A 51,756-nucleotide genomic window follows, 5' to 3' on the forward strand; every position below is an offset into this window, starting at 1 on the left:
CATTGTACATTTAATTTTTATAGAGCTCTTCTCTTATTTCTACGAGAATACTTTCCAGTATTTGTTTACTTGGTTGTTCTTGAAGTTTGCTTTTTTCAAACTCTTGATCTATTTCCTTTTTCAACTTTTCTGCTAAGTTCAGAATTTCATCATATTCGAATTCTCCATTTTTTATAGCTAATAATTCTTTTCTATTCGGTCTTTTAATTTCAACTTTTCCCTCCTTAAAAATCTCTAAACAAATTTGCAAAAGCCGAATAGTATGCATCATATTTTTTGCATCATAATCCTTACCATGCCTTTTATTCAAGCTATACCGTTCATCATTTCTATTGTCAACCCATTCCCAATACTCTTGATATTTTTTGCAGTAGGTTGAATAACTTTCTTGATTGAAAAATAAATAAGCCACATAATTTTCTTCTGGAGGAATCGATGAAAGAGATACCTCATTTGCTGTATCCTTATTGGTAATCCCTTTGTATTTAAAACGATTATCAACATCATAAAATAAAGCATACAGATTTTTACTGTTTGGAATTTTAGACAAGCCACATTTTGCATTTGAATATCCCCTTTCTGAAAGCCATTTTTTGGCTTTAATGGAAGAATAATTTTCGGTAATAAAACAGAAATCTAAAACACTCTTTTTTGTTTTCGCAATTGGATTTACAATTTTCTTTTTTAATCCTTTAGCTTTTTTAATCTGTGTTAACGCATATCCAGAAAACGTATCCTTACATAATTTTGACAACACGATATTCATCTTCACTTTATCAATCAATGAATGTTTGTATAAAATACATTCCTCAGGACTCGCCAAAATTTCAAGAATAGTAGGATTATTTTTTATCAATAAATCTACAAATCGCCCGATTTCATAATATACCTCATCATTGCTTTCATTAGATATTTGTGGGATATAAGTCAAACCAAAAAATTTTTCTTTTGGCAGATAAAAAATCCCTTTGATATCCGTGTCAGATTTTTCCGTATCTAAACCGTATGCTTTGCTACCACTGACGCATTCAAAAAGCAAAAGGTTATTTTCTTTGATATCCTTAATTGTCATGTTTTCTTAATGTTTCTATGAAGAACCTGTCTAAATTTTCAATATCAAAATATTGTTTTTCCATTTTTTTTGATTCTTTGGTGCAATATTCAAATTCATTATTAATATACTCTTTCAAATCAGAATCAATCTCAATCAACTGCCCCTCAGCTGAATTTGCTTTTAACTCAATTAGCTCATTGATCATGATTTGAAAGTTATCAGGCACCAATGTTAACAGTGGACTTATGTTCATCGGAGCAATTGTTTTTCTCTCCAAACACCATTTTGCAGAAAGCATTGAACGAAGTACATAGAAAAGCTTCTTTATCTTGATCTCATTCTCATTTCCAATAGTTTCCAAAGCATTATTTGCTATTCCCAAATAATGGTGAATATTTGATTTTTGATTAAAATAAAATTGGCAAATATTCCACAATTCATCTTTAAAACTCTCTGATTCCTGATAAATTATTGGAGATTGCAACCATTCAAAGGCTGTTGTATTGGACTTGCTTATAAGTTTAAGCACTTTTCTTAGATCCCAACCATTAATATCTAATTCATCATTAATAGGAAAATCTATCTGATCGCTATAATCTGAAACAGACAAATAAAAATTTGTCGTTCTTACATACATGAAACGAACATCAAAATCACTATCTGGCGAAGGAAATCCCCATCCTCTGCTTCCTGATTCGCAAGCAAAAAGGATTTTTATTTTATTTTCGAATGCTATTTCAGATAATTTAATTTCAATTATTTCTTTCATAATTTCTAATCTAATCCTCGGCAGGCCACATTCACCTGACCGAGGGCATCTAAATTTACTTGTTATTTTACAAAAATTTGCTTCAATTGATCGACGATCTGTCCGCTACCTGATAAACTGATTGTATTGATTTTTTCAGCAATCTTCTCAACATATTCCATCTCTTTCAATTTATACAACATCGCGTTATCTTCCATCAATTTCGCCGTATTCAACAAACTTCTTGTCGAAGCCGTTTCCTCTCTACGTGTAATGATATTAGCTTGTGCTCTTTTTTCAGCGACCAAAACTTGATTCATAATCTCCTTGACATCACCTGGCAAAACAATGTCCTTGACACCGCAATTCACTAATTTTACACCTAAAGCGGAAGCATTTTCAATTGTAGTGCTCATGACCATCTCTGCAATCTTCTCTTTCCCTTCCATCAACTCATCGAAAGTCATCAAGCCAATGCATTCTCTCAAAGCCAACTGAATCGTAATGTATAACTGTTTTTCGAAATCTTTATTCTCCAACAAAGCTTTGATGATATCCTCCACTTTGTATTGAACACTGAAATTCAATCTCAATTGCGCTTTGTCTTTGGTCAAGATTTCTTGCCCGATGATTTCCATCGTCAATTGTCTTGTATCCGCTTTTAAGACTTGAATCATGGTGCTGTTTTTCCAATACACATAATTTCCTGCATCCAAAACTGAATCGAATTTCCCATCGATAAACAACAAACCTTTTTCAAAAGATTCGATTTTATAAGCTCTAATGAAATTCAATAAAGGAGCCTTGTCTAACAAATTTTTGTTAATCGCTTGATCGATTTCAATCGAATCGGTATTTACTTTTACAAATTCATTTATTGACAATGCTTTCCAGATGACATGCCTTCCGGCAGTCAAAACGGATTTGAAATTTCCATTTTGGTAAACCAAAACCAATTCATTATCGCCAACTAAAATCAAGTCAATCAAATTGGTAAACTCATTATGTTGTAATAAACCATCCAATTCGGAATTAGTGAAATAATAGTCTTTGCTTAAATCATACAAAATGACTTTTTCTCCAAACCATAACCAGTGGTTTCCAGTTTTTAATACGCGCTTAAATTCTCCGTTTTTAAACACCAATCCAACATAATTGGTGTTAATTGTTACTCTTTTCATGTTAATGATGTTTAAAATGTATAACTCTTGTTTATTTCTCTTCTTTTAAAAAGCGTTGCGAAACACATTTATTTATGTTTTGCGGAAGCAAAAGCTGACCAAGCTGTGTTTAAAAATTAAATCTATTCGTTCCATTAAGCATAAAACTTGTTCAAGTTTTTCAGCCTCTGGATTAAATGAGTTGATTTTTAAATCAATTCTCTTTTTGCAGATGCCTGCAGAGCAAAACGCAAATTTGCTTTTCGGAATTAGAAAATCCTGAAGCCAAATGCATTTTCACAACGCTCATTCGGTGAACATTTGAAAAGTTGTTCTTCTTTGTAAAATAGTGTTTAAGACTATTCTATTGCATTACCATTTTGCTATTCCAAGTGGATTGGAAGCAGGATTCGAACCTGCATAGTGGTGTTGTATTCTAACCGACTGAACTATTCCGGATAAATCCGAAAGTGGGATTCGAACCCACGACCGCAACATTATGGACAAAACCTATATAATCTCTATCAGCATTTTCTTCGCTATCGCTCGAAAACTTCGGGGCTATTCAGAAACCCGCGACTTGGGATAAAATCTTATTTAGTATTGCCATCCCTTTCGGGATATCTTATTTATTTATTTGTAAATATGTATCAAAGAACATCTATCGACTTGCGACATTACAAAGATGCAACCCTAGTAACGCGACCGAATTGCGCACTAAAAATTAATTTCAACATAAATCACAATTAGCTGAAAATCAAATTAATAAATTTGATTTTTTACAAAAAAAATAGTAAAATAGTCTATGCTACGCAATTACATTGCGCAGTTTAAAATATACTCGTTATATTTAGTTGTGTTTTTACCAATCAATTTTATAATTCATTTCAAAACTGATAACTCATGGCTGTTAATAAATTAGCGCTTATTCGGTACAAGACCATTGATGACTGTCTAAAAAACCGCTTCAGAAAATGGACTTTAGAAGATTTGATAGAAAAAGTTTCCGAAACACTCTATGAGCTAGAAGGAATCACAACAGGCGTAAGCAAACGGACTATTCAAGCGGACATTCAATTGATGCGCAGTGATAAATTGGGCTACAATGCGCCGATTGTTGTCAAAGACCGTCGTTTTTATTCTTACGAAGATTTAAGCTATAGCATTACCAAAGCTCCAATCAATCAGTCGGATGTGGATAAAATGAAAGAAATTGTAGGTGTTCTCAAGCAGTTTAATGCATTCAACTATTTCGATGAAATGAGCGATATGATTGCACGTTTGGAAAACAACCTGTATAAATCCACCAAACAAACCGGCAATAATATTCAATTGGAAAGCAATCGCTTGGTTAAAGGATTAGAATGCATTCCTCCATTGTATCAGGCTATTTTAAGTAAAAGCGCATTATTAATAGAATACAAATCGTTTAAAGCGCAAATCGCAAACCAAGGGATTTACTTTCCATACATGCTGAAAGAATATAGAAATCGATGGTTTTTGATTTGCAAAGCGAAAAAGCGACCTGGAATTTTGAATCTGGCATTGGATCGGATTGTGGAATTTCAGGAATTGCCAAATGAACCATTTTATGCCTATGAAGGCGTTGATTTTGACAGATACTACAATGATTTAATTGGTGTGTCCAAAAGCGAAAGAGACCGTCCGCATAAGATAATTTTAGAATTTGCAAATGACCATGCGCCTTATGTGATTACAAAGCCCTTGCATGAATCTCAAGTCGTTTTAGGCAAGAACGAAAAAACAACCATGATACGAATTGATGTTGTTTTAAATTACGAACTGGAACGTGAAATTTTAGGTTTTGGAGAATGCGTCAAAGTACTTCACCCTCGACTTTTGATTGGAAGGATTAAAAGGCGCTTGATGGAAACTTGTAAGCTTTATGAAGAGAAAGCAGTCAGTTCAACTCCATAAAAAAGCGAGTATTCGTTATCAAACAAATACTCGCTCCATATGTAGAAGTTAATAAAAGGGTGAAATTACGCGATTGTTTCCGCTGTAGCTTTCTCATAACTGTCGTTATGAACCGCAGCAACAGCTCTTCCCGAAGGATCGTTCAAATTTTGAAATGATGCATCCCAAAGCAAAGCTTCTGGTGTACTGCACGCAACAGATTTCACAGAAGGAACTGTTTTCGCCGCTGCATCCGATGGAAAATGCGATTCGAAAATTGTTCTGTACAAAAATTCCTCTTTGTTTTTTGGCGGATTGATGGGATAACGCTCAGCCGCCGCAGCAAATTCAGCATCCGAAACCTTTTGCTCTGCTTGCTCTTTCAATGTATCGATCCAGCTGTAACCTACACCGTCCGAGAATTGCTCTTTTTGTCTCCATGCAATACTTTCTGGCAAGTAATCTTCAAATGCTTTACGCACGACCCATTTTTCCATCCGACCATTGCGAATCATTTTATCTTCAGGATTAATGGTCATCGCCACATCCATAAACTCTTTATCCAAGAAAGGAACTCGACCTTCAACGCCCCAAGCCGCTAGTGATTTATTCGCACGCAAGCAATCGTATAGGTATAGTTTTTTCAGCTTACGGACTGTTTCTTCATGAAATTCTTGTGCATTAGGTGCTTTGTGGAAATACAAATAGCCTCCGAACAATTCATCAGAACCTTCTCCTGAAAGAACCATTTTAATTCCCATGGACTTAATCACCCTAGATAACAAATACATCGGCGTCGAAGCACGAATAGTCGTCACATCATAGGTTTCTAAATGCTGGATGACATCGCGGATGGCATCTAAACCTTCCTGAATCGTAAAGTTAATTTCGTGATGGATTGTTCCGATATGATCTGCAGCTTTTTTTGCCGCGATTAAATCCGGAGCGCCTTTCAAGCCTACGGCGAAAGAATGCAGCTGTGGATACCAAGCATCCTCTTCATCGCCGGATTCAATTCGCTTAGAAGCAAACTTTTTAGTAACCGCCGCAATGACTGATGAATCCAATCCGCCCGATAGCAGTACTCCGTAAGGAACATCGGACATTAGTTGGCGATGAACGGCATCCTCTAAAGCTTTGCGCAATTTGGCAATATCTGTCTCATTTTCTTTCACCGCATCAAATGATTCCCATTCTCTGCTATACCATTTTTGAGGCTCTGCACTCTCCGAACTATATAAATAATGTCCTGGAGGGAATTGCTCAATAGTTGTGCAAAATCCTTCTAATGATTTTAATTCTGACGCAACAAATAATTGTTGGTTCTCATCACGTCCATAATACAATGGAATAATTCCCATATGGTCACGAGCGATTAAATAAGAATCGTTGCGCGCGTCATACAATGCAAAACCAAATATACCGTTCAAATCTTCAACAAACTTTGCCCCTTTTTCAAGATACAAAGCCAAAACAACTTCTGAATCCGATTGGGTAGCAAATTGGTAATTTGGTAAAGTCTCTCTTAATTCTTTGTGATTATAAATTTCTCCATTAACCGCTAGCACAACTTGCCCATCAGGACTGAATAAAGGCTGGCTGCCTGATTTTGGATCTACGATTGCTAAACGTTCATGCGCTAATATGGCTTTTTCTGAGCTATATATCCCAGACCAATCTGGTCCACGATGGCGAATGCGTTTTGACATTTCTAACACCTGAGGTCTTAAAATTTCTTCTTTTTGCTTTAAGTCAAAAGCTCCAACAATTCCACACATATAGTATACTTTGTAAATGATTTTAATTTCAACACTACAAAGAAAAGAAATAAATAATTAAATTCATAACATAATTTAAATTTTATTGCATTTTTTTTAAAAAAAATGACATTATATTACGATTTAAATACAAATATTAAGTTATTGTTATTAATCTGAATAAAAAAAAGGAATGAAAACATTCATTCCTTGAAAATATCGCAAACGCAAGATTTAAATGATGCCGTGCAAGGATGCTCCTTTTGCGCCCAACTGTTCTACACGTTTCTCTACAGTTTCATCTTTGATTAATGCCGGGGCATGGTGAGGTTTCGTACGCGCATCGATAATAAGCGGACCCTTGCATCCCCAATGTTTAAACTCCGTAAAGCTATCCACACCATAAATATCATATGCCGGATTGCTTCGAGTGAAGGTCACCCAGACAAAGTTATCGCTATTTTTAGCTGTAAATTCTGCATCGTCAGCCAAAACAATCAATTTAATTCCGTTCCAATCGGTATCGCGACATGCTTTTTTCCATTCCTCGACCTTCAGTTGCTCGGCCTCATAGGATTCAAATGCAACACCATCCAAAACCAAAACGCCTGGCAAGGCCAGTTTTGCATGCTGAAAAGGTCTAGGCAAATCGAATTGAGCTGTTATTTCTTTGAGCAAATCAACTTTCTTGTCTCCTACTGCCGCGAAAACTACTTTGGAACCGGCATTCAATCCGTCTCCAGTATAATCTAGCGTATCGATTGTTGTTTTTGTCTGGAAATGAACATCTCTAGTCCAATCAATGCGCTCAAGCATATGTGAAAGAAAACTTTCAACATCATGGATATTTAAAGCAGGGTTATCTTGTTGCGAAGCAATAAAAAGATATTTTGCTAAGCTCAATTGATTTTTTCCTAAAATCTGATTTGCAATCGTCAATAATTCCTGAGGACGCTCAACTTTCTGATAAGGCGTATAGCGCTCGCTTCCGATTGCGAAGAGCAAAGGGTGAACACCCGCTGCATCAACAGCATGAACTGCATGCAAGCCATTGATTTCTTTCGGAATCGCACTTCCTGTAATTTCATGAATCAACGCGCCAAAGCTGGTATCTTCTTGTGGAGGACGGCCCACAACTGTAAAAGACCAAATCGGATTTTGACGGTGATAGACTTTATGCACCTTCATCAGCGGAAATGGATGAACCAAACTATAATAGCCAATATGATCGCCAAAAGGCCCTTCTGGTTTATTTTCATTTGGATAGACCGTTCCGGTAATGACAAAATCTGCATCGGATGAAATGCAAAATCCTTCATCATCATAAAAATAACGAAAGCGTCGATTTCCTAGGGTTCCTGCAAAGATCATTTCTGATAAACCTTCGGGCAACGGCATTACCGCCGACAATGGATGCGATGGCGGACCACCTACGAAAATACTTACTTTCAATGGACGGCCTAACTCATTGGCTTTGGTTTGATGCACCCCGATCCCTCGATGCAATTGATAATGCAATCCGATCTCTTCATTCGGAATGTATTCATTTCCCGAAAGCTGAATACGGTACATGCCCAAATTAGCACCCATGATTCCTGGCTTATCCACGTCTTCAGAATAGACTTGAGGCATGGTCACAAATGCGCCGCCATCCATAGGCCAGTTTACGATCTGAGGCAATTCGGTAATTTTAGTCTGTCCATACAGAATCGGTGAGCCTGCCCGCTTTTTCCAAGGCAAAGCACCAAGAGCGACTAAGGAAGAACCCACGTAATTAAATGGATTTTTCAAAACGGACATGGGATCCATTTTCACATCAACCAATTTTTTGACGTGATCTAAGGTATCGCGGAACATAAATTTAGAACGGTCAAGCGTTCCGAACAGATTAGATACAGCAGGAAATTTCGAACCTTTGATGTTTTCGAAATACAAAGCCGGCCCTTGCTGATCATAAACCCGCATGTGAATGGCCGCCATTTCCAGATAAGGGTCGACTTCTTCTTTAATCCGTACTAAATGTCCATGTTTTTCTAAATCAGCAACGCAAGCTGCCAAACTTTTATATCCCATTTTTTGTTAGCTAATGATTACAAAAATAGCATAATATTTAATTAGGACGGGATTTCGGATTGTATGGTTAACAATCTGTGCGTATCGTGTGAGAAATGGGCGTAAAATGAAATGGTATTTTTTTGACCCAAACTGTATTATCTATCGGGTATTCGAATTTCATTAAACGATTGAACTCCATATAGTCTTCACCATTGACCAGATGGTAACGTTTGTGGATCAAATCCAAAATAAATTTAGGTACATTAACTCCGTAGAATTTTGATTTTGGAGAGAAATACGTTGCGTAGATAGAAAAAAGCGATTGAAAAGTCATTTCTTTAGGACCGCCTAACTCTACCGTTTCGCGGGCAAAATAATCTTTCCAAGTAACCGTTTTAATAAATTTTAGGACATCTAAAACAGCGATTGGCCGGAAATTGATATTTGCCACTTTCTTAACATAGGGCACATAAGAAAATTTCAAAAGGTTTTTGATGTAGGCATCAACAACCGAACCTTTTCCGATTGCCACGTTCTTTAAAACTATCGTATAATCGATTTCGCTTTCTTTAAACAGCTGTTCAATTATCGAGACGTAATTTTTGTCCATCAGCCTTGCAACGTAAACTAGACGCTTGCACTGATTAATCTTGATTAATTGGATGTAATTCTTTAGTGAAATGATTTCTAGATTAAGCGTTAACTTGTCTGAGAAATCATGTACTTGAGTGAAATAAAAAGCAATGTCTAGATTTTTCAAATAAAAATCATCGTAAGACTTTCCCTTGCGGATCAAATCCACTTCATGCAATTCAGCCGTTGTTGACTCTTTGCTTCTAGAATTAAAGACGTTTAAATTGCGAACAATGCCGTTCACGGTAAATTCACTGTCTTGCAAATGGCTTGCCGCCCGACTCCCAAGATAAGTATTCAACCCGTTTATCAATACTTCCATTTTCTAACAATTAGACTCAAGTTGATATTATTAAGTATTAACATTTCCTTTACACGAAAGTTTAATAAAAAACAAAATGTTACAAAACAGCTCATTTGGATATTTAGGGGGCTTAAGTTTAGGAGAAAAAGTGTCTCTACTATGTAAAAAGTCAAAATTAAACATAAAATATCTAGATTGGCAAAAGTTTAACAAGTATATTTGTAGATATTCATTATTTCTTGATTGTTAAGATAGTTTTCGTCTATGGAAAAAAAAGTGATTCTTGTTTGGTTTCGGAATGATCTCAGGTTACATGATAACGAGATCCTGCAGGAAGCTATTGATAAAGGATCTTTTATAATTCCTGTATACTGTTTTGACCCTAGGTATTTCACCAAAAACAAATTCAACAACCAAAATACAGGGCAAAAGAGAGCTCAATTTATTTTAGACAGTGTCCAAAACTTAAAAGACAACCTTCAAAAAATCGGAGGTGATTTATTACTGTGCACTGGTTTACCTGAAGAAATACTCCCTACAATCGCTGCCAAATACGATGTAGATGAGGTATATCATCATCGTGAAGTAGCATCAAGAGAAACCCAAATTTCTGAACAAGTTGAAGCAGCGCTTTGGGAAAGAAAGATCAATCTAAAGCATTTTATCGGTCATACTTTATACCATAAAGAAGATTTACCGTTCCCAATACGGGATATCCCAACATCTTTTAATGCTTTTAAGAAAAAGATTGAACGAGAAAGTGCGGTTAGAAAACCATTAACTGCTCCCGAACAGATTACCGTCCCTCCTCATTTGGAAAAAAGCTCAGTTCCAACATTAGTGGAGCTAGGATTTATTGACAACGAACAGTCTGCAAATCGACTACATGGCGGAGAAGACGAAGGAATACGGCAATTAAGGATTATTGTCGACCCGAAATACAGCGGATTATACGACTACACCTTGTTGTCACCATACATCGCGAACGGCTGTCTTTCGCCAATTTTGGTATACCATACCATTCATACATCGGCATTAAGTCAAAATAAAATGCGTTTCACCAAAATAAGCAACCGTTTATTATGGCGAGATTATTTTCGCTTTATGTTAAAGAAATACCCAAATGTTTTCTTTAAAATTAACGCTGCTTCTAAAACGGCGAAGTACACAGATGCTGAATTAAACGATTCGATCAGCTGGACAGAAGCAACTACAGGAATAGAAATAATTGACCAATCGATATTAAAATTGAAAAGGACGGGCAACCTACCTTATCATTTAAGAGAAATATTGGCCACATATTTATTAAAAGAGCTTCGGATAAATTGGCTTGTCGGTGCTTCGTTTTTCGAAGAGCATTTGATTGATTTCAATCCATCTACTGAGTACGGCTATTGGGCGCATGTTGCAGGAGTCGGAACGAGTGAGAAAGACAACACGACTTTAGGCTGGCAGGATTTAATTTCAAAGTATTATCCCAAAGGAATCGCTTTAGATATTTCTGAAGCCGAGCCCACAAATTAACATCTCTTAACACTTTCGGGAATTCATTCCATCGGGTAGGCTTTAATTTCAAAAAATTAAAACCTAAATCGCATAAATTCGTTGTAATAAATGGGAATTCGTGCTTTCAAACTCTATTATTATTCCTAACTTTGGCAAAAAAAATACTACACACTTCCAAATGGATAAATTGACATATTTGAGTAACGCTGATTCGAGCTACATCGATGGGTTATATCAAGCTTACAAACAAGATCCAAATTCCGTAGATTTCGGATGGCAAAAATTTTTCGAAGGATTCGATTTTGGTCAAACCAATTCAGACAATCCTAATTTTGCAGACGCTCAGACCTCTGAGCACGCGATTAAAGAAATAAATGTATTAAACATGATTCACGGCTACCGTGATCGTGGTCATTTATTTACACACACAAATCCAGTTCGCGAACGCAGAAAATATTACCCGGGAAAAGAACTTGAAACATTTGGCCTTTCAGAGGCAGATATGGATACAGTTTTTAATGCTGGTGTTGAAGTTGGCTTAGGCCCTGCAACCCTGCGAGACATCCGTCAGCTAATCGAAGACACGTATTGCACATCCATTGGAGCTGAGTTCAAATACATCCGTAATCCAGAAAAAATTAAGTGGCTTCAGGATAAAATGGAAAAAGAGCGCAACAAGCCTCATTATTCCAAAGACCTTAAGAAAAGAATTTTAAATAAATTAAATAAAGCTGTTGTTTTCGAAAGCTTTCTTGGAACTAAATTTTTGGGCCAAAAACGCTTTTCATTAGAAGGAGCAGAAAGCTTAATTCCTGCTTTGGATTCGGTAATCCAAATCGGAGCAGATTTAGGCATTGAAGAGTTTGTGATTGGAATGGCTCATCGTGGCCGTTTGAATGTACTGACAAACATCATGGGTAAATCTTACCAAACTATTTTTTCAGAATTTGAAGGAAAAATGTTTGAGGAAGATCCAGAAATTCAATTTGGCGGTGACGTAAAATACCATTTAGGTTTTTCTACAGATATCAAAACGGACAAAGGTCAAGATATTCATTTGAGCCTTGCTCCTAACCCTTCGCATTTGGAAACAGTGGATCCAATTGTTGAAGGAATGGTTCGTTCTAAAATTGACATGAAATATGAAGGAGACGAAGATAAAATCGCTCCGATCTTGATTCATGGTGATGCGGCAATTGCTGGTCAAGGTGTTGTTTATGAAGTAAGCCAGATGTCTAAGCTGGAAGGCTATAGAACTGGTGGAACAATCCACATCGTCATCAACAACCAAGTTGGTTTCACAACTAATTATAAAGATGCTCGTTCAAGCACATATTGTACGGATGTTGCTAAAATAACTTCTTCACCAGTATTCCACGTAAATGGAGACGATGCGGAAGCTGTTGTTTATGCAATTAACTTAGCAGTAGAATACCGTCAGAAATACAACACAGACGTATACATCGATTTATTATGTTACCGTCGTTTCGGTCATAATGAGGCAGACGAACCTAAATTCACGCAACCTTTGTTGTATAAAGCAATTGAGAAGCATCCAAATCCAAAAGAAGTGTATGCTAAAAAACTGATTGATGAAGGTTCTATCGATAAAGAATATTCTAAAGAAATAGAAAAAGAATTTAAAGATGCGCTTCAGAAGGATTTAGATAAAGCTAAGCAAGCGGTATCCCTGACAGATGACATTCCTATGTTTGCTGGTGGATGGAAAGGTTTGCGCCCTTCTAAAAAAGGCGATGCATTTGCTCCAGTAGATACGAAAGTTTCGAAAAAAACTTTCTTAGAATTGGCGAAAGAAATTACGACGCTTCCTAAAGAAAAGAAATTCTTCAGAAAAATCTCCAAATTATTCGAAGACCGCGCTGCAATGATCGGAAAAGATTCTTACGATTGGGCGATGGGCGAATTAATGGCTTATGCAACGTTGTTGGATGAAGGAAAACGCGTACGTATCTCAGGTCAGGATGTACAACGTGGAACATTTTCCCACAGACATGCTGTACTTACATTAGAAGATTCAGAAGAAAAATACATTCCTTTAGCGCAAGTGAATGGTGGAGATAAGTTTAATATTTACAACTCTCTATTATCAGAATATGCGGTTTTAGGTTTCGAATATGGTTATTCATCTGTCAACCCACAATCATTGACGATTTGGGAAGCACAATTCGGAGATTTCTATAATGGTGCTCAAATCATTGTGGACCAATATTTATCAAGTGCAGAAACGAAATGGCGCCGTTCAAACGGATTGGTCATGATGCTGCCTCACGGAATGGAAGGTCAAGGTCCAGAGCACTCTTCGGCACGCATCGAGCGTTTCTTAGAATTGTGTGCTAATGACAATTTGATTTTAGCAAACTGTACAACACCTGCAAATTATTTCCACTTATTACGCCGTCAGCTTGTTCGTGATTTCCGCAAACCGTTGGTTGTTTTCACACCAAAAAGTTTGTTGCGCCATCCGAAAGTAGTTTCGCCAATCAAAGATTTCACAGGGGCAGAATTCCAAGAAGTTATCGATGACGCATCTGTAAAAGCTGCTTCAGTAAAACGTGTATTGTTCTGTTCTGGTAAAATATATTATGATTTATTAGAAAAACAACAAGCGGATAAACGTACGGATGTTGCTATTGTTCGTTTAGAGCAGTTGTTCCCAATTCCTACGCAACAGTTAGAAGCTATCCATAAAAAATACAGCAAAGCGACTGAATTTATCTGGGTTCAGGAAGAGAATGAAAACATGGGACCTTGGCCGTTTTACTGCCGTAAACTTAGAAAAACAAATCTTGAGTTTACCGACTTTATTGCTCGCCAAGAAAGCGGAAGTACGGCAACAGGATATAGCAAAAAACATGCTGTACAACAGGAAACTATTATCAATAAATCATTTGAATAACTAAAAAACATTATTATCTTCAAAAAGATATCACTGTTTGTAAAAAATAAATATAGCTATGAGCTTAGAAATTAAAGTACCTACCGTAGGAGAATCAATTACAGAAGTTACCCTTGCACAATGGTTGAAGCAAGATGGTGATTATGTGGAAATGGATGAAAACATTGCTGAATTAGAATCCGATAAAGCAACATTTGAATTGCCAGCTGAAAAAGCCGGAATTTTAAAAATCATTGCTCAGGAAGGTGATACATTGGAAATTGGCGCTGTTGTTTGTACAATCGAAGATGGTGAAGCGCCTTCAGGCGATAAAGCTGAATCAAAAGAAGCTCCGAAAGAAGATACAGCGAAAGCTGAAACAAGCGCTCCAGCGAAACAAGAAGCTAGTGAAGACGAAAGCTCATACGCTGCCGGAACTGCTTCTCCTGCTGCCGCGAAAATATTGAGAGAAAAAGGAATCGATGCTTCTTCGATCAAAGGAACAGGCAAAGACGGACGCATCACAAAAGAAGATGCGGAGAAAGCGCAAGTTCAAGCTGCTGCAAAACCTCAAGCAAAAGCGGAAGCTCCTAAAGCTGCTGCTGCAGTTTCTAATCCAGGTGAGCGCAACGAACGCCGTGAGAAAATGACTTCTTTGCGCAAAACAATTGCTAAACGATTAGTGGCAGTAAAAAATGAAACAGCGATGTTGACTACATTTAATGAAGTGAACATGCAGCCGATCATGGACTTACGCGCTAAATACAAAGATACTTTTAAAGAAAAACACGGAATCGGCCTTGGATTTATGTCCTTCTTCACAAAAGCTGTAACTACAGCTTTGAAAGAATGGCCTGCTGTCAATGCGCGCATAGAAGAAAATGAAATTGTTTATTCTGATTTCGTCGATATTTCCATCGCAGTTTCTGCGCCTAAAGGATTGGTTGTTCCAATTATTCGCAATGCTGAATCATTGCCTTTGTATGGCATTGAAAAAGCAATCGCTGAATTAGCTGGAAAAGCGAAAGACAATAAATTGACAATCGACGAAATGACTGGCGGAACGTTCACGATTACCAATGGTGGAGTTTTCGGTTCGATGATGTCTACTCCGATTATCAATGCTCCTCAATCAGCTATTTTAGGAATGCACAACATTATTCAGCGTCCAATTGCTGAAAATGGCCAGGTAGTTATTCGCCCAATGATGTATGTTGCGTTATCGTATGATCACCGCATTATCGACGGACGTGAATCGGTAAGTTTCTTGGTTCGTGTAAAACAATTACTAGAAGACCCTGCTAGATTATTATTGGAGGTCTAATTTAATCTTAAGTTAAAAATAGAGAAACGCTGCATAATTTATTTAATTTTGCAGCGTTCTTTTTTTGGAGTAAAACTTAATATCACTTTTTTAAATGAAATTTAAATTTCCCTGACGAATTAGTTACATTTGAAATCTCTTAAACCCTTTGAAAAAAATGACAAAAACGTTTACATGTTGTTAAAGATTAAAAAACTTTGCCTTTTCTTTTTTTTAATAACAAGTGCTTCAACATACGCACAACAAGTGGACTGGAAAGTTGGCTTTCATGGTTTTGCGGATAACCGCGAATACTCCAAATCCAACCGATATCCGCAAACGATTTTCGGAGCGCGCATTTCTCCAGAAGTCGGCGTCGTCATCGATAGCATACACCGCATCGTAGGTGGCGCAAGCTACCTTCAAGAATTTGGTTCCCGAAATTTTGAAAACTCACTCCGAGCGACACTATACTATCAATACAAAAATAAAGGTCTAGAATTTAATATTGGTGCATTCCCTCGACATACCTACGTTGAAGATTTTCCATTAGCTATATTATCCGACACCATCAATTATTACCAGCCCAACGTGGAAGGTATGTTGTTTAGGTATCAGAATAAGCGATTTTTCCAACAATTGTGGATTGATTGGAATAGCCGTCAAACAGTGACTGAGCGTGAACAATTTAAAGTCGGTTTATCTGGAAATTTCAACATTACGCCGATACTTTATTTCAAACACTACGCGATTCTTTGGCATAATGCCAAGGCAATGGAAGAGTTTGAGGGAGATAATATCCGCGACAATGGAGCGGTTTCCGCACATCTCGGACTAAATCTATCGAAGCGTGTTTGGCTAGATTCGCTGACCGTTCAGGCAGGAGGCATACTCAACTTTGATCGCCTTCGGTATGTGTATGACTGGCGATTTCCCAGGGGCGTGCTCGCGGAAGTTTATGCTGAAAAGTTTAAAGTTTTTGTCCGCAACACATTTTATAAAGGACAATCATTAGCTATTCCTTATGGTGATGTGTTTTATACTTCGAAACAATACAACCGATTGGATTTAGGATGGATTCCATTTCGCTACAAAAACCTAGAAGGTCGATTCACGGTCGCATTCCATTTCTCCGAAGGAGTAGTCGACAATCAGCAACAATTTATTCTTCGCTACACAATCGGCAATAAGTTATCTAAAAAAACAAAAACTTAAGGGATTGCCAATTTATTGTTAATCATTCGGTTGTTGTATTGCTGAACAAATGCTTTCATATTCGTCGTCATCGTATCCAAAACCAGAGGACTTGCATTTAGCAGGTTAGCTTTCATCAAAGGATCTTTCTTCAGGTCATAAAAAGAATTCGGAACAGCACCGTCATAGGTCATGTAATATTCTTTATAATGCATGTTGTACACATCCCCTGTACTATTGATTACAAAATTATTCTTTTGATTAGAAAATGCATCAAAACCAAACGCGACATATGGCTTATCATAATTCATATAATTCAATACCGTAGGCAAAATATCAATCTGCTGAACCAGCCTATCGGATTTGCCTTTTAATTCACCTCCGGGGTAATAAAAAACAATAGGGATAGCAAAAGCATTCGGCGCAGTTTTATATTCTGGCAAATAACTTACCGTCGCATGGTCAGCACAGATAACAAACAACGTATTTTCGTACCAAGGCATTGATTTGGCAGTTTCAAAAAATTCTTTAAGCGCCAAATCGGTATAACCAACCGGCTCTTGAACTTCCAAAGGCCCTTTCGGGAATTTTCCGGCATATTTTTCCGGAACTTTAAAGGGGTGATGTGAAGAAAGTGAAAAGAATCCAGCGAAAAATGGTTGCTTGAATGTATTTATTTTTTTTGCAGTGAATTGCAAAAAGGGTTCATCCCAAATCCCCCAAATCCCATCAAAATCTTTATCGTTGTTGTATTCATTCTTACCAAAATACTGCTGTACACCGGCCAGCTTTGTATACGCGGAGAAGCCCATACTGCCGTTTGGCGCACCATGAAAAAATGCAGTCTGATAACCTTTATCCGCCAGAATGCTTGGAAGCGAAGTCATCGTATTCCCTGAATAAACAGAAAGAACAAAAGGCTCGCCCATCGAAGGGATTCCAGAAATAATCGAAGGCAAGGCATCAATTGACTTGCGCCCGTTCGCATAAGTATGCGAGAATGTATAAGCCTGATCAATTAAAGAATCCAAGAATGGCGTGTATCCTTTATATTGTCCATTCTGTATATCCGTGTTTAATGCACCTACATGCTCTTTTCCAAAACTTTCCAAAATAAGCACCACCACATTTAAATCTTTAAATGGTTCTCTTGAAGCAGGCTGATGAACCACAGGATAGATTTTTTCTAATTCTGGTTCACTGAAATAATGAATAGGTTGCAGGTTAACAGCACCCAAAGTCTTCAGCATACTAAAAGGTGTGTTCAAGACGATCGGAATTTCTTCTGGACTCTTGACATAATCGCCGGCATTACTAAGCGTAATCGGACGCGTACTATGCGCCCATCCTCCGCGGACACCACCGACGAACATAAATGCAACAAAAAGCATAATTCCAAAATGGATGGCAACGATTTTAGCATTGAAGCGAATGGACTTAACCTGAATCGTATCATAAACCTTAATGAAAGCATACATCAGCAGAATAAAAACAGCTAGCAAATACCAATAATCAATCAAAAAATCCTTCACCAAAACAAGCAAGTTTGTTTCGTTAGAGAACTGCTGAAAAACTGTGCCGGTGGTTCGCTTTAACGTAAAAGGAAAATAAGCGTAATCAATTAAGTTTAATGCAAAGCCAAAGCTATTGGTGATGATAAATATCCATTTGGCAATCTGCTGATAAGTCACCGTGTATTTCCAAGGAATAGGCAAAATCATCAACAAGATATAAGGCGCATTGATGTACAATAGCGCTACAAGATCAAACTTAATCCCACCCAACATCATCAGCCACAGTTCAGTCGCAGATACATGAGGGAATAAGGATCGGTTAAATAAAAAGAATCCCACTCGCATCGCTGAATAAATCAGTAACAAAAGCGCAAACCTGATCATCAAGGCGTAGAAAATCCCAAGCGTGCCTCGAAATTTATTTTTAAACATTAACGATTTGTTGTTTTAAAATTAAATTATTGTAATATAAACAACAAATATACAGTGTTTTTGCATTTTAAATTACAACACATGTATCGAAAGTTAACAATTTATTAATGTGGTTAATTTATTTATAGCATATTCTACATTGAGCTGACTTTTCCCGATTCTTTATCAAATCAGTTCTCTCTCTTTCAGAAGACAGGTTTATGCGAATAAATTGATCGTTGTCGGGTATAGTAACACAGGAGCTTAGATCCAGCGGAAATACAATTGCTTCCTCTCAAAAAATAGCGCATATTTTCTCTGCTACTTCTTGGCTTTAAAATTCTTAGCATACCTTTCCAAAAGCTGAGAAAACGCCTTCAAATATTATTTTGTTACCCTATAAATAAGGCAAAATCAATAGAATTGCGTATTTTTGACCTTCGATTTTTTCTAAGTAATAAATATGAGTATAGCGAAGACATACAGTCCTAAAGAAGCAGAAAACAAATGGTATTCCTATTGGAAAGATAACGGATTCTTCCGTTCTACTCCCGATGATAGAGAGCCCTACACAATTGTTATGCCTCCGCCAAACGTCACAGGCGTGCTTCACATGGGCCATATGCTGAACAATACCATCCAAGATGTATTGATTCGTCGCGCACGTATGCAAGGAAAAAATGCATGTTGGGTACCAGGAACCGACCACGCTTCGATTGCAACCGAAGCAAAAGTTGTTGCGCTATTAAAAGAAAAAGGAATTGACAAAAAATCCTTGACCCGTGATGAGTTTTTGGGCTATGCCTGGGAATGGAAAGAAAAATATGGCGGTATTATCCTTTCGCAACTGGAAAAACTTGGCGCTTCATGCGATTGGGAACGTACTAAATTCACAATGGATCCGGATTTATCCGAAGCTGTGATTGACACCTTTATTAAATTTTATAAAGAGGGCTATATCTACCGCGGTATCCGAATGGTGAATTGGGATCCTCAAGGTAAAACGGCCGTTTCTGACGAAGAAGTAATCCGTAAAGAGGTTAATCAGAAACTATATTACATCAAGTACCAGATTAAAGGCAGCTCGGAGTTTTTGACCATCGCCACCACGCGTCCTGAAACCATCATGGCAGATGCAGCTATATGTATCAATCCGAATGATGAACGCTACAGCCATTTGAAGGGAAAAACGGTTTTAGTTCCATTGATCAACCGCGAAATTCCGATTATTGAAGACACCTATGTCGAAATGGAATTCGGAACTGGCTGTTTGAAAGTTACTCCTGCACATGACTTAAATGATTATGAGCTTGGCGTAAAACATAATCTACAAGTAATTGATATTTTAAATGATGACGGGTCTTTAAACGAAAAAGCTGAAATTTTGATTGGCGAAGACCGTTTTATCGCCCGCAAAAAAATCGCTAAACTTTTAGAAGAAGTTGAGCAATTAGATAAAGTTGAAGATTACAAATCTCAAGTTGGTTTTTCTGAACGCACTGACGCTGCCATCGAACCGAAATTATCGATGCAATGGTTTTGCAAAATGGAAAATCTGTCAAAACCCGCACTGGATTATGTCCAAAGCGGTGAAATAAAATTGATTCCCGAAAAATTCACATCTTCTTACAAACATTGGATGGAGAATGTGAAGGATTGGTGTATCTCTCGTCAGTTATGGTGGGGGCACCGCATTCCAGCTTGGTATAACGAGCACAGGGAATGGGTCGTTGCCAAAACGGAAGCAGAAGCAATCGCTCAGTTCAAGCAAGAAGGCAAATCTTTTGAAGGCATCAAACAGGAAGAAGATGTTCTAGATACTTGGTTTTCGTCTGGCCTTTGGCCAATGTCGGTATTCGACGGCGTACGTAATCCAGAAAACAAAGATTTCCAATACTATTATCCAACGAATGATCTGGTTACGGCCCCTGAAATTTTATTTTTCTGGGTTGCCCGGATGATTATCATGGGACATGATTATACAGGCAAAGCACCTTTCCAAAATGTATACTTAACAGGGATTGTTCGGGATAAGTTAGGTCGCAAGATGTCTAAATCCTTAGGAAATTCTCCTGATCCAATTGAGTTGATGGGCAAGTACGGCACAGATGGCGTACGTGTGGGAATGTTATTGTCCTCCCCTGCCGGAAATGACTTGATGTTTGACGAATCCTATTGCGAACAGGGACGTAATTTTGCGAACAAGATATGGAATGCATTCCGACTGGTAAATGGTTGGGAAGTTGTTGATGCGCCTTCGACGGATGCACAGCAAACAGCAGCTAAATGGTTCGAAAATCGCTTCAATCAGGCTGTTGCTGAAATTGACGAGCATTTCAAAAATTACCGTTTGTCCGATGCGTTGATGAGCACCTATAAATTAATCTGGGATGACTACTGTGCTTGGTACTTAGAGCTGATCAAACCGGCTTACCAAAGCCCAATCGAGTCAGAAACATTAGAAACGGCCAAAAAATTCTTTCAACAAATTTTGGCATTGGCTCATCCTTTTATGCCATTCCTGACGGAAGAATTATGGCATGAAGATTTATTTGGTTCGCGCGACGAGAAAGACTGTGTGATCGTTGCTCAATTTCCAGAAGTAAAGCCGTTTGATGAAACGATTATTAAAGAATTCGAAATCGTTCAGCAGATTATTTCAGAAGTTCGGAACATTCGGAACACGAAACAGATTTCGCCTAAAGTGGCATTGCCTTTGGCGATTAATGCGACCTTTATTGATTTTACGAAATACCAAGACAGTTTAATAAAACTGGCAAATATCTCTACCTTAACCTTTGTTCGGGAAAAAATCACTGGAGCAGTTAGTTTCCTTGCTGGCAAAGAAGAATGTTATGTCGCGTTGGAAGATAACATTGATGTTGACGCAGAGCGCGAACGGATTTCAAAAGAAATTGAATACCTCAATGGATTTTTAGTGTCGGTAGACAAAAAATTATCCAACGAACGTTTTGTTCAGAATGCAAAACCTGAAGTTGTTCAGAACGAACAAAACAAGAAGGCGGATGCAGAAACTAAGATTAAAATTTTAGAAGAAAGCTTAGCTAGCTTATAAAAGCACGATACTATTCGGCATGTAAAGACAAACATGCCGAATATTTTTTTTACCTAAACCCATAAATCTAATGAACATTGATTTACTGAAACAGAAATTGTCAAACGAGACAATAAAGTACCTATTCTTCGGTTCACTGAATATTTTTATTGGCTGGGTGATCTACTTCGTGAATTACAACTATATCATTGAGAAAGAGAATGTTGAAATATTTGATTTTCTAACAATCAGCCCGCATATCTTTTCCCTCCTGAGCACATTCCCATTCACGTTTTTTATGGGCTATTTCTTCAATTACTATTTTGTCTTTAAATACAAAACCGACAACATGGGCAAAAGCATGTACCGCTATTTCATTGCCTGCATGGGATCAATCGTGATTAATTATATACTCCTAAAATTATTTGTTGATTTATTTGGCTGGTATCCAACACCATCACAGATTTTAACGACTTGCCTGGTCACCCTTTATAGTTTTTCGATGCAGAAGCGCTTCACCTTTAAAACCGTACCGATAAAGTAGGTTTAGAGTTCACGTTTCATATATTCGGTACGTCCCGTCATCCTGAACTTGGTTCAGGATCTTTATATTTAAGCATAAAATTTGGTTGGATGAGATGAGATGCCGAAATAAATTTGCTTCGCAGCTACTTCGTGGTCGGCATGACGTGGAAAGACTTCGCGGTTGGAAAATTATTCCCCTCCCGTCATCCTGAACTTATTTCAGGATCTTTATAATTATTTATAAACTTTGCTCGGGTGAGATGAGATGCCGAAATAAATTTGCTTCGCAGCTACTGCGTGGTCGGCATGACGCGGAAAGACTTCATGGTCAGCATGAAGGAGGAAGCCCTGTGGTTGGAATGACGCGGAAAGACTTCGCGGTCGGGATGACGCAGAATAAAATTGTATTCCCTATTTTAAATATCTCATTTGATGATTAAATTTATATATGGTTTACGGAGGATATGTATACATCATGACGAATAAGAATAATACGACATTCTATATAGGCGTTACTTCTGATTTATATTCCCGAGTTTATGAACATAAGCATTCAAAATATCCAAAAAGCTTTACCAGCAAATACAAATGCTTTAAATTAGTGTGGTATTCCTCTTTTACCAGAATAGAAGAAGCTATTGAAAAAGAAAAACAACTAAAAAATTGGCATAGAGACTGGAAGATTAATTTAATTAAAGAAAGCAATCCGAGATTTTTAGATTTATGGGAAGAAACTAAAAACTTTTGACCCTATAGATTTTCTCAATATAGTAAATTGTGTGTTTTCAACTTTTACTTCCCCCCCGTCATCCTGAACTTGGTTCAGGATCTTTATACTTGAACATAAACTTCGGTTGGATAAGATGAGATGCCGAAATAAATTTGCTTCGCAGCTACTTCGTGGTCGGGATGACATGGAAAGTCAGCAGCAAATCATTTCCCTCACGTCATCCTGAACTTGTTTCAGGACCTTTATATTTAAATATGAACTTTGGTCATTGGACGAGATGCCGAAATAAATTCGGCATGACGCGGAAAGACTTCGTGGTCGGGATGACATGGAAAGTCAGCAGCAAATCATTTCCCTCACGTCATCCTGAACTTGTTTCAGGACCTTTATATTTAAATATGAACTTTGTTGGGTGAGATGAGATGCCGAAATAAATCCGGCATGACGCGGAAAGCATCGTGGTCGGTACAACGAAGAAGACAAGCGAATTCTATTCCGATTTTAAATAATTTATCAACACATTTTGCATTGAATATTGATCTGTATATTTATTGTTGTAAAGTACATTATCCAGCTTCCAGCCATGCTCATTTTTGAAGATTAAGGTATCTTGCCATTTTTCATTATAGCCAGTCTGTTCAAAATTAACTAGCAACACAGCAGAATCGGCATCGTTAGAAAGCTCTGCAATGTGATAACGGTTCTGGCCTTCATACAGGCTGGTCAGCAAATCACCTTCAATAATAGACGGCTTATCTGTTGGATGCTCACTTAACAGCATCTCCTCTGTTTCTTGCTCCTCCTTGGTCTTCACAGAATCAATCAGTTCAGCAAGTTCTTTTGTTATCAATTTTTTATCAACTGTTCTAAAATCAGCTTGAAATAAATAAATGCTATCCAGCGTAGCTGAAATTTCTTTTGTAGGAACAGAATTGCAACTGACAAATGTGGCACCTAAAAGCACGAATGAAAATAATTTTATGAGAAAAATTTTGTCCATGTTTTTCAACTTAAGTTTAAAGGTAACCATTCAAATTTACAGTAGACCAAACAAAAATAAGGAACATAGAAAATATTGACTAAAAAAAATAGATGCCCGAAGGCATCTATTTCCAAAAAATCACCCAAAATTTACCGATCGAAATCAGCAATTTCTTTATTAGGAGCAAGAGCTTCAAAAGCGTAGGTATTTCCACTTGCTAATCTTGGCCCTTTAAATAAAATAACCGCGCCTCTTGAAATCATAGCATCTCCTTTTTGAAAAAATTCCTTACATATTTTTCCTTTGTTATGCTTCGCAAAATCATCCTTTGAAGCATAAATTGACAAACCGATTCGGATCCCCGCCATCGAGCATGGTCGTCACATGTAAGGTGCCCTTTTCTTTCTCAGTCATAGCTTTAGCTTCCCATACCAGCAAATCATAAAATTCTTTTCGATAAGCAGGGAAAACCAAAAATTCGACGATTACAACATATTCCATATTAATAACCTTTAACTTTTGTTCCAGGTTTCATCTTATAGGCCATCTGCACTGCTTTATGCCGTTTGCCCAAATCTTTTGTATAATCCCTTGTCCATGACTCGCTTTCTTCGTCTTTTACTGCTGTAACTTTTGGATCAGGCAATACATTCCGATAGGTTGTTATTTTATCTGTAGCTACTGCAATGATTTTTTCCACAACTTCGTCTGGATTGAATTGGTAATCGGGGAAATTAATTTTATCATAATCAAAAACATTCTCCTTCTTATCTTTTTTCCAATACGATGGAGCTTCGAACATGCGGTCGTTAAAACCAGTTAGGTATGGCCCCGGATTGATCGTACACACTTCCACTCCAAACTCTCTTAACTCTTTATACATAGCTTCCGAGAACGCTTCCAAAGCATGTTTAGATGCCGAATAGGCCCCTGTAAACGGAGCAACAGACAATCCTGCAATAGATGATATGCTAATGATGCGCCCTTTTTTCTTTTTCACAAAATGCTTCGCAAAGCCTTGAATCAAGAAGATCGTTCCAAAAACATTGACCTCAAACTGCCTACGGATATTTTCTTCCGGCAGGTCGACAACTGCTCCGCCCTCACTAATCCCCGCATTGCTGATCAATATATCGATATCGTGTTCAAAAGCTTTTTTACGATCGATTTCCGAAGTAACATCAAGCTTTTCTACCGTTATCTTTAATTTTTTATCTCGTAACTCTTGTTCTAAAACACTGACCTGAGACATTATTTCAACAGTGGCTATCACGGTATGGCCTAATTCCGCAAGCCGAATCGCCGCATCTTTTGCAAATCCAGAACCCGTACCCGTAATCAAAATCTTTTTCTTTTTCATCATCTTGTTTAATTGGTGTTTAATGAATTAAAATTTACTAAAACTTAATTTATTAACAGATAGAACACATGATTGTTCGAAATAAAACGAGTTAACAGAAAATTTATTTCGCTTAACCTGAGAAAATAGCTCTCCTTTTGCTACTGATTCCGAATTTCATCCTGCTTTTCCGCTTGCGAATGAATAGCATTCATTACACACGAGAAAACTTTTACTCAAAAAACCTGTTATCCTATTTAAAAAATCAGTAGTTTTAATTTCAACATAAAACCACAGCGTATGATAGCTATCCTACTAATCAGTGCCCTAATCGTAATCTTTTTCTTTTATGGGGTTTCGATTTACAACCGATTAATTAAGTTGAGAAACTTAGTACAAGAAGCTTGGAGCAGCATTGACGTGATGCTTAAAAAACGTCATGACCTTATTCCTAATTTGGTCGAAACCGTCAAAGGATATGCTACGCATGAGCGCGAAACCTTGGATAGCGTGACGCAGGCAAGGACGCAAGCCGTTGGCGCAAAGTCTTTGGAAGCAAAAGAAGCAGCAGAAAAAAACCTGAACCAGGCGATGATGAATTTATTTGCTGTTGCGGAGCAATATCCAGACTTAAAAGCAAATACAAACTTTCAGCAGTTACAAAATGAGCTTACTGCTGTGGAAAACGACATTGAAAAATCAAGAAGATATTATAACGGAACCGTACGTGAGAATAACACGTTGGTGGAATCCTTTCCTAGCAACATCATCGCGAGCATGTTCAAATTTGAAAATGCAGCTTTCTTTGAACTCGACAATCCAGCTGAACGCGAAGTACCCAACGTTAAATTTTAATCGATGAACTATTTTTTAAGGATCAATAGCTTATTGATCATCGCCATGCTTGTGTTTCAGCAACATGTGTTCCCAGCTTCAACGCAACCCAATCAAGCCGCTAAGGCTACCCCTGCTTCAGACAGCGCTGATGACTACGATTATGAGACAGAAAGAATAAAATCATTCAATAGCAACATTCTCGTAGACAAAGAAGGAATATTAACTGTTGAAGAGCACATCACTGTTTACGGCGAAGGCAACCAAATACAGCGTGGGATTTTTCGTTCATTGCCGTTGTACAGAAACTTGAACGGAAAAGAACAGAAAATAAGCTATAAAATTCTATCTGTGACACGTGATGGTAAAACGGAAGATTATCACAAGGAAGACGATGGAAATTGGCTTAAAATCTACATCGGGAATAAGGATGTTACGCTTGCTCCGGGGAACTATAGCTATGTAATCCGTTATTCTACCAAAAATCAGGTCGGATTTTTTGGAGATTATGATGAGTTATATTGGAACGTGAATGGAACCGAATGGGATTTCGCCGTTGATTCCATTTCGGCCACTATCCAATTTCCTGCAGGAACTGTTCTTAAGCAAAACAGCTGCTATACTGGCGCGCAGGGAAGCACGAACGGCGACTGCTCGTCTATTCAACTATCAGACAGCAGCATGCGCTGGGTTGCCAAAGATCTTTCGGCAAGAGAAAACTTAACGGTTGCTCTTGCTTTCCAAAAAGGAATTTTTCTGCCTCCCCCTCCACCCAGTTTCCTTGAACAATACGGCTTGCTTATTTTTTTCCTCGCGGGAATGGCTGGTTTAATCCGCTATGCCTATACTTTATGGAGAACTTATGGTGTAGACCCAGAAAAACCCACCGTTTACCCTCAGTTTAATGTGCCAGAAAATCTTTCGCCCGCAGCTCTGGGCTATATTCATGAAGGGATTTATGAAAATAAATTCTTGACTGCCGCGATCGTTAATCTCGCAATCAAAGGATACCTCGAGATCGGCGAAGTTGAGACCTCCTCATTTTTTGGGCTATCCAAAAGCAAGGATTTCAAAGTCACAAAATTGAAAAACGAAGATTCATCGTTGCCAAAAGAAGAATACGTGGTCATGCACCAATTATTTTCGAAGAAAAAATCGGTCCTTTTCGATGGAACTTACGATAAAAGCATAGAGGCTACTGTGGATGGTTTTAGAGCCAACATTAAAACTCAATATGATCCTCTGCTAAAGGAAGGAAAAAACACTAAAAAATTATGGAAGCCTGCTTGGATTGTTAGTTTGATCTACGCTATCGGATTAATCATCAGCACGATCATTTATCCTAGCCCTGGAAATGCAATCGGCGGCGTATTTTTATATTTTACGCTAGTCGTAATTTTCTTTATTTTTAATGCTTTTATCGGAAATGTAAAGGGCCAAGGATGCATTACAGCAGTCGTCGTGTTTTTTGCAATGCTGTTTATCGTCCCGTTTGTCATGATGGGATTTTCATCCAATATCGACCTTAATTTTAGGTATTGCTACCTATTTATAATTGCATCCTTTTTTCTGTTGCTTTATTTTTCATATTTGATCCGTAGGCCATCGGAAGATAAGCTTCATATAAAATCATTGATCGAAGGTTTTAAAATGTATATGGGCGCTGCAGAAAACGAACAGCTTAAATTTCATAACCCGCCCGAAATGACACCTGAACAGTTTGAGAAAATGTTGCCTTATGCTATGGTTTTGGGTGTGGATGATATTTGGGGCAAAAAATTCGAAGCTGCATTATTGGCAATGGCAACTACCTATGTATCGACATGGTATATCGGCAGTGCAATGAATTTGCACGGATTGAACAGCTCATTAAATTCAGGATTGACCAAGTCAATTAGCTCCGGTTCATCCAAACCTTCGAGTTCCAGCGGAAGCTCAAGCAGCAGCGGCTCTTCTGGCGGCGGTTCATCCGGCGGTGGTGGCGGTGGTGGCGGAGGCGGTGGCTGGTAGGCGACTTTTTAAATTCAAAAGTAAAAATTCAAAAGTAAAAAACCTTTCCACGGGTTACAAAATGGCTAGTATGCGTAATTGCAGACTAGCCATTTTATTTATTTTAACCACTTAGGGATAAAAGCGGATTTGCAATCCGCTCTAATGATGGAAGCCACCTTAAAAGGTTCGGGATTATAAATCCCGTTTTATTTAAAAGTTCGACATCTCCCTTTGGAAGATATCGAACAGCGGGTTTCAAAGTAAAAATTAAAAATTCAAAAGTAAAAAACCCTTCTGGGTTTTATAAAGTGGCTAGTATGCGTAAATGCAGACTGGCAATTTTTATTTATTTTTTTAAATCTATGGAGCTATTGTTCCCCCTTTGGGGGTTAGGGGGAATTCGATTCAAATCCGTTATAAAAAGTAAAATTTCGTTCTGCTAATTTCACCAACGAATCAGGGACATTCCATTGTTCTCCAAACTTTTCAAAACGTTTGCAATCATCAACGAAATTCTGAATGCCAACTAAATCAATGTGCCCAAATACGCCACCGGTTTGCGAAGCATATCCCACACCTAATACCGAACCGATATCGCCATCGATGGGTTTTGTGAGAATTCCTTCATCCAAACAGCGAAAGCTATCCAATGCCATCACATGCAATAAGCGTTTGCTAATTTCCTGATCGGGAAGTTCCGAAACAGTCGAAATAGTTTCATCGTTCCAAATCTCCTTTTTGCCATCAGGCAAATAATCATAAAAACCCTTACCTGCCTTTCGTCCATTTCGTTCCTGCGAAAGCATGGCTTTCAGGTAAGCATAGGCTCTCTGTTGGCTATTATGCAAATCTGGCAATTGATCGTACACATGCAGCATCAATGCCAATGAAATTTCATCCAAAACTGCCAATGGTCCAACAGCGAATCCCGATTTTTTGGCAACTTCTTCTATTTTTCCTGCCGGAATGCCTTCCAAAACCATGGTAATGGCTTCCAGTAAATAGTTAAAAAATATTCTGGAGGTGAAAAATGCGGGTCCATCATGCACTACAATCGGCACTTTACCCAACTGCCTTACAACTTTCAACGCTTTGTTTAAGGTTTCATCGCTTGTTTGCTTTCCGACAATCACTTCGACCAAAGCCATGCGGTCTACCGGCGAAAAGAAATGCAAACCAATAAAGTTTTCTGGATGCTCAGTCGAAACAGCCAAGTCGGCAATCGGAAGCGAAGTTGTATTGGATGCAAAAAATCCATTTTTGCTAATAAATAGCAACGATTCTTTGGTGACTGTAGCCTTTAAATCCCTGTCTTCGAATACCGCTTCGATAATCAAGTCAGATTCGTTCAAGTCATTGACATCTTCAGTCGGATGTATATGCGAAAGCAAAGTATCGCGGCTGATTTCAGAAATCTTATGTTGCTGTACTAACTTGCTTGTGATTTTTTCAGAATAATTTTTCCCATTGTTCGCTTGCTCTATTGTTACATCTTTTAAAACCACATCGACTCCCGATCGCGCTGCCTCGTAAGCAATGCCCGAGCCCATCATCCCGGCACCTAAAATTCCCAAACGTTTTAGCTCAAAGTCAATTTCAGTGGATGCTATCGATGCCTGGCGAATGCCGTAATAGTGCGTACGGACGATATTGAGCGTTTCAGGCTTACTCAAGACTTCTAGATCTTGCTGTGCTTCTTCTTGCAAATAGTATTTAAAATTTAATTCTAATGCCCGTCTTAACAAATGAATGGCTATTTGATTTCCAGGAATTAAGGGATTCGCTCTTTTTTGATAAGTGGAAATCGCGGATAGAATAGACTCCTTACCCGAAATGCCTATCGCTTTATTTTTAGTAGGTGCTGGATGATGTTCTATCCAACTTTGCGCTTCTTTTAGTGCCGTTTCTTCGTCATCCACAACCTGATTTAAAAGTCCGATGGATAAGCTTTCATTTTGGGAATAGCTATTTCCTTGAGTCAAAAAAGGAACTACAAATTCAGCGGAAAGCTGATGCATAGCATTAAAAATTGCTACGAAACCAGGATAAATTCCATATTTTATTTCTTGGAACCCAAGGGTTGCTCGGTCATTTACGACGGCAATCCGATAATCTGCCCAAAGCATCCACGATAACAAAGTCCCTTTACAGCTGGAATTTATAAGTGCAACTATAGGTTTTGGACGATTCTTTAATGCATAAAAATTCTGATGTAAATAATTGATTCTGTTTTGAAATTCTTCCCTATCCTTTGAAAGCTCAAAATAGTTAATGTAGTCCTCCAAAAAATCTGGGTTCGGGTCTTCGATTTTATAAACTATGCCTTTTACTTCGGGTAATTCCAATGTCTCAAAAGCCAGTAAAACGAACTCTTCCAAAAATTCAAATTGAAAAGTAGAAGAATCAGTTTTATGATGAAGCAAAGTAAGGATTGCAATTCCTGCAGGATTTATCGATAAATTAAAATTTGGGTAGTTTGTTTCTGATGTCATCATTCCTCAGCTATAATTAATGAACTTCTTTGTCGAAAGGTTTAACGACAGATTGATAATTCACTTTCTCAATCGACATTTTGGCAATAATTTCTAACATGATTTCTGAAGTTCCGCCAATAATATTTCCCACACGCACATCGCGATACATACGCGCAATCTTATAATCTTCTGTAAATGCGTATCCACCGAAGAACTGGAAACATTTGTCAACTACATCAATCGCCAATTCGCTCGCTTGCAGTTTCGCAATGGAACATTCTTTCACCGCATAAGCTCCTTGTTGCTGCAAATCACAGCAATGGTAAACAAATGCTTTTACGGTTTCCATGTCAGCAACCATTTGTGCGACGCGATGGCGCAAGACTTGAAATTCCTGTAATTTTTTACCAAATGCCTCTCGATACGCCATGTACTCAAGCGCATATTGCAAAGCCGCATCGGCCGTCCCCAAACTATTTAAAGCCGCAGTCAAACGTTCCAGCTGCAAACCGCCCATCAAATATTTAAAGCCGCTGCCTTCCTCGCCAATCAAATGCGAAACAGGAACTTTAACGTTATCAAAACCCAACTCTGCGGTATCCGAAGCCTTCCAGCCCATCTTTTCAATCTTTGTTGCAGAAACTCCAGTCGCATTGCGATCGATCAATAGTAAACTAATGCCCTTGTTTTTCTTGCTTGGATCCGTTTTTACTGCCGTAATGAAAACATCGCCATAATATCCATTCGTAATAAATGTTTTCGAACCATTGACAATATAGTGGTCACCTTCAAGAACAGCTGTTGTCTTGATCTGCTGTACATCCGACCCTGCACCAGGTTCTGTTATTGCAACAGCGCTTACTAAATCACCGGAAATCACAGCGGTCAAATACTTTTGCTTCAATTCCTCGGAAGCATATTTTAAAAGATAAGGCGCCGACATATATTGAATCACCAAAGCGGCAATCGTAAAACCTCCCGAATAACAATGTGACAGTTCTTCGCAGAAAATCATCGAATAATAGAAATCCAAATCCAAACCTCCATATTCCTCAGGAAAATTTAAGCCCATAAAACCCATATCCCCCATTTTTTTCCAAATGGATTTATCGATTTCGCCCTCTTTTTCCCATTTATCAATATGAGGAAGGATTTCTTTTTTTATAAATGCCTGAAGGGTTTCGCGAAAAACTTGATGTTCTGGAGTTAATTGTTGTGAATACATAATTAGTTTATCAAATTCTGTTTATAAAACGGGCTCACAATAGGTTTATCGGCACTACAATTTTAATCAATTAGAAAAAATTAATCTACCAATCCATTATGAACAGCCGTTGCGAATTTAATAAAATATACGATTTATTGCGCCTGTTTTTGCAAATTTAATATCGTGTTAATGGATGATTAAATTCAAATGAGTAATGCGAATTAGATGCGAGGTGAATAAATAGACTTTGGAGAAGTACCGTACTGTAAACATAGTACTCCTAGAGAATTGACAATCCAAGTAGATTCATAAAACTGTGATTTAATAGTACCTTAACTAAAGTACCGATAATTCCTGTCCAAACGGAACAGGTAGCCATTATTATCATATATAGCAAATTCCCTCAATCCATATTCAAAATCTTCAATCGGATAGCAGATGCTTGCTTTATCTTTTATCGATTCCCAAATTTCCATGACGTTCAGTGTTTGAAAATAAAAGGAGCCTGTGAAATTTGACTGGGTAAAAGGCACATGATCATTCGGCAGAGAAAGCATCAATTCAATATCACCGAAACGAACGAAAGCAATCGTTGAATCAACATCAAGTGAACTAGAACTGAAATTTAAAATTTCGACATAAAAGTCAACTGATTTTTTTAGATCATTTGTATACAGAACGGGAGTTAGTTTTGTTAGCTTCATGGTGAATCATTTCTTAGCGTAAATATGTTTAATAAAAATTTGAAAAGAAAAATATACATGCAAAAAAAAGAAGCCTCTCGGCTTCTTTCTAAAAAATATCTAACAAATTAATGCGGTGAAAAACTCTATTTTACTGCGTCAACTACTGCTTTGAAAGCTTCTGGATGATTCATTGCTAAATCAGCTAAAACTTTACGGTTAAGACCGATTTGTTTTGCGTTCAATTTCCCGATTAATTGAGAATATGAAATTCCATATTGACGAGCACCAGCGTTGATACGTTGGATCCATAGCGCTCTAAACTCGCGTTTTTTGGTTTTACGGTCGCGGTATGCGTACTGTAAACCTTTTTCTACTGTGTTTTTAGCAATAGTATAAACTTTGCTTCTTGATCCATAATAGCCTTTAGCTAATTTAAGGATTTTTTTACGTCTTCTTCTCGAAGCTACTGCGTTAACCGAACGTGGCATAATTTTAAAAATTTAATTTGGTACAAGGCGCTACGTTTTTCAGTGAGCTTACTACCTGATACCCGGTTAAAAAAATATTGTGAATTACTAATTAAAAAAACTTATTTACCGATTGCAAGCATGCGTTTAACATTACCTGAATCTGCATCAGAAACATAACTAGTTGTTGTTAAGTTACGTTTTTGTTTTGTAGTTTTTTTAGTCAAGATGTGGCTTTTGTAAGCGTTTTTTCTTGCGATTTTACCTGTTCCAGTCAACTTGAAACGTTTCTTTGCGCTGGAATTGGTTTTAACTTTTGGCATAATACTTTATTTTATATCAATTTGTTAGAAATTTTTATTTTTTTGTTGTCGCCTTTGGCGCAATGGTTAAGAACATACGCTTACCTTCTAATTTAGGAAGCAATTCTACTTTACCGTAATCTTCTAAAGCTTGTGCGAAACGCAACAATAAGATTTCTCCCTGCTCTTTGAAGACAATTGCTCTACCTTTGAAATGCACATATGCACGTACTTTCTCGCCAGATTCCAAAAAGCGCATGGCATGCTTTAATTTAAAATCAAAATCATGCTCACTTGTATTCGGTCCGAAACGGATTTCTTTAATGACCGTCTGCTTAGCATTTGCTTTGATTTCCTTTTGCTTCTTCTTTTGCTCGTAAACGAATTTACTGTAATCAATTATTTTACAAACAGGAGGTACTGCATTTGGCGAAATCTCCACTAAATCAAGCTCTAACTCATCAGCCATCTCCAACGCCTTGCGTGTCGGAAATACTCCTTGTTCTACATTATCTCCCACCAGTCGCACTTCAGGCACTCTGATATGTTCGTTAATGCGGTGATCCGGTTCTTTCTTTCTCATTGGTGGTCTTGGACCACTCGATCTTTTTAATGCCAAATGTTTAAAATTAAACTGTTATTTCTTTAATTAATACTTCTTTAAATTCTACTTCGCTCATCGACCCTAAATCGACGGAGCCATGTTTGCGTACAGAAATTGTGCCATTTTCTAGCTCTTTCTCCCCTACAATCAACATGTAAGGCAGTTTTTTAATTTCTGCGTCGCGGATTTTACGACCAACCTTCTCGTCACGCAAGTCAATCAGACCGCGAATATCGGAATTATTTAGCGATTCTAAAAGTTTTTGCGCATATTCTTCATATTTTTCTGAAACTGGCAAAATGATAAATTGCTCAGGCGCAAGCCATAACGGGAACTGACCCGCACAATGTTCAATCAAAACAGCGATAAAGCGTTCCAAGGAACCGAATGGTGCTCGGTGGATCATTACCGGGCGATGTTTTGCATTGTCGCTTCCAGTATATTCCAGCTCGAAACGTTCCGGCAGGTTGTAATCGACCTGAATAGTTCCCAATTGCCATTTTCTACCCAAAGCATCTTTAACCATAAAATCCAACTTTGGACCATAGAAAGCGGCTTCTCCGTATTCAACTACAGTTGGCAAACCTTTTTCATTTGCTGCCTCAATGATTGAAGCTTCTGCCAATGCCCAGTTCTCATCCGAACCAATGTATTTAGTTCTATTTTCTGGATCGCGAAGTGATATCTGTGCTGTAAAGTCTTCGAAACCTAAAGCCCCAAAAACATAGAGCACCAAGTCTATGACTTTCTTAAATTCTTCCTTCACTTGATCAGGGCGACAGAATAAATGTGCATCATCTTGTGTAAACCCTCGAACACGAGTCAATCCATGCAATTCACCGGATTGCTCATAGCGATATACTGTTCCGAATTCGGCGAAACGAACAGGCAAATCTTTATACGAGCGAGGTTTAGTTTTATAAATCTCACAGTGATGAGGACAGTTCATCGGTTTCAAGAAAAACTCTTCACCTTCTACCGGAGTTTTAATCGGCTGAAATGAATCTGCTCCATATTTATCGTAATGACCAGAAGTTACATACAATTGTTTGTGTCCAATATGTGGTGTAACAACAGGTTCATAACCTGCTTTTAATTGTGCTTTTTGCAAGAAATCCATCAATTTCTGACGCAAGGCAGCACCTTTGGGCAACCATAACGGCAATCCCGCTCCTACTTTTTCAGAAAAAGCAAACAGCTCCAATTCCTTGCCTAATTTACGGTGATCTCTTTTCTTAGCCTCTTCAATAAACTTCAGGTATTCTGTTAATTCAGATGCCTTTGGAAATGTCACCCCATAAATACGAGTCAACTGTTTACGAGTTTCATCGCCTCTCCAATATGCTCCCGCAACATTGGTTAATTTAATGGCTTTGATAAATCCAGTATTCGGGATATGCGGACCACGGCACAAGTCAGTAAAATTGCCCTGACTGTAGAACGTAATGCTTCCATCCTGCAAATCTTTGATCAGGTCTAATTTGTATTCGTCGCCTTTTTCTTCGAAATAAGCAACTGCTTCGGATTTGGAAACTGCGCGGCGTTCGAAAACTTCCTTTTGCTTTGCCAATTCCAACATCTTGTCTTCAATCTGCTTGAAATCATCCGAAGAAAATTCGCGGTCGCCAAAATCTACATCGTAATAAAATCCGGTTTCGATATTTGGGCCTATTCCGAATTTAATTCCTGGATACAAAGCTTCTAAGGCTTCGGCCAAAAGGTGAGCAGATGAATGCCAAAAGGTAGATTTACCTTTGTCATCATTCCATGTCAACAATTTTACTGCGGAATCATTTTCGATTGGACGGGAAGAATCCCAGACTTCTCCATTAACTTCTGCGGCTAATACATTTCTTGCTAGACCTTCAGAAATTGACAAGGCTACTTGAGCCGCTGATGTTCCTTTTTCATATTCTCTGACGGAACCATCAGGTAATGTAATTTTAATCATGTACAACTATGACTTTAAAGTTTTAAATAAAATTAAGGGACAAATCTCCAACGTGAACGAATACGTTGCATATTCGATAAGCCCAATAAATACCGATGCAAAGGTAACAAAAATTAAATAATTCAGAATGGCAAATACCAGCCTTTGTCCGAAATTAATTTAATAATTGATGCTTCGAATAACTGTCACAGTTCCTTTATGAGAATATGATTTCGCACCATTGCTGTACCCATTGATTATGAAATAATAGGTACCATCTGCCATGCCATTACCATCCCACTCGTCTTTATAGTTAGCATTCCGATAGATTGATGCGCCATGTCGATTGATAACTTCCAATTCGATTTTATCAAAAATATGTGCCCCTAAAATCTTAAAAGTATCATTGACACCGTCACCATTTGGCGTGAATGTATTTGGAATAAAGAATCCTTTAGTGACAATAGTCACTTTCGCAACATTCGAAACTCCGCCATTGATATCTTTAACCGTATAGGTAAAATTATCGACGCCTGTAGTAAACTGATTTGGCTCATACCTAAAGTTTCCATTTCCTAAATTAATGATCGATCCTAATTGAGGATAACTCATTACTTCAACGGAATTAAAGTCTATGTTGACACCAGTTGATTTGTCATTTTCCAGAACATTAAATTCTACCGAGCGATTATACCAGGTTTCGGCATAATCATCTACTGCTTTTGGAATAGCTTCCAAAATAGTCACTGTCACCGTAGCTTCATTGCTCCATAGGTTATTCTGATCGGCAACCTGATAGGTAAACACATCTTCTCCAAAATATTCTGGATTAGGTGTAAATAAGATAGTGCCGTCAGCGTTTGGAACGGCTGTTGAATTAGCTGGCGTTTTAACTATCCGGATTTTATTTTTCATAATTTCCGAAGAACCTTTTTGATCATTGTCTAAAATAGAAATGACGACCGATTCATTTTCATATACCGTAGCCACATCATCTAGGGCTTTTATTTTCGTTGGCGTATAAACAACGGTAGGTTTATTATCATCATAGGTTAGGCCCGATATGTCCGTTTGTTTTGTTCCAAACAAACCATCGTCGCCAGTAATGGTCGCAGTATTGCTGACAAAGCCAGCTTCTATATCCGCATCTGTTACAACATAGGTCAATTGAAAACGTATAACCTCATTTTGAATGCTTGTTTTAGGTAAAGCAATGTATGTATCACTTAATTTAGGATCTGAAAATTTCAAATTGTCTATTGGATAATCACCAGAATGGCGAATTTCGAATAAATAAATGATCGGATCACCTAAAGTAAATAGCCCATCTTTAGAAGTCCCCTTATTTGTAACTGTTTTTTTCAACGCAATCTGCGGCTTTTTAGGAAGCACGATGACTGTTGGCGTATCGTTCGAGGAAGTTGTACCTGAACGATCAGACACATCAAAACCCCTCGGATTTTTACCGGTAATTAGTGCGGTATTTGTAACCGAACCTCGATCTAAATCCGCTTGCGTAATCACGTAGTCCACTGTAATAACAACTCGCTGGCTTGCGGTCATAGAAGATGAAGGCAACTTAAGTGGCTGATTTGACAAAAGCGGGTCAGTCAGTTTAAGTTCGGTCACATTCACCAAGCCACTATTTACTATTGTAAATGTGTAGCGGATCACTTCACCGACCTGAGCAAACTGATCTCTATTTGCATCAATATGAGCAGCATCTTTTATCAAAATAAGTTGTCCCCTCTCTCCTAAAGGTTCTAGCAAGAAGTAATCGGAATGATAAGCAATGTTGTTACATGTTACCGGCAAACCATTGTTGAGACACTCGCCGTGAGCCGTTCTAGGTTTCCCATTATATTCTAAAACAGAAGTTGCATCAGGATCGGTTACTTCCGCCGGGCGCAAAATAGTTGCTTCAGCATCTACCACGCCGTACACATCATCGGGAACTTCTGTAGCCTTCACATAGATTTTGACTATCACTTCACATTTAGCGCCTAAATCCATTAGTGTTTTGTAGGCTGTTGGATCATGAACAACGCCGCAATTGGTCACGTATTCGATACTTTCAACAGAAAAACCCTTTGGCACAATAAACTCGAATTCTGCATCTTTAACGCTCGATGGACCTTTATTGACCACTTTGATTTCATAATAAACCAACTCATCCAATTCGACCCTTTTATCTTGGACATTGGTAAATTCAACAGCTAAATCAGCTACTTTTGAAGATATGTAGAGAGTTTCTTCCACATACGCATCGTAAATATAGGTCCATGTATCCATGGCTTTTTCATTTCCAAAACTATCGCTTCCTTTACCTGTTGCATTTTTGCTGTATGTACCCCATTTGTGACCATTTTCATTACTGCTCTCTCCTTTTAGGTTAGTGATTGGCTTAGACCTTTCTTCTTCGAGCCCAAGGGTCAGGTCTATATCATTCCAATAAACGATGTCTGATTTCACTTTATAATCTTCATCTAATAACTCAATAATCAGTCCTTCTGGATTAATTTCCATATCTAAATAAGGAAAATGGACTTCACCACCAAGCTTTTGGATCTTTACAGTAATTGGATAACTGTCGCCAACGGGCATGCTTTTACCATTTCCGTCTTTGCCGTCCCAAAACACAGAATTCTCACCAGCTTTTGCATTAAATATTATTTCGACGGGTTGAAAATTAAATCTAGAATCGGAACTAGTTATGTAAATTTTATAGCTCGCAGGAGCATTTGTTTCAAAACTAATGTAGCTTCCACGCTTGCTCACGTAATTCGAAGTTCCCTCGATGCCATTGATTTGAATATTCGTAACCTTTAAATCTATTTGCTTTTTATACAACCAAGTTTGCCCTCCTGGAACTGCTCCATAACCAATTTCAGGCATGTAGATATCTGGACGAGTGTACATAATTTTATGCGTTATCTGCGATTCAGAATCAACGGTTCTAGGATCTTGAATTTTGTATGAATCGATGCTTGAATTATTTACACTTTTATAAAGTGGATCTGACTTTTCATCTAAAAATCCCTTGTTGTTAACAAAATAACAAAATGCGATTCCGTTGCTCCCATTGCCATTTACCTGATAAACATAGCCATCATTTGTCAACACGTAGTTCTTCCCGTAAAATGCTTGATTTGGATCTTCAATCTGATCGCCGGAGATCTGCAAATTCAAGGTATTGGTATATACACGGCCTTTTATCCAATCTTCGTCCGCACGATTTCTGACGGAAATGTCCCATGCAGAAATAAAATATTCGTTGGTTTGCACCCAATCTTTGTCGGCACGGACATTCTGAGCTTTGTTTTGTCCAACATTATGATCGTTGTCACCGGATGGCGCTACAAACTCGATTTTCCAAATCCCTTGATTCGAAGCGTCAATTAGAACTTCATAAGGTGCATAACCCCTTCTAGGACCCGCCAACTCAGCCGCACGAGTACCGGAACCATTATCCGCAATTCGGCCAAGATTACTGCTGCTTGTGTTAATGATTTGGTTTGTTGGGCTAGTTAGAATTATCTTACCCTGCCCAACGCCTTGTGCACTGGATGCTACGGCTAACTTCTCGCCCGCTTGCACATACACATAATGTGTTCCTAAAGTAAGGAATGGCATACTTGCGTTATTTATTCGCGATCCGTTATGCGAAACTAGAAATGCGCGATTTCCTTGAACACCTTGGGGATAAAAATCTTTTGAACCATCGGCATAGGCTAAAGAATTGGTAATGAAAAAACTAAACACAATCATTACCCTACAAATAAGTTTCATCATTTTCATAGACACCGTTTTTCAATAGCTCACTCAATCAGTTTGGATTTGTGGCGAATACGCTACAAATATGAAAATAAATTTAATTAAAATTTTGAATTTAAAAATATTTTTATAAAAAATTAAAAACCTTAAATACAGAGTTTTAAGCGTGTTTTAATAACACGATATAATATTGTAATAGATTTTTCGTTTATGGAAACGACAAACATGGTAGCTAAACGACTACAAATTTTGTTAAAAAAGTCATTTGTAGTTGAATATTAACTGTAGCGTCACGCGATCGTTCGTCGTGGCTTTTGGGGGTAAGTTGAGGAAGAGTTAGTAATTCAGGCTTCTTATAATTGTTACAGTGCCTTTGTTGTTATATGATTTTCCATCGGCGCTGTGCCCATTAACAATAAAGTAATACGTACCATCTGATAAGCCTTCTGCAGACCAATCGTTTTTGTAATCATCGCTGCGATACATAAGCTTACCATGCCGATTGATGACCTCCAGCTGAATTCGATCAAACATGTAGGCGCCTATAATAAAAAATGTATCATTTTTACCGTCTCCATTTGGGGTAAACGTATTTGGTATAAAAAATCCTTTTGTCAAAATTGTAACTGTGGCTTCATTAGAATACCATCCGTTAGAGTCCTTGACTCGATAGATAAAGTCATCCGTTCCTGTAAAATTTGAAAATGGCGTGTAGTGAACAATTCCATTTGGCAAAATCACTGCCGAACCATGTTGAGGATATCTTAAGACTTCAATGCTATTGAGATCGATAGTCGCTCCAGGAACAGAATCGTTTAGAGTTATTGCTAACTCTACCGCACGATTGTACCATGTTTCAAAATAATCGACTACAGCGATTGGATTTGTCTGCCTAACATCGATGAATAACGTCGCCTCAGTGCTCCAAAGTCTATTTTCATCTGCGACCTGGTAAGTCAGAAAATCGCCGCCGACAAAATCAGTGTTTGGTTCGTAGAGAATAGAGCCATCGACTCGAGAAATCGCAGTTCCATTAGATGGCGGAGTTAAAACACGAACCGAGCTAGGTATCAATACGCCACTTCCTTTGATGTCGTTACTTAGAACTTTAAACGATTTGCTGTTATTTTGATACATCCATTCTTCATCATCGATTGCTTTTGCACGCGTAGGTGTAGAAACTCGCGTCGGCAGATCGTCATCGACTGTCAAACCAGAAATATCCGAAATTTGAGTTCCAAAAAGCTCTTCTATACCATAAACTGAAGCAGTGTTTTCTACATAACCTCGATCAACGTCTTCATTCGTTACTATATATCGTAACTCGGTCGTAATGTTTTCATTCTTGATGGTCTGCCGGTCTGGAACAATGATTTCAGATGAGATTTTCAAATCCTCTATCTTTAAATCTTCCACTGCTATTTCTCCAGAATGATAGATTTCCAATTTATAGATTAATTCGTCATCTACCGTAAAATATCCACCGGTACCCGTGCCAATATTTAACACAGATTTCTTTAACCTAAGGACAGGCTTTTTCTCAATCACGATTAGCGTGCGATCATCGTTATCCGCCGCTGTTCCAGAGATGTCTTTAACGTCAAACTTTCTTGGGTTTTTGCCGGAAACTAATGCAGTGTTCTCAATAAAACCTTTATCGAAATCAGCCTGTGTAATGGTGTAATTGACAACAACTTGAATTTCCTCCCCTACAGCTAAGCTTGTTTGAGCTAGCGAAATGGGATTTGAAGAGAGCATTAAATCAGCCAACACAAGATCATCTACAGCGACAAATCCATTGTTCTTTATTGTGAATATGTACTGAATTACTTCACCGACTTGTTTAAAACGGTCGCCATTGTCATCCAGATGCATAGCCTCCTTTAGCAAAGTTAGACTACCTCGCTCATTCAATAGCTCCAACAAGTAAGCATCTGTATTCAATTTAATGTTGTTGCAACCAACACCCAAACCATTATTTTCGCATTCGTCGGCCGCTGTTCGAGTTGAATTCACGTCTAATGAATTGGAAGTTGCGTCAGGATCGGTTGTATCTATGGGACGCAAGATCGAAGCATAAGCTTCGACTTGACCATACGTTCCGTCGGGTACGGGATAGTTTGCTACTGCCGAGAAAGTAAAAGTTAGCCCACAGCCATTGGTCAGATCGATCTGGGTTTGATAAGAATTCGAACGAATCACTGCTCGATTTAGAATTGCACAATCGCTTTCATGTTTGACGTCAGTTATTTGGAAACCTTCCGGAAGGGTGAAATTAAATAATGCTCCCGTGATATCTGATGGCCCATTATTTACTACTTTAACCTCATAAATAACGGTTTCTCCGAGTTCAATAGTTGTTTGAGATGTGATAACAGACTCTATTTCCAAATCTGCGACTTTAACCGTGATTTCTTTCGTGGCAGTTTCATCAATGCTTAAAGCATACGCCCATGTATCCATCGATCTTTCATTTCCAAAACTAAACCCGCCATAGTTGCCATTGCTATTGAAATTGGTGGTTTGATCCCGATAAGATCCCCACCTGTGACCGTTAAGATTGCTACTTATGCCTGTCAGATTGGTGATGGGATCTGATGATTCTCCAGGAGCGCCAGGAGAAATATCGTTATCATCCCAATAAACGATATCAGATTCAACGTCGATTAAATTATCATTTAGCAATTCAATAATAATTCCATTGGGGTTTATCTCCATGTCGATGTATGGGAAATGAACCTCACCGCCAAGCAATTCTACTTTTATTGTCACAGCATACTGTTCTCCAGCAGGCAACAAAACGCCATTTCCATCTTTGCCATTCCAGTACACTTGATTTAACCCGTCCTTGCCCGATACAATTAAGGTGGCCGGTTCAAAAGGCATCAATTCATCAGCGCTAGCAACGGTTATTTTATAGGTAGCTTCCAGATTCGTTTCGAAATAAATGTTGCTGCCTCGCGAACTGACAAAATCTTCAGTACCTTCCAATCCAACAATTCGAATATTCCCAACAACGGCAGTCTCTCTATCTTTTTTCAAAAGCCACGTGGATCCACCCGGAGCCGCACCTGATGCTAATTCAGGTAAATCCGCATTTGGCAAATTGTACATCATCTTATGCGTCACCTGTCCAAATCCATCAGCCCCTCTCGGATCTTGAATATTGAAATCCCCTAATCTTGACGAGTTGACACTTTTATACAACGGCTCATCATTAATGTCTAAATATCCTTTGTTATTTACAAAATACGAAAACGCAATCCCATTGCTTCCATTTCCCTTAACTCGATATATATAGCCATCGTTCGTCATCACATAATTCTGACCATAAAATGCTCCAAAAGAGTTTGACAATGGGCCAGCATTAATCTGCAAATTCAAAATATTGGTATATACCCTTCCGTCAGTCCAATCATTGATGATAGGATTAAAAACCGAAATATCCCAAGCTGCAATAAAATTATTGTATTGATTCTGTTCCCAATCTGAATCAGCCAAGACAGATGCTGGACTGCGGTTTGACTCATCCGGCATATCACTAGGAGGAATGAATTCTACTTTCCAAATTCCAGCATTTGACCCATCTATAACAATTTCAAACGGAGTATACCCAATCCTCGGTCCCGCTAGCTCCGCACTTCGCGTGCCGGACCCTGTATTTCCGATAATGCCATCCGAAGTTCCTTGTGTTGTAATAACTACCCCTGAAGGATTCGTCAAACGAATATACCCACTCCCAATACCTTGTGCACTAGAAGCCACAGCCAGAACCTCTCCAGGTTTCACATAAGCGTAGTGTTCACCATAATTTACAAAAGGAAAGCTCGTACTTGATAACGAATAATGACCGCTTACTAAAAAAGCACGATTTCCGGACACGCCTAAAGGATATAAATCTTTAGAACCCTCGGCTTTTGCATTTCTAGCAAACAAGAGCAAGGTTATCAAACACACTATTATCCAAAAATCAAACTTTGGCATATTTGGCAATAAGGATAGTATTGAAAATTGCGATTAGAAACATAACTGATTGACTCCATTAAGGAACCTAACTTTTCTTAAATAATTGACCTATAAATCCTTCGATAAAATAGATATTTAAATGTAGCAAGAAATATTTATTAATAATCATTAATCGCAAATAATTAGAATAATATTTATCTCGCGTCAGCCGACTTCCAGAAAAATCAATAACTTATTTTTCGAATAAGCGGCAATCATGCCCTGTTCCTCTTACCCTTTCGGACAAAAATCCTAAGCACATTATCCAGCGGACTGTCCGAAAGCAGTATAAAAACAATCGTTGATTGGCATCAAAGCAATCTACCTTCGAATATTTGGTTTATGAAGGTTGCAAACAGTAAGGCTTACCTGATGATATTTGATTAGTCCTACGAAAAATAAAAAACCATGAGATATAAGACGTCCTGAATCCACGAGTATTCCCTAAAAATATTATCTCTGAGTAAATCGTTAAATCCCATTATCTTTTGTTAATTTTGTCACCTCAAAAAAGAGGAGAGCGTATGTCGGTGTCAGTTCCAGAAGATGGTTCGTTGCTTCCTTTAATGGAAGAATTTTATACAATTCAGGGTGAAGGTTATCACACAGGAAAAGCAGCTTATTTTATTCGTTTAGGTGGTTGTGATGTGGGATGCCATTGGTGTGATGTGAAGGAAAGCTGGAATGCCGAATTGCACCCCTTGACCCCGGCCGAAACGATTGTTGAGAATGCAAAAAAATATCCTTCCAAAACCGTGGTAATTACAGGTGGCGAACCTTTAATCTACAATTTGGATTACCTAACGAAAGCATTGCATGAGGCTGGAATCACCACCTTTATCGAAACGTCGGGCGCTTATCCGTTGAGCGGCGAATTGGACTGGGTTTGTCTTTCTCCTAAAAAATTCAAAGGCCCTCGTCCGGATGTATTGGCCGCTGCTGGCGAATTAAAAGTCATTGTTTTCAATAAATCTGATTTTGAATGGGCAGAGGAACATGCGAAATTGGTTGGAGAGAACTGCAAATTGTATTTACAGCCAGAATGGTCTAAAGCTGCAGAAATGACGCCGCGGATTATTGAGTATGTAATGGCTAATCCGAAATGGGAAATCTCCTTGCAGACGCATAAATACTTAAACATTCCTTAGTTTCTTCGCGAATTCTTAGGTAAGAAAAGGCGGATAGCCCTTTGAATCGGACACTGTCAGAAAAAACTTCTATCTTGCTGTCGTTTTCTTTTTATCAAATAGAAATGCGGTTTATCCTAATCTTAGTCATCAGCCTGTTATTCAGTTCTGTTTTCGCGCAGGCTCCTTCTACTGTGAAGAAAGCGCAAGAAGCCTATGAGAAAGCTGGAAAGCACTTGGCATTAAATGAATACGAACAAGCCATTCGCTACCTAGAACAAGCGACGGCACTGGATGCTAAATTTGCAACTGCCTACCAACAGCTGGGCGATATTTACCGCAAACAGGAGAAGTACCAGAAGGCCGCAACAGCCTACCAAAACGTGATTAGCATCAAACCAAACTTAACAAGTCTGACTTATTTTGGATTAGGTGAGTCCTTGCTTTTTACAGGCAAGTATCAGGATGCAATTGTTGCCCTGAACACCTACAAATCCAAACAGAATCTTTCTGAGAAAAGCCTGCTTGTTCTGAATAAATACCTGAAAGATTGTGAATTTTCATTGGCGAATAGCCAAGCAACGACTTCATATTTGATGCATCGCTTGCCCAATACCATCAACTCAGCTAATGATGAGTATTTCCCTCAGCTAACCGCCGACCATAAAACCATAATCTTTACCAGAAAGCTGAATAACCAGGAAAACTTTTACGAGAGCATATTTAAAAACGACACTTGGTCTGTCGCGCAAATACTGAACGGGGCGGTGAACTCGGATGAATTCAACGAAGGAGCGCATTGTATTTCTCCTGACGGAAAATACATTTTTTTTACCGGTTGCAATCGGCCGAATGGACTTGGAAGCTGCGACCTCTATGTTGCAAAAAAAGAAAATGGCGTCTGGTCTCAACCACATAATCTCGGTGCTCCCATTAATTCAAAAGGCTGGGAAGCACAGCCTTCGATAAGTGCGGACGGCAAAACCTTATATTTCGTCAGTAATCGCGCAGGTGGAATTGGCGGATACGACCTCTATAAAAGCCAACTAAAAAGCGACGGCTCATGGGGTACTCCCGTGAACTTAGGCAAAGAAATCAATACGCCGTTTAATGAAAGTGCGCCTTACATCCATGCCAATAACCAAACTTTGTATTTCGCATCCGATGGTTGGCCAGGGTTCGGACGAAAGGATATTTTCAAATCCACATTGGATTCGGCAGGAAATTGGTCGACTCCAGAAAACCTAGGCGCTCAGGTTAACAATTATGCAGAGCAAATGTCAATGCATGTCAGCATGAATGGAGAAACGGCTCACCTCGCGGCTCAGGATTCTACGGGTCAATTTGATATTTATGCCTTTGAATTGCCAAAGCGCCTTCAACCCAAAGCGGTTGCTTACATACTTGGAACCATTTTGGATGCCAAAAGCAAAGCGCCTATTCAAGCATTAGTTAGTGTGACTAATACCAACACCCAGCAAATTGTGTATACAGACCAAAGTGATAACGACGATGGAAAATACCTAGCCACATTGCCAATTGGCCATAATTACGCGGTACATATTCAGAAGGAAGGTTACTTATTCGATTCCAAACAATATGCAATGGATGACGCTAAATTTATCAATGAAGAATTTATCCATACCACTTTGCTTGAGCCCATCGAGTCCGGTAAGCTGGTCACGCTAAATAATATTTATTTCGACGTCAATAAATTCGACCTGCTTCCCACTTCAATCAGTGATTTGGATGTCCTATTGAGCTTTCTGAAACTAAACCCCAAAGTCAGCATCGAATTGGCTGGCCATACTGACAATACCGGAAACAAAACCAGTAACCAGTTGCTCTCAGAAAACCGTGCTAAAGCAGTCGTAACCTACTTGACCAATAACGGAATTTCGTCCAACCGCCTAAAAGCTGTCGGATATGGCGACAGCAAACCCATCGCAGACAATATCAGCGACGAAGGAAAGCAACTTAACCGCCGGACAGAGTTTAAAGTTTTGTAAAGTAAAAAGATTTTCAAAGGAAAAAGCCTTTCAAAGTAAAAAGTAAAAATTCAAAAGTAAAAAGCCTTTCTAGGTGTTATCTTACTTATAGACGTAATCGAGCATATAAATTTATTCTTTCAAATCGAAGCCATCTCGGCTCTCAAATCTCAAATCTCACATGTCATATCTATTGTCTCATATCTATCGTCTCAAATCTCCCCTTACAGCTTCACCACTTCTCCCGTCTTAACAGATTCATCGCAAGCAATAGCAATCTTTAAGCTATTTAAGGCATCATCCATTGACTTTGTCAAATCCAGGTCTTCACGAATGGCTTTTAAGAAAAATGACTGCTCTCGGTCACATAATTCCTGGTGGTCAGGTTCGTCCTGCAAGTCAATCCATTGGTCGGGATGGATAAATTTATTTTGCTCATCGATGGCCGAAGAATGTACTCGTATGGATTCAGTTTTGGTATGCGATGCGACGGAATCCGAATTTCCAGCTTGTGAGGCTTCTTTGGCGACAATGGAAACCGAACCTTTCGGCCCGAATACATCTTTGATAAAAAACGCCGTCTCGCTGACCATCGGCCCCCAGCCAGCTTCATACCAACCTACGCTCCCATCGTCAAAGCGGATTTGCAATTGTCCGTAATTGTAATTTCCTGCCGGAATATCATCCGTCAACCGTGCTCCAATCGCTGTAACCTGCGTCGGTTTCGCTGAAGTCATCTGGCACATCACATCGATATAATGGACTCCACAATCAACAATCGGGCTTAGGCTTTCCATTAGGCTGCGATGCACATCCCACATATAGCCTTGGCTTTGCTGATTTAAATTCATCCGCATCACCAATGGTTTGCCCAACTTCTTGCTTTCATCAATAAACCGAACCCATGATGGATGGTAACGCAAGATATAGCCAACCACTAATTTCTTCTTGTTTCTCTTTGCTGCCGCAATTACTTTTTCCGCTCCCAGCACAGAATCCGCGATGGGTTTCTCCAGAAACACATGCGCCCCAGCGTCGAAGGATTGGATGGCATAGGATTCATGCGTATCCGGATAAGTCGAAATACAGACCGCATCAGGTTTGGTTTGTTGCAGGGCTTCTTCAAAATCAGAAAATAAGGCATAGGCATTTCCTAGTTCCGCATTTAGTTTCGCTTTGCTATCGCCTCTTGAAACCAATCCGACGATTTCAAATTCATCCATTTTGTGATAGGCTTTTGCATGCGAAACACCCATGTTTCCACAGCCAACAACGAGAAGTTTAAGTTTATTCATTTTATGCTTTTTTATTCGACTTGCGCAGTAAAATGCGTATAATCCCGAATATTTATATAAATTCACAACAAATTATAAATAATTAACCCTTTATGCAAGATATTGTATCTACTTCTGAACCGTTAATTACCGATACCGCCGCCGTATTCGGATTATTGATGCTCGTTTTAGCAGTCGTATTTTATACATCAGGCCTTAGTAATAAATACATTAAGAACTTTTACGCGGTCATCCCTCCCCTGTTGCTCTGTTATTTTATCCCGGGAATTTTAAATTCCACAAATGTAATTGATGGCGAGAATTCACCATTGACCAGCATCGGCAGCCGCTATTTCCTGCCTGCCTGTTTAATCCTGTTTACGCTAAGCCTCGACCTCAAACAGCTGTGGTCTTTGCGCAAACGTGCAGGACTCATGTTTATTACCGGTACTGTCGGAATTATTTTAGGAGGCCCATTAGCTGTTTGGCTCGTTTCCTTATTTGCGCCTGACGTGGTTGGCGGAGTAGGTCCTGAAGAAGTTTGGAAAGGTTTAGGTTCGTTGGCTGGCTCATGGATTGGTGGTTCGGCAAATCAGGTCGCCTTGAAAGAAATCCTTGAACCTTCACCCAAATTATTTTCTTCGATTATTGCAGTGGATGTGTTTGTTGCTTATATCTGGATGGCTTTATTGTTATACGGCGCTAGCAAAAATGAAAAGATGAATGCATATCTAAAAGCCGATGATTCGGACGTCAAAGCCTTGATGAGCGAAATGGAGAAATTAAGCCAGGAAAACACAAAAATTCCCCAAACCCGGGATTACTTGATGATGTTAGGTTTAGCTTTTGCCGGGACTGGCCTTGCTTCTTTATTGGCTGCGCCAATCAGCGAGTACATGACTGTCCATCATCCCGGACTTGCGAAATTCTCTCTGACAAACAATTTCTTTTGGTTGGTTTTGTTTGCGACAATTTTTGGCATTGCCCTATCTTTTACGAAAGCAAAAAAACTCGAACATGCAGGCGCATCCAAAGTCGGAAGCGTACTGCTGTATATGTTAATCGTGACAATCGGGATGCAAATGGATATTATGGCTATTCTCCAAAATCCAGGACTTTTTCTCGTGGGGATTATCTGGATAAGCTTCCATGCTTTGTTGCTGATTCTAATGGCTCGACTGATTAAAGCTCCATTCTTCTATTTAGCGGTAGGCTCAATGGCAAATGTAGGCGGAGTCGCATCGGCAACAGTCACGGCAGGCGCATTCCATACCTCATTGGTTCCTATCGGCGTCATCTTGGCTGTATTCGGCTATGCAATCGGCACCTATTTAGGCTGGCTCTGCGCAATTTTGATGCAGATGGTGTCGCCAATTTAGGGTATTAGAGAGTAGATTTGAGATATGAGATGTGAGATTTGAGAGCTGGGATGGCGCCCAACGCTGGTGCAAGGCTGTGACCTATTTCATATAACAAATTAAGCACACGCGAAACGCGTGCGCTAGCCACCATATAATACCCATCTAGGTTTTTTACTTTTTAATTTTTACCTTTTAATTTGAAAACCGCTGTTCGATATCTTCCGAAGGGAGATGTCGAACTAATAAATAAACAGGGATTTGTAATCCCGAATCTTTCAAGACGGTTTCCATCATTAGAGCGGATTGCAAATCCGCTTTAATCAGAGATTCAGGATGACCCTGCGGAACATCCTGAATAGCGGGTTAAGCACACGCCTAACGCGTGTGCTAGCCACTTAGACTACCCATCTAGATTTTTTACTTTTGAATTTTTACTTTGAAAAGCTTTTTACTTTGAAAAGCTTTTACTTTATCTTTAGCCATAAATGAAACTGATTATGGACAGATATATCCCCTTTATTCTTGCCTTGATAGTTGCGCTGAGCGCAAAACCTGGTTTTTCACAGGACACAACGTACTATGATTCGACTAAGTCGAATAAAGTGCTATCAAGAGACAAAGCTAAATACTATGAAATTGTTGAGCATCAAGATGCATCGAGAAAAACCATTAACTTGTACACGATAGAAGGAACGAAGGTTGCTGAAACATCGTATCTTAAATTTAACACTCCACCGGCATCATCGATGAATTTTGCAAAATCGCATTCAAATCAAAAAGGCTATATGTTGGACGGAGCTAAAACGGAATGGCATGAAAACGGAAATTTAAAGTCTGAGGAAATTTATGCAAATGGCCTTATCACGGGCGTGAAGAAACAATGGTATGGGGATGGGAAACCGTATTATGAAGTGAATTTCAAAGACGACCTGATGGAAGGTGATTTTTTGGTATGGTGGGAATCGGGCAAGCCAAAACGAACAGCTAAGTATGCGGATAACGAGTTGGTAGCTGGCGAATGTTTTGACGAAAAAGGCAATCCCGTGGACTATTATGAATTTTGGGTACAGCCAGATTATCCGGGTGGCATTAATGAAGCCCGGAAATTTGTTGGGCAGAACTTCAACTACCCTTCGAGTGCAATCAGAAGCGGTGTAAATGGAACCGTTGAAGTCAAATTCGTTGTCGAGAAAGATGGAAGCCTCAGCGAAGTCGGCATCTCCAAAAGCATGACCGAGGATATTGACAAAGAAGCCATTCGCACAGTTAAGAAATTAAAGAAATGGAAACCCGGTGCGATGGATGGAAAACCCGTCCGCGTGCTATACGCCTTGCCGATTCGCCTTGTGTTATCGAATTAAAAAACAAATGCCCGGTCGGGCGACCGGGCAATTTGCCTTCTACGATTACTATAAATAATCCAAACTTTAAATAAATATCCTCTTAATCTTGTTTGACGACAGTTTTATAGATTAGGTCAGACACAACTACTTGGGAGTTCGTACCTGTAACAATCAACTGAATAGATAGATTAGCACCTAATGGCAAGCCATATATTTCAATACTCTTCGTCGAGCCAGGCACAATCAGGGGGTCTTTATGTTTATCAACAGGCTGTTCCAAGAAATTAACAACGGCGATGTAAGTGTTTGCGCCAGTCACTTTATCACAAGAAACAATGATTTTACCCTCAATTGATGTGTTCTTTGCTGTAAAATTAACAATGGAACCTAAGACCACTTTCGATTTTGTCTTTTTCACCAAATCATAACCCGTCGTAATCAGCAACGAATATTTGCCTTTTGCTTTTAATTGAACGCCAAGACCCAAATTGCGCAACGCATCGTTACATACATTAAGTTGCTCCGTTCGGTCGTTGACCAAATGCGGTATCTCGGCGTCAATTTGTGTCTGAATATCAATCAGAGTCTTTAATTTTGGAGATAATGTAGCGACCTCTTCCTGTAGTTCGGTAAAGTTGCTATTACCCGTCATTTTAGAAATAATCAACTGCATCTTCGCTATAAAATTCTTTATAGTCAAAGAATAATAGGTGTAAACAATTTCATAGTAATCTTCCATGATATACTGTTTAAATGGTGATAAATTAATTTTAGTTAACACCTAAATTTAAACACAATTAACTGATTTTAAAACGGTTGTTTACTAAACTTCTCAACAAGGAAGCCGTAATCTCTACTCAAAACAGCTTCGCTAATATTGCCTTATTATTAAGAATTTGTTAAGTGAAGTCAATTATTTTTAGAATCTAAAAATAATATTATCCAATGGTAAATAACCTGGCGAAACAACTACAAGCGCCTGAATTAATGTGGAAAACTTATCCACATTGGCTTTGCTAATCCAGCGCGTATTTCTGCCGAAGCGATAAGTTTGACAAACACGTATAGAGCTGTGCAAAACTTCAATTTGAAACACAACATCCGACCCATCGGAACACACTGACCGTGGCACAAGTACACTCATCCGACCCATCGGAACACAGTGACCGTGGCACAAGTACACTCATCCGACCCATCGGAACACACTGACCGTGGCACAAGTACACCCATCCGACCCATCGGAACACACTGACCGTGGCACAAGTACACCCATCCGACCCATCGGAACACACTGACTGTGGCACA

At 38.7% G+C, this 51,756-nt stretch carries 37 protein-coding genes (1 of these 37 cut by a window edge); 15 read left to right on the top strand and 22 right to left on the bottom strand.

The window, feature by feature from the left end; all coding sequences use genetic code 11:
- The 4 genes from C4F49_RS05725 to C4F49_RS05740 form a co-directional block, all read right to left on the bottom strand.
- On the bottom strand, nucleotides 1-3 hold the 5' end (the start) of the coding sequence (locus C4F49_RS05725) for an RtcB family protein (protein ID WP_196934921.1). Its footprint begins 1,422 nt before the window's first position; 3 of the gene's 1,425 nt are visible here — the first part of the coding sequence; it begins with the start codon at nucleotides 1-3; its stop codon lies beyond the left edge, outside the window.
- A 7-nt stretch (nucleotides 4-10) separates the two neighbouring features.
- Nucleotides 11-1,072: a DNA polymerase beta superfamily protein gene (locus C4F49_RS05730; RefSeq protein WP_196934922.1), complete on the bottom strand. Its 1,062-nt coding sequence runs from the start codon at nucleotides 1,070-1,072 to the stop codon at nucleotides 11-13.
- Complete coding sequence (locus C4F49_RS05735) at nucleotides 1,062-1,823, bottom strand: nucleotidyltransferase domain-containing protein (protein WP_196934923.1); 762 nt, start codon at nucleotides 1,821-1,823, stop codon at nucleotides 1,062-1,064. Before C4F49_RS05735 ends, C4F49_RS05730 begins: the two co-directional genes overlap by 11 nt.
- Nucleotides 1,824-1,885: 62 nt before the next feature.
- Nucleotides 1,886-2,983 (bottom strand): slipin family protein, encoded by a 1,098-nt coding sequence (locus C4F49_RS05740; protein ID WP_196934924.1) that lies wholly within the window; start codon nucleotides 2,981-2,983, stop codon nucleotides 1,886-1,888.
- Nucleotides 2,984-3,865: 882 nt separating this feature from the next.
- Between C4F49_RS05740 and C4F49_RS05745 the strand changes: the two genes are divergently transcribed.
- Nucleotides 3,866-4,900, top strand: a complete 1,035-nt coding sequence (locus C4F49_RS05745) for a helix-turn-helix transcriptional regulator (RefSeq protein WP_196934925.1) — start codon at nucleotides 3,866-3,868, stop codon at nucleotides 4,898-4,900.
- A 65-nt stretch (nucleotides 4,901-4,965) separates the two neighbouring features.
- On the opposite strand, the gene asnB is transcribed toward C4F49_RS05745, so the two are convergent.
- From asnB to C4F49_RS05760, 3 genes are all read right to left on the bottom strand, one after another.
- On the bottom strand, nucleotides 4,966-6,657 hold the full coding sequence (gene asnB, locus C4F49_RS05750; protein WP_196934926.1) for an asparagine synthase B: 1,692 nt from the start codon (nucleotides 6,655-6,657) through the stop codon (nucleotides 4,966-4,968).
- A 213-nt stretch (nucleotides 6,658-6,870) separates the two neighbouring features.
- Nucleotides 6,871-8,709, bottom strand: a complete 1,839-nt coding sequence (locus C4F49_RS05755; protein WP_196934927.1) for a UbiD family decarboxylase — start codon at nucleotides 8,707-8,709, stop codon at nucleotides 6,871-6,873.
- Nucleotides 8,710-8,776: 67 nt separating this feature from the next.
- Nucleotides 8,777-9,646, bottom strand: a complete 870-nt coding sequence (locus tag C4F49_RS05760) for a Rossmann-fold NAD(P)-binding domain-containing protein (RefSeq protein ID WP_196934928.1) — start codon at nucleotides 9,644-9,646, stop codon at nucleotides 8,777-8,779.
- A 246-nt stretch (nucleotides 9,647-9,892) separates the two neighbouring features.
- Here C4F49_RS05760 and C4F49_RS05765 point away from each other — a divergent pair, with 246 nt between their 5' ends.
- From C4F49_RS05765 to C4F49_RS05780, 4 genes are all read left to right on the top strand, one after another.
- A complete protein-coding gene (locus tag C4F49_RS05765) occupies nucleotides 9,893-11,152 on the top strand; it encodes a deoxyribodipyrimidine photo-lyase (protein ID WP_196934929.1) in 1,260 nt (419 codons plus the stop codon).
- 160 nt (nucleotides 11,153-11,312) lie between these two features.
- Nucleotides 11,313-14,051, top strand: coding sequence for a 2-oxoglutarate dehydrogenase E1 component (locus C4F49_RS05770; RefSeq protein ID WP_196934930.1), 2,739 nt, complete (start codon nucleotides 11,313-11,315; stop codon nucleotides 14,049-14,051).
- Between the two features lie 58 nt (nucleotides 14,052-14,109).
- Entirely contained in the window at nucleotides 14,110-15,354 is a 1,245-nt protein-coding gene (gene odhB / locus C4F49_RS05775; protein WP_196934931.1) for a 2-oxoglutarate dehydrogenase complex dihydrolipoyllysine-residue succinyltransferase, read from the top strand.
- Between the two features lie 246 nt (nucleotides 15,355-15,600).
- Nucleotides 15,601-16,548, top strand: coding sequence for a hypothetical protein (locus C4F49_RS05780; protein ID WP_196934932.1), 948 nt, complete (start codon nucleotides 15,601-15,603; stop codon nucleotides 16,546-16,548).
- Here the strand turns inward: C4F49_RS05780 and C4F49_RS05785 are convergent.
- Nucleotides 16,545-18,473, bottom strand: a complete 1,929-nt coding sequence (locus tag C4F49_RS05785) for an LTA synthase family protein (RefSeq protein WP_196934933.1) — start codon at nucleotides 18,471-18,473, stop codon at nucleotides 16,545-16,547. The two genes, C4F49_RS05780 and C4F49_RS05785, sit on opposite strands and share 4 nt — an antisense overlap.
- A 442-nt stretch (nucleotides 18,474-18,915) precedes the next feature.
- On the opposite strand from C4F49_RS05785, the gene C4F49_RS05790 reads away from it, so the two are divergent.
- The 4 genes from C4F49_RS05790 (at nucleotide 18,916) to C4F49_RS05805 (ending at nucleotide 22,780) form a co-directional block, all read left to right on the top strand.
- Nucleotides 18,916-21,528, top strand: coding sequence for a valine--tRNA ligase (locus C4F49_RS05790; RefSeq protein ID WP_196934934.1), 2,613 nt, complete (start codon nucleotides 18,916-18,918; stop codon nucleotides 21,526-21,528).
- A 70-nt stretch (nucleotides 21,529-21,598) separates the two neighbouring features.
- Nucleotides 21,599-22,051 carry a GtrA family protein gene (locus C4F49_RS05795; RefSeq protein WP_196934935.1) on the top strand — a complete coding sequence of 151 codons (453 nt, stop codon included), beginning with the start codon at nucleotides 21,599-21,601 and terminating at the stop codon, nucleotides 22,049-22,051.
- 241 nt (nucleotides 22,052-22,292) lie between these two features.
- Nucleotides 22,293-22,472 carry a hypothetical protein gene (locus C4F49_RS05800; protein WP_196934936.1) on the top strand — a complete coding sequence of 60 codons (180 nt, stop codon included), beginning with the start codon at nucleotides 22,293-22,295 and terminating at the stop codon, nucleotides 22,470-22,472.
- 8 nt (nucleotides 22,473-22,480) lie between these two features.
- Complete coding sequence (locus tag C4F49_RS05805; protein WP_196934937.1) at nucleotides 22,481-22,780, top strand: GIY-YIG nuclease family protein; 300 nt, start codon at nucleotides 22,481-22,483, stop codon at nucleotides 22,778-22,780.
- Nucleotides 22,781-23,252: 472 nt separating this feature from the next.
- On the opposite strand, the gene C4F49_RS05810 is transcribed toward C4F49_RS05805, so the two are convergent.
- From C4F49_RS05810 to C4F49_RS05820, 3 genes are all read right to left on the bottom strand, one after another.
- The gene (locus tag C4F49_RS05810) at nucleotides 23,253-23,762 is read right to left on the bottom strand and encodes a hypothetical protein (protein ID WP_196934938.1); all 510 of its coding nucleotides are present in this window, start codon (nucleotides 23,760-23,762) and stop codon (nucleotides 23,253-23,255) included.
- A 303-nt stretch (nucleotides 23,763-24,065) separates the two neighbouring features.
- Nucleotides 24,066-24,245, bottom strand: coding sequence for a putative quinol monooxygenase (locus C4F49_RS05815; protein ID WP_196934939.1), 180 nt, complete (start codon nucleotides 24,243-24,245; stop codon nucleotides 24,066-24,068).
- A 1-nt stretch (nucleotide 24,246) separates the two neighbouring features.
- A complete protein-coding gene (locus C4F49_RS05820; RefSeq protein ID WP_196934940.1) occupies nucleotides 24,247-25,104 on the bottom strand; it encodes an SDR family oxidoreductase in 858 nt (285 codons plus the stop codon).
- A 279-nt stretch (nucleotides 25,105-25,383) separates the two neighbouring features.
- On the opposite strand from C4F49_RS05820, the gene C4F49_RS05825 reads away from it, so the two are divergent.
- Nucleotides 25,384-25,938, top strand: coding sequence for a LemA family protein (locus tag C4F49_RS05825; RefSeq protein WP_196934941.1), 555 nt, complete (start codon nucleotides 25,384-25,386; stop codon nucleotides 25,936-25,938).
- 3 nt (nucleotides 25,939-25,941) lie between these two features.
- On the top strand, nucleotides 25,942-27,927 hold the full coding sequence (locus tag C4F49_RS05830) for a DUF2207 domain-containing protein (protein ID WP_196934942.1): 1,986 nt from the start codon (nucleotides 25,942-25,944) through the stop codon (nucleotides 27,925-27,927).
- 371 nt (nucleotides 27,928-28,298) lie between these two features.
- On the opposite strand, the gene C4F49_RS05835 is transcribed toward C4F49_RS05830, so the two are convergent.
- The 9 genes from C4F49_RS05835 to C4F49_RS05875 all read right to left on the bottom strand — a co-directional run bounded on the left by C4F49_RS05835 (nucleotide 28,299) and on the right by C4F49_RS05875 (nucleotide 43,337).
- Nucleotides 28,299-30,404 (bottom strand): 3-hydroxyacyl-CoA dehydrogenase NAD-binding domain-containing protein, encoded by a 2,106-nt coding sequence (locus tag C4F49_RS05835; RefSeq protein WP_231388217.1) that lies wholly within the window; start codon nucleotides 30,402-30,404, stop codon nucleotides 28,299-28,301.
- A gap of 13 nt (nucleotides 30,405-30,417) precedes the next feature.
- A complete protein-coding gene (locus C4F49_RS05840; RefSeq protein ID WP_196934943.1) occupies nucleotides 30,418-31,608 on the bottom strand; it encodes an acyl-CoA dehydrogenase family protein in 1,191 nt (396 codons plus the stop codon).
- A 314-nt stretch (nucleotides 31,609-31,922) separates the two neighbouring features.
- On the bottom strand, nucleotides 31,923-32,294 hold the full coding sequence (locus tag C4F49_RS05845) for a VOC family protein (RefSeq protein WP_196934944.1): 372 nt from the start codon (nucleotides 32,292-32,294) through the stop codon (nucleotides 31,923-31,925).
- Nucleotides 32,295-32,419: 125 nt separating this feature from the next.
- On the bottom strand, nucleotides 32,420-32,764 hold the full coding sequence (rplT, locus tag C4F49_RS05850) for a 50S ribosomal protein L20 (protein WP_196934945.1): 345 nt from the start codon (nucleotides 32,762-32,764) through the stop codon (nucleotides 32,420-32,422).
- Nucleotides 32,765-32,865: 101 nt separating this feature from the next.
- Nucleotides 32,866-33,066, bottom strand: coding sequence for a 50S ribosomal protein L35 (gene rpmI / locus C4F49_RS05855; protein WP_196934946.1), 201 nt, complete (start codon nucleotides 33,064-33,066; stop codon nucleotides 32,866-32,868).
- Nucleotides 33,067-33,100: 34 nt separating this feature from the next.
- A complete protein-coding gene (gene infC / locus C4F49_RS05860) occupies nucleotides 33,101-33,628 on the bottom strand; it encodes a translation initiation factor IF-3 (protein WP_231388218.1) in 528 nt (175 codons plus the stop codon).
- Nucleotides 33,629-33,674: 46 nt separating this feature from the next.
- On the bottom strand, nucleotides 33,675-35,600 hold the full coding sequence (gene thrS / locus C4F49_RS05865) for a threonine--tRNA ligase (protein ID WP_196934948.1): 1,926 nt from the start codon (nucleotides 35,598-35,600) through the stop codon (nucleotides 33,675-33,677).
- Between the two features lie 159 nt (nucleotides 35,601-35,759).
- The gene (locus tag C4F49_RS05870; RefSeq protein WP_231388219.1) at nucleotides 35,760-39,347 is read right to left on the bottom strand and encodes a DUF7507 domain-containing protein; all 3,588 of its coding nucleotides are present in this window, start codon (nucleotides 39,345-39,347) and stop codon (nucleotides 35,760-35,762) included.
- Nucleotides 39,348-39,689: 342 nt separating this feature from the next.
- The gene (locus C4F49_RS05875; protein WP_196934950.1) at nucleotides 39,690-43,337 is read right to left on the bottom strand and encodes a DUF7507 domain-containing protein; all 3,648 of its coding nucleotides are present in this window, start codon (nucleotides 43,335-43,337) and stop codon (nucleotides 39,690-39,692) included.
- 545 nt (nucleotides 43,338-43,882) lie between these two features.
- Here C4F49_RS05875 and C4F49_RS05880 point away from each other — a divergent pair.
- Together C4F49_RS05880 and C4F49_RS05885 are read left to right on the top strand one after the other, a co-directional pair.
- On the top strand, nucleotides 43,883-44,506 hold the full coding sequence (locus C4F49_RS05880) for a 7-carboxy-7-deazaguanine synthase QueE (RefSeq protein ID WP_196934951.1): 624 nt from the start codon (nucleotides 43,883-43,885) through the stop codon (nucleotides 44,504-44,506).
- A 104-nt stretch (nucleotides 44,507-44,610) separates the two neighbouring features.
- On the top strand, nucleotides 44,611-46,494 hold the full coding sequence (locus C4F49_RS05885) for an OmpA family protein (protein WP_196934952.1): 1,884 nt from the start codon (nucleotides 44,611-44,613) through the stop codon (nucleotides 46,492-46,494).
- 203 nt (nucleotides 46,495-46,697) lie between these two features.
- Here C4F49_RS05885 and C4F49_RS05890 read toward each other — a convergent pair whose 3' ends face one another.
- Nucleotides 46,698-47,768, bottom strand: a complete 1,071-nt coding sequence (locus C4F49_RS05890; protein ID WP_196934953.1) for a Gfo/Idh/MocA family protein — start codon at nucleotides 47,766-47,768, stop codon at nucleotides 46,698-46,700.
- 92 nt (nucleotides 47,769-47,860) lie between these two features.
- Here C4F49_RS05890 and C4F49_RS05895 point away from each other — a divergent pair, with 92 nt between their 5' ends.
- Nucleotides 47,861-49,126, top strand: coding sequence for a DUF819 family protein (locus tag C4F49_RS05895; protein WP_196934954.1), 1,266 nt, complete (start codon nucleotides 47,861-47,863; stop codon nucleotides 49,124-49,126).
- A 479-nt stretch (nucleotides 49,127-49,605) separates the two neighbouring features.
- Nucleotides 49,606-50,469, top strand: a complete 864-nt coding sequence (locus C4F49_RS05900; protein WP_196934955.1) for an energy transducer TonB — start codon at nucleotides 49,606-49,608, stop codon at nucleotides 50,467-50,469.
- Between the two features lie 82 nt (nucleotides 50,470-50,551).
- Here C4F49_RS05900 and C4F49_RS05905 read toward each other — a convergent pair whose 3' ends face one another.
- The gene (locus C4F49_RS05905; protein WP_196934956.1) at nucleotides 50,552-51,190 is read right to left on the bottom strand and encodes a hypothetical protein; all 639 of its coding nucleotides are present in this window, start codon (nucleotides 51,188-51,190) and stop codon (nucleotides 50,552-50,554) included.
- Between the last annotated feature and the right edge of the window lie 566 nt (nucleotides 51,191-51,756).

The organism is Sphingobacterium hungaricum (genome assembly GCF_015210005.1).
Classification (GTDB): domain Bacteria; phylum Bacteroidota; class Bacteroidia; order Sphingobacteriales; family Sphingobacteriaceae; genus Sphingobacterium; species Sphingobacterium hungaricum.

What these genes read in the sequence shown, in the direction of transcription:
- C4F49_RS05745 (WP_196934925.1), top strand. Translation starts at nt 3,866, where the DNA reads ATGGCTGTTAATAAATTAGCGCTTATTCGGTACAAGACCATTGATGAC.
- C4F49_RS05795 (WP_196934935.1), top strand. Translation starts at nt 21,599, where the DNA reads ATGAACATTGATTTACTGAAACAGAAATTGTCAAACGAGACAATAAAG.
- C4F49_RS05825 (WP_196934941.1), top strand. Translation starts at nt 25,384, where the DNA reads ATGATAGCTATCCTACTAATCAGTGCCCTAATCGTAATCTTTTTCTTT.
- C4F49_RS05740 (WP_196934924.1), bottom strand. Translation starts at nt 2,983, where the DNA reads ATGAAAAGAGTAACAATTAACACCAATTATGTTGGATTGGTGTTTAAA.
- C4F49_RS05890 (WP_196934953.1), bottom strand. Translation starts at nt 47,768, where the DNA reads ATGAATAAACTTAAACTTCTCGTTGTTGGCTGTGGAAACATGGGTGTT.
- rpmI (WP_196934946.1), bottom strand. Translation starts at nt 33,066, where the DNA reads ATGCCAAAAGTTAAAACCAATTCCAGCGCAAAGAAACGTTTCAAGTTG.
- C4F49_RS05845 (WP_196934944.1), bottom strand. Translation starts at nt 32,294, where the DNA reads ATGAAGCTAACAAAACTAACTCCCGTTCTGTATACAAATGATCTAAAA.
- C4F49_RS05765 (WP_196934929.1), top strand. Translation starts at nt 9,893, where the DNA reads ATGGAAAAAAAAGTGATTCTTGTTTGGTTTCGGAATGATCTCAGGTTA.
- C4F49_RS05870 (WP_231388219.1), bottom strand. Translation starts at nt 39,347, where the DNA reads ATGATTGTGTTTAGTTTTTTCATTACCAATTCTTTAGCCTATGCCGAT.
- C4F49_RS05815 (WP_196934939.1), bottom strand. Translation starts at nt 24,245, where the DNA reads ATGGAATATGTTGTAATCGTCGAATTTTTGGTTTTCCCTGCTTATCGA.
- C4F49_RS05755 (WP_196934927.1), bottom strand. Translation starts at nt 8,709, where the DNA reads ATGGGATATAAAAGTTTGGCAGCTTGCGTTGCTGATTTAGAAAAACAT.
- C4F49_RS05770 (WP_196934930.1), top strand. Translation starts at nt 11,313, where the DNA reads ATGGATAAATTGACATATTTGAGTAACGCTGATTCGAGCTACATCGAT.
- C4F49_RS05790 (WP_196934934.1), top strand. Translation starts at nt 18,916, where the DNA reads ATGAGTATAGCGAAGACATACAGTCCTAAAGAAGCAGAAAACAAATGG.
- C4F49_RS05900 (WP_196934955.1), top strand. Translation starts at nt 49,606, where the DNA reads ATGGACAGATATATCCCCTTTATTCTTGCCTTGATAGTTGCGCTGAGC.
- C4F49_RS05805 (WP_196934937.1), top strand. Translation starts at nt 22,481, where the DNA reads ATGGTTTACGGAGGATATGTATACATCATGACGAATAAGAATAATACG.
- C4F49_RS05730 (WP_196934922.1), bottom strand. Translation starts at nt 1,072, where the DNA reads ATGACAATTAAGGATATCAAAGAAAATAACCTTTTGCTTTTTGAATGC.
- infC (WP_231388218.1), bottom strand. Translation starts at nt 33,628, where the DNA reads ATGAGAAAGAAAGAACCGGATCACCGCATTAACGAACATATCAGAGTG.
- rplT (WP_196934945.1), bottom strand. Translation starts at nt 32,764, where the DNA reads ATGCCACGTTCGGTTAACGCAGTAGCTTCGAGAAGAAGACGTAAAAAA.
- C4F49_RS05880 (WP_196934951.1), top strand. Translation starts at nt 43,883, where the DNA reads ATGTCGGTGTCAGTTCCAGAAGATGGTTCGTTGCTTCCTTTAATGGAA.
- C4F49_RS05800 (WP_196934936.1), top strand. Translation starts at nt 22,293, where the DNA reads ATGAGATGCCGAAATAAATTTGCTTCGCAGCTACTGCGTGGTCGGCAT.
- C4F49_RS05905 (WP_196934956.1), bottom strand. Translation starts at nt 51,190, where the DNA reads ATGGAAGATTACTATGAAATTGTTTACACCTATTATTCTTTGACTATA.
- asnB (WP_196934926.1), bottom strand. Translation starts at nt 6,657, where the DNA reads ATGTGTGGAATTGTTGGAGCTTTTGACTTAAAGCAAAAAGAAGAAATT.
- C4F49_RS05835 (WP_231388217.1), bottom strand. Translation starts at nt 30,404, where the DNA reads ATGATGACATCAGAAACAAACTACCCAAATTTTAATTTATCGATAAAT.
- C4F49_RS05820 (WP_196934940.1), bottom strand. Translation starts at nt 25,104, where the DNA reads ATGAAAAAGAAAAAGATTTTGATTACGGGTACGGGTTCTGGATTTGCA.
- C4F49_RS05760 (WP_196934928.1), bottom strand. Translation starts at nt 9,646, where the DNA reads ATGGAAGTATTGATAAACGGGTTGAATACTTATCTTGGGAGTCGGGCG.
- C4F49_RS05785 (WP_196934933.1), bottom strand. Translation starts at nt 18,473, where the DNA reads ATGTTTAAAAATAAATTTCGAGGCACGCTTGGGATTTTCTACGCCTTG.
- C4F49_RS05840 (WP_196934943.1), bottom strand. Translation starts at nt 31,608, where the DNA reads ATGTATTCACAACAATTAACTCCAGAACATCAAGTTTTTCGCGAAACC.
- thrS (WP_196934948.1), bottom strand. Translation starts at nt 35,600, where the DNA reads ATGATTAAAATTACATTACCTGATGGTTCCGTCAGAGAATATGAAAAA.
- C4F49_RS05810 (WP_196934938.1), bottom strand. Translation starts at nt 23,762, where the DNA reads ATGGACAAAATTTTTCTCATAAAATTATTTTCATTCGTGCTTTTAGGT.
- C4F49_RS05875 (WP_196934950.1), bottom strand. Translation starts at nt 43,337, where the DNA reads ATGCCAAAGTTTGATTTTTGGATAATAGTGTGTTTGATAACCTTGCTC.
- C4F49_RS05885 (WP_196934952.1), top strand. Translation starts at nt 44,611, where the DNA reads ATGCGGTTTATCCTAATCTTAGTCATCAGCCTGTTATTCAGTTCTGTT.
- C4F49_RS05735 (WP_196934923.1), bottom strand. Translation starts at nt 1,823, where the DNA reads ATGAAAGAAATAATTGAAATTAAATTATCTGAAATAGCATTCGAAAAT.
- C4F49_RS05895 (WP_196934954.1), top strand. Translation starts at nt 47,861, where the DNA reads ATGCAAGATATTGTATCTACTTCTGAACCGTTAATTACCGATACCGCC.
- odhB (WP_196934931.1), top strand. Translation starts at nt 14,110, where the DNA reads ATGAGCTTAGAAATTAAAGTACCTACCGTAGGAGAATCAATTACAGAA.
- C4F49_RS05830 (WP_196934942.1), top strand. Translation starts at nt 25,942, where the DNA reads ATGAACTATTTTTTAAGGATCAATAGCTTATTGATCATCGCCATGCTT.